The sequence below is a fragment of the Actinomycetota bacterium genome (assembly GCA_009923495.1).
GTDB lineage: Bacteria > Actinomycetota > Actinomycetes > S36-B12 > UBA5976 > UBA5976.
In genome coordinates this window covers 1-56,636 of the sequence record RFTJ01000002.1, presented here as the reverse complement: position 1 = coordinate 56,636, position 56,636 = coordinate 1, and the positions used below count along the sequence as shown (strand labels likewise).

At 49.9% G+C, this 56,636-nt stretch carries 61 protein-coding genes and 1 tRNA gene (1 of these 62 running past the window's edge); 18 read left to right on the top strand and 44 right to left on the bottom strand.

Going from position 1 to position 56,636, the window contains the following annotated elements:
• On the top strand, nucleotides 1–245 hold the final stretch of the coding sequence (locus EBS36_01445) for an SCO1664 family protein (GenBank protein ID NBU31824.1). 496 nt of this gene lie to the left of the window's left edge; the window shows 245 of its 741 coding nt (coding positions 497–741); its start codon lies beyond the left edge, outside the window; its stop codon occupies nucleotides 243–245.
• Here EBS36_01445 and EBS36_01440 read toward each other — a convergent pair whose 3' ends face one another.
• Genes EBS36_01440 through EBS36_01430 form a run of 3 tightly spaced genes read right to left on the bottom strand, consistent with a single transcriptional unit; the run spans nucleotide 246 to nucleotide 2,320 of the window.
• Nucleotides 246–797, bottom strand: a complete 552-nt coding sequence (locus tag EBS36_01440) for a DUF3090 domain-containing protein (protein NBU31823.1) — start codon at nucleotides 795–797, stop codon at nucleotides 246–248.
• Nucleotides 794–1,471, bottom strand: a complete 678-nt coding sequence (locus EBS36_01435; protein NBU31822.1) for an MSMEG_4193 family putative phosphomutase — start codon at nucleotides 1,469–1,471, stop codon at nucleotides 794–796. Before EBS36_01435 ends, EBS36_01440 begins: the two co-directional genes overlap by 4 nt.
• 15 nt (nucleotides 1,472–1,486) lie before the next feature.
• Nucleotides 1,487–2,320, bottom strand: coding sequence for an undecaprenyl-diphosphate phosphatase (locus tag EBS36_01430; protein ID NBU31821.1), 834 nt, complete (start codon nucleotides 2,318–2,320; stop codon nucleotides 1,487–1,489).
• 80 nt (nucleotides 2,321–2,400) lie between these two features.
• On the opposite strand from EBS36_01430, the gene EBS36_01425 reads away from it, so the two are divergent.
• Together EBS36_01425 and EBS36_01420 are read left to right on the top strand one after the other, a co-directional pair.
• Nucleotides 2,401–3,360, top strand: coding sequence for an aldo/keto reductase (locus EBS36_01425; GenBank protein ID NBU31820.1), 960 nt, complete (start codon nucleotides 2,401–2,403; stop codon nucleotides 3,358–3,360).
• On the top strand, nucleotides 3,357–3,545 hold the full coding sequence (locus tag EBS36_01420) for a hypothetical protein (protein ID NBU31819.1): 189 nt from the start codon (nucleotides 3,357–3,359) through the stop codon (nucleotides 3,543–3,545). Before EBS36_01425 ends, EBS36_01420 begins: the two co-directional genes overlap by 4 nt.
• Before the next feature lie 28 nt (nucleotides 3,546–3,573).
• Here the strand turns inward: EBS36_01420 and EBS36_01415 are convergent, their stop codons facing one another.
• Complete coding sequence (locus EBS36_01415) at nucleotides 3,574–4,893, bottom strand: M20/M25/M40 family metallo-hydrolase (GenBank protein ID NBU31818.1); 1,320 nt, start codon at nucleotides 4,891–4,893, stop codon at nucleotides 3,574–3,576.
• Between the two features lie 89 nt (nucleotides 4,894–4,982).
• Between EBS36_01415 and EBS36_01410 the strand changes: the two genes are divergently transcribed.
• Both EBS36_01410 and EBS36_01405 read left to right on the top strand, forming a co-directional pair.
• A tRNA-Leu gene (locus EBS36_01410) sits at nucleotides 4,983–5,066 on the top strand.
• A 50-nt stretch (nucleotides 5,067–5,116) separates the two neighbouring features.
• Nucleotides 5,117–6,031, top strand: coding sequence for a rhodanese-related sulfurtransferase (locus tag EBS36_01405; protein NBU31817.1), 915 nt, complete (start codon nucleotides 5,117–5,119; stop codon nucleotides 6,029–6,031).
• On the opposite strand, the gene EBS36_01400 is transcribed toward EBS36_01405, so the two are convergent.
• The 4 genes from EBS36_01400 to EBS36_01385 are packed head-to-tail and all read right to left on the bottom strand — an operon-like array spanning nucleotide 6,024 to nucleotide 8,836.
• On the bottom strand, nucleotides 6,024–6,860 hold the full coding sequence (locus EBS36_01400; GenBank protein ID NBU31816.1) for a hypothetical protein: 837 nt from the start codon (nucleotides 6,858–6,860) through the stop codon (nucleotides 6,024–6,026). The genes EBS36_01405 and EBS36_01400 overlap by 8 nt on opposite strands.
• Nucleotides 6,857–7,546 carry a hypothetical protein gene (locus EBS36_01395; GenBank protein ID NBU31815.1) on the bottom strand — a complete coding sequence of 230 codons (690 nt, stop codon included), beginning with the start codon at nucleotides 7,544–7,546 and terminating at the stop codon, nucleotides 6,857–6,859. Before EBS36_01395 ends, EBS36_01400 begins: the two co-directional genes overlap by 4 nt.
• A gap of 19 nt (nucleotides 7,547–7,565) precedes the next feature.
• Entirely contained in the window at nucleotides 7,566–8,120 is a 555-nt protein-coding gene (locus EBS36_01390; GenBank protein NBU31814.1) for a LemA family protein, read from the bottom strand.
• Nucleotides 8,121–8,176: 56 nt separating this feature from the next.
• On the bottom strand, nucleotides 8,177–8,836 hold the full coding sequence (locus tag EBS36_01385) for a uracil-DNA glycosylase (protein NBU31813.1): 660 nt from the start codon (nucleotides 8,834–8,836) through the stop codon (nucleotides 8,177–8,179).
• Between the two features lie 106 nt (nucleotides 8,837–8,942).
• Between EBS36_01385 and EBS36_01380 the strand changes: the two genes are divergently transcribed.
• Nucleotides 8,943–9,368 (top strand): DoxX family protein, encoded by a 426-nt coding sequence (locus EBS36_01380; GenBank protein ID NBU31812.1) that lies wholly within the window; start codon nucleotides 8,943–8,945, stop codon nucleotides 9,366–9,368.
• An 80-nt stretch (nucleotides 9,369–9,448) separates the two neighbouring features.
• Nucleotides 9,449–10,054, top strand: coding sequence for a hypothetical protein (locus EBS36_01375; GenBank protein ID NBU31811.1), 606 nt, complete (start codon nucleotides 9,449–9,451; stop codon nucleotides 10,052–10,054).
• Here the strand turns inward: EBS36_01375 and EBS36_01370 are convergent.
• From EBS36_01370 to EBS36_01360, 3 genes are read right to left on the bottom strand one after another with little or no spacing between them, the layout of a single operon-like run.
• A complete protein-coding gene (locus EBS36_01370; protein NBU31810.1) occupies nucleotides 10,051–10,587 on the bottom strand; it encodes a DUF4916 domain-containing protein in 537 nt (178 codons plus the stop codon). The genes EBS36_01375 and EBS36_01370 overlap by 4 nt on opposite strands.
• A gap of 11 nt (nucleotides 10,588–10,598) precedes the next feature.
• A complete protein-coding gene (locus tag EBS36_01365) occupies nucleotides 10,599–10,847 on the bottom strand; it encodes a LapA family protein (GenBank protein ID NBU31809.1) in 249 nt (82 codons plus the stop codon).
• Nucleotides 10,848–10,907: 60 nt separating this feature from the next.
• Nucleotides 10,908–11,723 (bottom strand): ABC transporter ATP-binding protein, encoded by an 816-nt coding sequence (locus EBS36_01360; GenBank protein ID NBU31808.1) that lies wholly within the window; start codon nucleotides 11,721–11,723, stop codon nucleotides 10,908–10,910.
• Between the two features lie 191 nt (nucleotides 11,724–11,914).
• Between EBS36_01360 and serB the strand changes: the two genes are divergently transcribed.
• Nucleotides 11,915–13,138 (top strand): phosphoserine phosphatase SerB, encoded by a 1,224-nt coding sequence (gene serB, locus EBS36_01355; GenBank protein NBU31807.1) that lies wholly within the window; start codon nucleotides 11,915–11,917, stop codon nucleotides 13,136–13,138.
• A 32-nt stretch (nucleotides 13,139–13,170) separates the two neighbouring features.
• Here serB and EBS36_01350 read toward each other — a convergent pair whose 3' ends face one another.
• Nucleotides 13,171–14,538, bottom strand: coding sequence for a sensor histidine kinase (locus tag EBS36_01350; GenBank protein NBU31806.1), 1,368 nt, complete (start codon nucleotides 14,536–14,538; stop codon nucleotides 13,171–13,173).
• Nucleotides 14,535–15,170: a DNA-binding response regulator gene (locus EBS36_01345; protein NBU31805.1), complete on the bottom strand. Its 636-nt coding sequence runs from the start codon at nucleotides 15,168–15,170 to the stop codon at nucleotides 14,535–14,537. Before EBS36_01345 ends, EBS36_01350 begins: the two co-directional genes overlap by 4 nt.
• 184 nt (nucleotides 15,171–15,354) lie before the next feature.
• On the opposite strand from EBS36_01345, the gene EBS36_01340 reads away from it, so the two are divergent.
• Nucleotides 15,355–15,834, top strand: coding sequence for a hypothetical protein (locus tag EBS36_01340; GenBank protein NBU31804.1), 480 nt, complete (start codon nucleotides 15,355–15,357; stop codon nucleotides 15,832–15,834).
• 71 nt (nucleotides 15,835–15,905) lie between these two features.
• Here EBS36_01340 and fabI read toward each other — a convergent pair whose 3' ends face one another.
• The 3 genes from fabI to EBS36_01325 form a co-directional block, all read right to left on the bottom strand.
• Nucleotides 15,906–16,679 carry an enoyl-[acyl-carrier-protein] reductase FabI gene (gene fabI, locus EBS36_01335; protein ID NBU31803.1) on the bottom strand — a complete coding sequence of 258 codons (774 nt, stop codon included), beginning with the start codon at nucleotides 16,677–16,679 and terminating at the stop codon, nucleotides 15,906–15,908.
• 7 nt (nucleotides 16,680–16,686) lie between these two features.
• Complete coding sequence (locus EBS36_01330) at nucleotides 16,687–17,379, bottom strand: SDR family oxidoreductase (protein NBU31802.1); 693 nt, start codon at nucleotides 17,377–17,379, stop codon at nucleotides 16,687–16,689.
• 61 nt (nucleotides 17,380–17,440) lie between these two features.
• Nucleotides 17,441–17,653, bottom strand: coding sequence for a dodecin domain-containing protein (locus EBS36_01325; protein NBU31801.1), 213 nt, complete (start codon nucleotides 17,651–17,653; stop codon nucleotides 17,441–17,443).
• A 72-nt stretch (nucleotides 17,654–17,725) separates the two neighbouring features.
• Here EBS36_01325 and EBS36_01320 point away from each other — a divergent pair, with 72 nt between their 5' ends.
• The 3 genes from EBS36_01320 to EBS36_01310 all read left to right on the top strand — a co-directional run bounded on the left by EBS36_01320 (nucleotide 17,726) and on the right by EBS36_01310 (nucleotide 19,612).
• Complete coding sequence (locus EBS36_01320; GenBank protein ID NBU31800.1) at nucleotides 17,726–18,025, top strand: DUF3099 domain-containing protein; 300 nt, start codon at nucleotides 17,726–17,728, stop codon at nucleotides 18,023–18,025.
• A 9-nt stretch (nucleotides 18,026–18,034) separates the two neighbouring features.
• On the top strand, nucleotides 18,035–18,790 hold the full coding sequence (locus EBS36_01315; GenBank protein NBU31799.1) for an SURF1 family protein: 756 nt from the start codon (nucleotides 18,035–18,037) through the stop codon (nucleotides 18,788–18,790).
• 66 nt (nucleotides 18,791–18,856) lie between these two features.
• Nucleotides 18,857–19,612, top strand: coding sequence for a Bax inhibitor-1/YccA family protein (locus EBS36_01310; GenBank protein NBU31798.1), 756 nt, complete (start codon nucleotides 18,857–18,859; stop codon nucleotides 19,610–19,612).
• Between the two features lie 39 nt (nucleotides 19,613–19,651).
• Here the strand turns inward: EBS36_01310 and EBS36_01305 are convergent, their stop codons facing one another.
• The 9 genes from EBS36_01305 to EBS36_01265 form a co-directional block, all read right to left on the bottom strand.
• Complete coding sequence (locus EBS36_01305) at nucleotides 19,652–21,250, bottom strand: ABC transporter ATP-binding protein (GenBank protein ID NBU31797.1); 1,599 nt, start codon at nucleotides 21,248–21,250, stop codon at nucleotides 19,652–19,654.
• A gap of 80 nt (nucleotides 21,251–21,330) precedes the next feature.
• On the bottom strand, nucleotides 21,331–21,651 hold the full coding sequence (locus EBS36_01300; protein ID NBU31796.1) for a metal-sulfur cluster assembly factor: 321 nt from the start codon (nucleotides 21,649–21,651) through the stop codon (nucleotides 21,331–21,333).
• A complete protein-coding gene (locus EBS36_01295; protein ID NBU31795.1) occupies nucleotides 21,648–22,109 on the bottom strand; it encodes an SUF system NifU family Fe-S cluster assembly protein in 462 nt (153 codons plus the stop codon). Before EBS36_01295 ends, EBS36_01300 begins: the two co-directional genes overlap by 4 nt.
• Nucleotides 22,109–23,395, bottom strand: a complete 1,287-nt coding sequence (sufS, locus tag EBS36_01290; protein ID NBU31794.1) for a SufS family cysteine desulfurase — start codon at nucleotides 23,393–23,395, stop codon at nucleotides 22,109–22,111. Before sufS ends, EBS36_01295 begins: the two co-directional genes overlap by 1 nt.
• A 2-nt stretch (nucleotides 23,396–23,397) precedes the next feature.
• The gene (gene sufC / locus EBS36_01285) at nucleotides 23,398–24,150 is read right to left on the bottom strand and encodes a Fe-S cluster assembly ATPase SufC (GenBank protein NBU31793.1); all 753 of its coding nucleotides are present in this window, start codon (nucleotides 24,148–24,150) and stop codon (nucleotides 23,398–23,400) included.
• A gap of 2 nt (nucleotides 24,151–24,152) precedes the next feature.
• Complete coding sequence (locus EBS36_01280; protein ID NBU31792.1) at nucleotides 24,153–24,485, bottom strand: non-heme iron oxygenase ferredoxin subunit; 333 nt, start codon at nucleotides 24,483–24,485, stop codon at nucleotides 24,153–24,155.
• On the bottom strand, nucleotides 24,485–25,624 hold the full coding sequence (sufD, locus tag EBS36_01275; GenBank protein ID NBU31791.1) for a Fe-S cluster assembly protein SufD: 1,140 nt from the start codon (nucleotides 25,622–25,624) through the stop codon (nucleotides 24,485–24,487). The genes EBS36_01280 and sufD overlap by 1 nt, the downstream gene beginning before the upstream one ends.
• Nucleotides 25,621–27,030 carry a Fe-S cluster assembly protein SufB gene (gene sufB / locus EBS36_01270; protein NBU31790.1) on the bottom strand — a complete coding sequence of 470 codons (1,410 nt, stop codon included), beginning with the start codon at nucleotides 27,028–27,030 and terminating at the stop codon, nucleotides 25,621–25,623. Before sufB ends, sufD begins: the two co-directional genes overlap by 4 nt.
• Entirely contained in the window at nucleotides 27,027–27,695 is a 669-nt protein-coding gene (locus EBS36_01265; GenBank protein NBU31789.1) for a winged helix-turn-helix transcriptional regulator, read from the bottom strand. Before EBS36_01265 ends, sufB begins: the two co-directional genes overlap by 4 nt.
• 88 nt (nucleotides 27,696–27,783) lie before the next feature.
• Here EBS36_01265 and EBS36_01260 point away from each other — a divergent pair, with 88 nt between their 5' ends.
• Nucleotides 27,784–28,716 carry a heme A synthase gene (locus EBS36_01260; protein NBU31788.1) on the top strand — a complete coding sequence of 311 codons (933 nt, stop codon included), beginning with the start codon at nucleotides 27,784–27,786 and terminating at the stop codon, nucleotides 28,714–28,716.
• Here EBS36_01260 and EBS36_01255 read toward each other — a convergent pair.
• Entirely contained in the window at nucleotides 28,697–29,641 is a 945-nt protein-coding gene (locus EBS36_01255; GenBank protein NBU31787.1) for a protoheme IX farnesyltransferase, read from the bottom strand. The genes EBS36_01260 and EBS36_01255 overlap by 20 nt on opposite strands.
• Nucleotides 29,642–29,760: 119 nt before the next feature.
• Here EBS36_01255 and EBS36_01250 point away from each other — a divergent pair, with 119 nt between their 5' ends.
• The 5 genes from EBS36_01250 to pgl are packed head-to-tail and all read left to right on the top strand — an operon-like array spanning nucleotide 29,761 to nucleotide 36,231.
• The gene (locus EBS36_01250) at nucleotides 29,761–31,821 is read left to right on the top strand and encodes a transketolase (protein NBU31786.1); all 2,061 of its coding nucleotides are present in this window, start codon (nucleotides 29,761–29,763) and stop codon (nucleotides 31,819–31,821) included.
• Between the two features lie 3 nt (nucleotides 31,822–31,824).
• Entirely contained in the window at nucleotides 31,825–32,937 is a 1,113-nt protein-coding gene (gene tal, locus EBS36_01245) for a transaldolase (GenBank protein ID NBU31785.1), read from the top strand.
• The gene (locus EBS36_01240; GenBank protein NBU31784.1) at nucleotides 32,934–34,451 is read left to right on the top strand and encodes a glucose-6-phosphate dehydrogenase; all 1,518 of its coding nucleotides are present in this window, start codon (nucleotides 32,934–32,936) and stop codon (nucleotides 34,449–34,451) included. Before tal ends, EBS36_01240 begins: the two co-directional genes overlap by 4 nt.
• Nucleotides 34,448–35,497 carry a hypothetical protein gene (locus EBS36_01235; GenBank protein NBU31783.1) on the top strand — a complete coding sequence of 350 codons (1,050 nt, stop codon included), beginning with the start codon at nucleotides 34,448–34,450 and terminating at the stop codon, nucleotides 35,495–35,497. Before EBS36_01240 ends, EBS36_01235 begins: the two co-directional genes overlap by 4 nt.
• Nucleotides 35,498–35,499: 2 nt before the next feature.
• Complete coding sequence (gene pgl, locus EBS36_01230) at nucleotides 35,500–36,231, top strand: 6-phosphogluconolactonase (protein NBU31782.1); 732 nt, start codon at nucleotides 35,500–35,502, stop codon at nucleotides 36,229–36,231.
• 44 nt (nucleotides 36,232–36,275) lie between these two features.
• Here pgl and EBS36_01225 read toward each other — a convergent pair whose 3' ends face one another.
• The 18 genes from EBS36_01225 to EBS36_01140 all read right to left on the bottom strand — a co-directional run bounded on the left by EBS36_01225 (nucleotide 36,276) and on the right by EBS36_01140 (nucleotide 56,214).
• Nucleotides 36,276–36,641: a toxin-antitoxin system HicB family antitoxin gene (locus tag EBS36_01225; GenBank protein NBU31781.1), complete on the bottom strand. Its 366-nt coding sequence runs from the start codon at nucleotides 36,639–36,641 to the stop codon at nucleotides 36,276–36,278.
• Between the two features lie 199 nt (nucleotides 36,642–36,840).
• Nucleotides 36,841–37,173 (bottom strand): RNA polymerase-binding protein RbpA, encoded by a 333-nt coding sequence (locus EBS36_01220; protein NBU31780.1) that lies wholly within the window; start codon nucleotides 37,171–37,173, stop codon nucleotides 36,841–36,843.
• Between the two features lie 38 nt (nucleotides 37,174–37,211).
• Nucleotides 37,212–37,439 carry a preprotein translocase subunit SecG gene (gene secG / locus EBS36_01215; GenBank protein ID NBU31779.1) on the bottom strand — a complete coding sequence of 76 codons (228 nt, stop codon included), beginning with the start codon at nucleotides 37,437–37,439 and terminating at the stop codon, nucleotides 37,212–37,214.
• Nucleotides 37,440–37,519: 80 nt separating this feature from the next.
• Nucleotides 37,520–38,296 carry a triose-phosphate isomerase gene (locus EBS36_01210; GenBank protein ID NBU31778.1) on the bottom strand — a complete coding sequence of 259 codons (777 nt, stop codon included), beginning with the start codon at nucleotides 38,294–38,296 and terminating at the stop codon, nucleotides 37,520–37,522.
• The gene (locus EBS36_01205; protein ID NBU31777.1) at nucleotides 38,297–39,487 is read right to left on the bottom strand and encodes a phosphoglycerate kinase; all 1,191 of its coding nucleotides are present in this window, start codon (nucleotides 39,485–39,487) and stop codon (nucleotides 38,297–38,299) included.
• Nucleotides 39,488–39,498: 11 nt separating this feature from the next.
• Entirely contained in the window at nucleotides 39,499–40,503 is a 1,005-nt protein-coding gene (gene gap / locus EBS36_01200) for a type I glyceraldehyde-3-phosphate dehydrogenase (GenBank protein NBU31776.1), read from the bottom strand.
• Nucleotides 40,504–40,629: 126 nt separating this feature from the next.
• The gene (whiA, locus tag EBS36_01195; protein ID NBU31775.1) at nucleotides 40,630–41,610 is read right to left on the bottom strand and encodes a DNA-binding protein WhiA; all 981 of its coding nucleotides are present in this window, start codon (nucleotides 41,608–41,610) and stop codon (nucleotides 40,630–40,632) included.
• Nucleotides 41,601–42,566 (bottom strand): uridine diphosphate-N-acetylglucosamine-binding protein YvcK, encoded by a 966-nt coding sequence (gene yvcK / locus EBS36_01190; GenBank protein NBU31774.1) that lies wholly within the window; start codon nucleotides 42,564–42,566, stop codon nucleotides 41,601–41,603. Before yvcK ends, whiA begins: the two co-directional genes overlap by 10 nt.
• On the bottom strand, nucleotides 42,567–43,433 hold the full coding sequence (gene rapZ / locus EBS36_01185; protein ID NBU31773.1) for an RNase adapter RapZ: 867 nt from the start codon (nucleotides 43,431–43,433) through the stop codon (nucleotides 42,567–42,569).
• A complete protein-coding gene (gene uvrC / locus EBS36_01180; GenBank protein NBU31772.1) occupies nucleotides 43,430–45,301 on the bottom strand; it encodes an excinuclease ABC subunit UvrC in 1,872 nt (623 codons plus the stop codon). The genes rapZ and uvrC overlap by 4 nt, the downstream gene beginning before the upstream one ends.
• 2 nt (nucleotides 45,302–45,303) lie before the next feature.
• Nucleotides 45,304–48,279 carry an excinuclease ABC subunit UvrA gene (uvrA, locus tag EBS36_01175; GenBank protein NBU31771.1) on the bottom strand — a complete coding sequence of 992 codons (2,976 nt, stop codon included), beginning with the start codon at nucleotides 48,277–48,279 and terminating at the stop codon, nucleotides 45,304–45,306.
• A gap of 53 nt (nucleotides 48,280–48,332) precedes the next feature.
• The gene (locus tag EBS36_01170) at nucleotides 48,333–49,334 is read right to left on the bottom strand and encodes a TerC/Alx family metal homeostasis membrane protein (protein ID NBU31770.1); all 1,002 of its coding nucleotides are present in this window, start codon (nucleotides 49,332–49,334) and stop codon (nucleotides 48,333–48,335) included.
• Between the two features lie 122 nt (nucleotides 49,335–49,456).
• A complete protein-coding gene (gene uvrB / locus EBS36_01165; protein NBU31769.1) occupies nucleotides 49,457–51,520 on the bottom strand; it encodes an excinuclease ABC subunit UvrB in 2,064 nt (687 codons plus the stop codon).
• 3 nt (nucleotides 51,521–51,523) lie between these two features.
• Nucleotides 51,524–52,108 carry a dephospho-CoA kinase gene (locus EBS36_01160; GenBank protein ID NBU31768.1) on the bottom strand — a complete coding sequence of 195 codons (585 nt, stop codon included), beginning with the start codon at nucleotides 52,106–52,108 and terminating at the stop codon, nucleotides 51,524–51,526.
• A gap of 90 nt (nucleotides 52,109–52,198) precedes the next feature.
• The gene (locus EBS36_01155) at nucleotides 52,199–53,518 is read right to left on the bottom strand and encodes a S1 RNA-binding domain-containing protein (protein ID NBU31767.1); all 1,320 of its coding nucleotides are present in this window, start codon (nucleotides 53,516–53,518) and stop codon (nucleotides 52,199–52,201) included.
• 273 nt (nucleotides 53,519–53,791) lie between these two features.
• On the bottom strand, nucleotides 53,792–54,388 hold the full coding sequence (locus tag EBS36_01150; protein ID NBU31766.1) for a hypothetical protein: 597 nt from the start codon (nucleotides 54,386–54,388) through the stop codon (nucleotides 53,792–53,794).
• A 291-nt stretch (nucleotides 54,389–54,679) separates the two neighbouring features.
• A complete protein-coding gene (locus EBS36_01145) occupies nucleotides 54,680–55,843 on the bottom strand; it encodes an SPFH domain-containing protein (GenBank protein NBU31765.1) in 1,164 nt (387 codons plus the stop codon).
• Between the two features lie 146 nt (nucleotides 55,844–55,989).
• Nucleotides 55,990–56,214, bottom strand: a complete 225-nt coding sequence (locus EBS36_01140) for a hypothetical protein (protein NBU31764.1) — start codon at nucleotides 56,212–56,214, stop codon at nucleotides 55,990–55,992.
• Nucleotides 56,215–56,636: the final 422 nt, after the last annotated feature.

Genomic DNA, 56,636 nt, shown 5'->3' with positions numbered 1-56,636 from the left:
TCACATTTCACCCCGAACCAAAATTGCGTACGGTCCTTTGGGGATGGGCTGGCCAACCTATTCCAGAAGGTTTACTGCAAGATGTGCGTTCATTGCCCGAAGATCTGAGTGAAACTGAGTTGGGTGAGCTGCTAACTGAAGAGGAAATCGACGCGACCCACCAACGTATAGCTGAGCTGGTCAATATCGGGGAATTTCCAACGCCAAGTCAGGCCTGGCCCAGTTTGCCCTGGCCCCTGTTTTAACTAACCGCGCCTTCGATAGCCATTAGCTCTAGGACAGATGTGGCCCCTGGCATCCAGCGGTCCGTCACACAGTGGACACGGGGGTCGGCCGGCGGCCACTACCGCTAGTGCCCGAGTGGAAAATGAGCGTGCCTGCTTTGGTGTTAGCCGCACTCGCATAACATCTGGTCCGAGCTCTCCATCATCTTCCAGTTCAGGCACATCGGCATCATCTTCGGTAAAAGCGTGGGCTTCAATGATTACTTTTAACTCTTGTGGATTCCAGCCAAGCGATAGGGCTCCTACTGTGAACTCTTGCTGTATCGGATTGTCTAGTGGTTCGAGATCTGCTGCTGTTGTTGAACTAGTATCTATTCCTTCGTCTTGAGCAATCTGATCAAGTAAGTCCCCAATGCGATCAGCTAGTACATAAACCTGAGTTTTCTCAAGAGCCACAGTAGTGAGGCGACTTCCTAATCGGGCCTGCAAGAAGAATTCACGCTCTCCCGGCAGGCCAACAGTGCCTGCAACAAAACGTTCCGGCTCATCGAATAGGTAGATAAAGCGCGTCATTCGGTATTCACTTCCCCGCCAATTGTATTTTCAGTCCGCTGCATCTTCGCCAGGGCGGATAGCCATTGCAGCCCAGTGTCGTTGAGTTTGTGGACTCGAGATCCTTCTTTCGAATACTGAACGACCGAGACTGAAATCGGCTCAATCGAAATTCGTTGGAAACTGCGCAAGGGCAGATCGAGAGCATCAGCGCAAATGGCCTTAATTACATCGCCATGACTAATTGCTGCCCAAACTACTTGATCGCCATGCTGTTCGGAAAGCCTCGCATCCCACTCACGGATTCCAGAGACTGCGCGTTGAGCCATATCAATCATTGACTCTCCGTTCGGAAAAAGCATCAAGTCCGGTGTCTTCTGGACCACTTCCCACTGAGCCTCAGTAGTCAATTCACTAAGAAGGCGTCCCTGCCAATCTCCGTAATCACATTCGATTAATCGCTGATCAACTTCAATAGGAGTACTAGTGCCAAAAACTAGTTCAGCTGTTTGTTTCGTGCGCTCTAGGGGACTAACGACAACATGCGCAACTGCGATTTTGGCTAACTGTTCACCTAATAACCGGGCAGTATTCTCCCCCACTTCATCCAGAGGATTCTGTGGATTTCTCCCAGCCAAAATCCCTTGCGCATTTGCGATTGACTGGCCGTGCCGAATTAATAGAACTGTTCCCATAATCCAACTGTACGACTATCCTGCCGGCGCCATGCCAGGCTGATTTCCGAAATAGAGCCAAGCCATAATTGCCAGCCCTAGACCTATTCGATAAATAACAAACGGCATAAATGATCCAGTCACCAAATATTTCATCAAGGTTGCAATAACCCAGTAGCCAACAACAAATGCGACGACAGTGGCAACAAGTGTGACTGGCCACTGCACAGCAGGGTCGGAAATTACGCTTGCCAACTGAAGTGAACCGCTAGCTAAGACAGCAGGTATGGCAAGTAGGAATGAATATCTAGCAGCTACATCACGTTTGAAGCCCATCAGCAAGCCAAACGATATCGTTGCACCCGATCGCGAAACTCCAGGTATGAGTGCCATTGCTTGGCCGATGCCAAAAGAGAGAGCATTCGTCGAATTCAGATCATCCATAGTCTTCGCGTGCTTGGCATATTTGTCGGCAAGACCCAGCACGATGCCCATGACGATAAGTGCTACCGCCACCAACCAAAGGTTTCGTGCCGTAGTTTCAATTTGATTTTTGAAAACCAATCCCAAAACCCCGATTGGCAGTGATCCTAAAATTACATACCAACCAAGCCGTGCTTCTGGAATTTTTCGCGCCTCACGGTCGAAAATGCTCCGAAACCAAGCAGAGATAATGTGCTTAATGTCGTTCCAGAAATAGATGATAACCGCAGTCTCAGTGCCGATTTGAGTGACAGCTGTAAATGCGGCTCCTGGATCCCCCCAGTGCAAGAGTCGAGAAACTATCTCAACGTGCGCATTCGACGAGACCGGCAGAAATTCAGTCAGCCCCTGAACAACGCCAAGGACTATGGCTTGTATCCAATCAATGTGGTTCACTGCAACCTGCTTTTCTGCGACACACGCATGCTCTACCCAACTTTTAGTTACTCCAACGCTAGCGTGAGTTTATGGAAGTTCGGGCACTGGGTAATAGTGGCTTGTTCGTGTCCTATCTCACGTTAGGCACCATGACTTGGGGTCGTGACACAGATGTTTATGAAGCCCGAGACCAGTTCAACATCTTCTACGATGCTGGTGGTCGCTCGATAGATACAGCAGATGTCTATTGCGACGGTGCATCGGAAGAAATTGTTGGTGAATTTCTGCGTGATTTCCCCGATGTAGTTGTGGCGACGAAAGCTGTTGCAGTACCGGATCCTCGGAAGCGCGACGCTAGTCGCCGGCATTTATTAGGCGCTATTGACAACTCGTTGCGTCGATTGCGCCGCAATCATGTTGACATCTGGTATCTGCATGCCTGGGATCCGCTAACTCCAATAGAAGAGACTCTGAATGTTTGTCAGTCAGTGATTGATAGTGGTAAGGCTCGCTACATCGGAATCTCAAACTACACCGGCTGGCAGACTTCCTTGGTTGCTACTTTGGCCAAAAACCAAATTCCGTTAGTAGTTTCCCAAATGGAGTACTCACTTTTGGAGCGCGGGATTGAGCGTGAAGTGATACCGGCTAGTAAACACCACAATCTCGGAATTGCTGCTTGGTCTCCAATCGGTCGAGGGGTACTTACGGGAAAATATCGACACAATACTCCTGCGGATTCTCGGGGCGCTTCTAGTCATTTTGCAAACTTTGTTGCTCCCTATCTAACAGATCGGGCAAAGCGTGTGGTAGAGGCACTAGCGGTTGCAGCTGATGGATTGGGTCGCCCAATGCTCGACACAGCCCTTGCTTGGGTCTTAGCCCAACCACGAATAGCTACTGCGGTAGTTGGTGCTCGTACTGCAGCACAAATGCGTGGCATTGTTGCAGCAGATCTATCGGAGCTACCTGATGGAATTCAATCAGCACTTTCAGATGTTTCAGCGCCGGCAAAGAGTTACCCTGAGTATGGATGGAGTCAATCATGAGCGCAGTATGGGATTACACCGAACTTAACTTCAGTCGCCATGTCAGTCGTGGCGACATCAAGTCGCATCTAACTATGCTTGCTGAGATCGAACGTTGGGAAGTTGACCGGGTTCGCGTGTTTAGTGATGGGCGACGATGGGTGCGGTTACGGCGAAAGATCTATCACCTGCAACGGACTGCTTAATCTTGAACCTTAGAGTTGACTCAATCGGTTAAGCCAACTCGATAAATCTGTCCATCACGCGCATGCCGAATTCCAGTCCAGCTACTGGGACTCGCTCATCAACGCCGTGGAACATGGCTGAGAAATCTAATTCTGGTGGCAACAACAGTGGCAGAAATCCGTAGCAGTCAATCCCTAATGTGCTAAAAGCTTTGGCATCCGTGCCACCGCTAACCGTGTATGGAACAGGCCTACCTAGTGGATCTTCGGCCCGAATTGCTGCGTCCATTGCGTCAACGATTTGCCCATGAAATGGCGCTTCAACAGCAATGTCGTTGATTACGTCCTCACGGTAAACATCCAACGGCAATAGGTCGTCGATTTCCTTAAGTAATTCGGCTTCAAAGCCCGGTAAGAATCTGCCGTCAATCATTGCTGAAGCTTCGCCTGGAATCACGTTGTGTTTGTAGCCGGCATTAAGCATGGTTGGATTTGCTGTGTTTGACAGAGTTGCTCCGACAATCCGGGCGATAGGTCCAAGGTGAGCAAGCAGTGTTTCTGGATCGTCGATTGATAATTCAATCGCTAAAGCATCGGAGACTGCTTTTATGAAATCTCTAACCGTAGGAGTCAATAAAGTCTCAAACTTATGATTTCCTACTGCCGCCACGGCTTCAGCCAACTTGGTTACTGCGTTGTCATCGTTTAAAAACGAGCCATGTCCTGCGGTGCCTTCAGCACGCAGTTTCATCCAACGAATACCCTTTTCCGCAGTCTGAACTAGATAAAGCCGAATGTTCTCATTTAGTGTCAGACTGAATCCGCCCACTTCACCAACGGCTTGCGAGACGTTCTCAAACATCTCTGGATGTTTGTCCACCAGCCAATGAGACCCATGCCTACTTCCAGCCTCTTCATCTGGCATGAACTGAAGGACAATGTCGCGGGGTGGAACGTAGCCACTGCGCGCCCAATGCCTTGAAAGCGCCAGGATCATCCCGACGCCATCCTTCATGTCAACTGCTCCTCTTCCCCAAATGCAACCATCATGAATCTCCGCACCAAATGGGTCGTATGTCCAATCTGTGGCTGCGGCTGGAACAACATCAAGGTGTCCGTGCAATAAAAGCGCAGATCTACTGCTATCTCTACCTGGGATTCGGGCATAAACACCTTGGCGCTTACTGCTTGTCGTTTCGTACCTAAGTGCATCTATCCCCACGGATTTCAGCGAGTGTTCAACATACTCAGCAGCCAGGGCCTCACCAGGACCAGAGTCATCACCGTAGTTAGAAGTATCAATTTTGATTAGATCAGAAACAATCTCAACAATTTCGGAAGTAAGGTCACCGCTCGATTCGTTTGCCATAACCTAAGTTTGGTGCAAGCGTGGTGAAAAATGTGCTTCATTTGAGTCACTTCCCATTTGCAGGTATTCTTGCGAAGTTACACCAACAGGTCCGGGTGGCGGAATCGGTAGACGCGCTAGCTTGAGGTGCTAGTCCTCGCAAGGGGATGGGGGTTCAAGTCCCCCCTCGGACACAGGAAATCAGCGTTTTCAACTCTTACCAGATTGGTAATAAAATCAGGCTATGGTCAGAGATTTACCGAAAATCATTCTCTACTACGGGTTCACACCTTTGGCCGATCCAGACGCCATTCGATTATGGCAAGAAACCTTATGCGATTCACTTGGGCTCAAGGGTCGCATCATTATTTCCCAGCACGGAATTAATGGCACTCTTGGTGGTTCGATGGACGATCTGAAAACGTACATCGCCAAAACGAAGAATTTTGCCCCATTTAAGAAAATTGACTTCAAGTGGTCAGAGGGGCTGGGCGATGACTTTCCTCGGCTAAAGGTCCGCGTCCGAGATGAAGTTGTAACCTTTAATGCTGCCGACGAATTAGAGGTTAATCAACAAGGAATTGTTGGCGGTGGCAAGCACTTAACTCCAGAGCAAGTTCACGAGTTAGTCGCGCAACGGGGCGAAGAAGTCACTTTCTTTGACGGACGAAACGCATTTGAGGCTGAAATAGGTCGTTTCAAGAACGCAGTTGTTCCGGATGTAGAAACCACTCGGGATTTCATTGCCGAACTAGATAGCGGAAAGTACGACCACCTAAAGAGCAAACCTGTCGTTACTTACTGCACCGGTGGCATTCGTTGTGAAGTGCTCTCTTCCTTGATGGTCTCGCGTGGTTTTGAAGAGGTATATCAAATCAAGGGTGGCATTGTTCGTTATGGCGAAACTTTTGGTGATGCTGGCTTTTGGGAAGGCGCGCTATATGTATTCGACAAGCGAATGACCGTTAATTTCAGCCAGGACGCGAAGGTTTTGGGAACTTGTGAGAAATGCCAATCCCCTACGAGTTCATTCTTTAACTGTGCAAACTTGGCATGCCGAAAATTGATCTTGTTGTGCACTGACTGTGGCGCAAAGGTAGCCAACGATCCATGCGATCACACCGAAGCAACAGCGCCATCACCGCAGCTAACTAATTAAGCCACCAATTCAAAATTTGTGGCAAGCGTTCACGCCAAGCCGGCTCACTGTGATTCGTACCCTCAAAAACATGTGCCTGTAGTTCGTGGCCATCTTGCCAGCCTCGCGATCGAAGAAGTTCAGCAGCGCGCTCGTGTAGCCCTTCGTACATGGCATCGAGCTCTAAGTCGCCACGGTCAATCCAAATTCGAGTGCGCGGCTCGGTCGAAATCCGATTTATCACCGCCGGAATAATTTCAGGATCCCAATAAGCCCAGTGAGTTGACAACGACAGAACGGTTCCGTACAAGAGCGGATAAATGCTGGCCGCGTACAGACTTGTAATGCCGCCCATGCTGGAACCTGCTAACGCGGTGCGCTCTGGCGCTAAGTCTATGTTTAGCAAGTGAACCACTTCTGGAATTATTTGGTCAGCAATCATCGCGTGATACTTATCTGCAAAAGCCTCGTGTTGTTCAGTTTTGGCGAACTGCAGGATTTCACCCCAAAGTTTTGGTTGCTCTTCAAGTACTTGTTGAGGTGCAAGCTCAAACATTCGCACTGCCGGGAAGTCCGGATTTACCAGTCCCCAGATGCCAATAACGACCGGCTTGTCGGCCGATGATTCAACAGCCCCAACGACGCCCCAAGAGTTTCCAAATGACGATTGTTCGTCCCAGAACAAGTTTTTACCATCATGCATAACCAGCACTGGTGTGCTAGGACTTAGGTCGGCAGGCACTAAAACATCAACTCGATGGTCCGAAAAGATTTTGCTAAAAACCTGTGACGAACTTGGGATTGCGAGTTCCTGTGCCCCCCAACCATTCTCGATAAGCCGTGAACTCATTTAGCCGGACCTGACCCTTCCATTTGCCGCAATAATGCGATTCGCTCTTCAATAGGTGGATGTGTTGCAAAAAGCTTGCTGGTCGTGCTGCTATCAAGCGGAGATTCAATCCAGATGTGGGCAACCGCGTTTGATCGCTGCTCTACCACTGTGCTGTCTTGCGCCAGGGTTTCTAGGGCACGCCGTAAACCAGTTGGGTTACGGGTGAAGGCAACGGCAGTCGCATCTGCAAGAGATTCACGCTTTCGGGAAATCGCCGAACGAAGTAACAGGGCCGCAATCGGCGCGAGAATAACGGCAACTAAGCCAACGATGGCCCCAATTGCATTACCGCGACCTGTGGCAAACGCATTCGGCGCTGGATCCTCGACAATGGCGACCTTCGGCATTGGAATGCCAGCGGCTATCACGATCTCCTGAACAAGATTGAAAAGTTGCGGTGCCGAGTCGTGATCGATAATTCTGGCCCCGGTCATGGTCATGACCAACTTGTCCGAGTTGTAATAGGAGCCCCAAACCATGACGAGAGCGAAAATTACTGCCATTGGAAAAAGGGCTGTGCCGCTCTGACCCAGCCATAAACCGACAGCGTAAATCAAAACGATCGTGACAATGGCCATCCCAAAGAGTAGACCGTAAGTTTTACGCTGGTTGCTGGCTTGCTGCGCGTGAAAGTCTAAAGACATCTATTTGTTAAGTTCCTAATTAGAACGAAACTTTAGGAACGTCACGCTTTTCTGGACTATCCACTTCGTAGAAGTCTCGCTTTACAACCTTTGCTATCCCACCAAAAAAGTTGGTAGGTAAAGTGACCAGCGCCTGATTCAATTGACGAACCCGGTCGTTGTAATACTGGCGAGCGAAGCCAACCTTATTTTCGGTAGTTGATAGCTCCTCCTGCAGGGCGATGAAGTTTGCTGACGCCTTTAAATCTGGATAGTTCTCAGTAATTGCCAGTAAGCCGCGTAACGCGGAAGTGAGTGAGCCATCAGCAGCAGCCACTTCATTGAATCCGTGCGCTTCAGTTGCCGCAGAACGCGCTTCAACGACTTTTTGCAACACTTCGGACTCGTGAGATGCATACCCTTTTACGGTCTCGACCAAGTTCGGAATTAGGTCGGCTCGACGTTGTAGTTGTACCTCGATTTGGGCAAAGGCCTCGTCAACTTGAACGTTCAAGCGAGTCAGTTTGTTGTATTGAGCAATGAAATAAATAGCTAGCAGTACGACAACAACTAGCGCAATTAGGGTTAAATCCATGCCCCAATTGTACCCAGGGAAAGGCGAAATCTAACCTGCTAATTGGCAGAGTTGCCTCACCAGTTAATCGGCGTACGGCCTTGGCTTAGCAGCAACCGGTTCACCTGGCTAAATGGCCTTGAACCAAAAAACCCGCGGTAGGCACTCAGCGGACTCGGGTGCACTGACTCAATCACCAACCCAGGCTTGAACTCAGCGCGCAGAGTTCGAGCTTGCTGCCCCCAAAGCACTGCTATTACCTCTGGATTAACCCGACTGACAGCTCTAACCAACTCAAGCGTGATTTGCTGCCAGCCAAAAGTTTTATGGGCCAGTGACAAGCCAGACTCGGTAGTCAATATTGAATTCAGCAGTAGGACTCCCTGCTCTTTCCAAGGTTCCAGGTTTCCATCACGAACCTGCGTCTGGCCAATGTCAGACTCCACTTCTCTCAGAATGTTCCTGAGAGTTGGCGGCAGGCTTGCAGATCCCGTTGGAACACTAAATGCCAATCCCGTGGCAAATTCCGGGTTGGAATAGGGATCTTGGCCAAAGATCAGTACAGACACAGAGTTGGGCGACTCAGGCAAGGCGGCAAAAACTTGAGCAAAGGCAGGTACCACATCAACACCAGATTCAATCTGAGTCATTAGCAAGCGATTTAATGTCTTAAGTTGGGGCCTGATTGCGATCATCTGATCTTGCCAGCCTTTAGGCAAAAGTGACCACAACTCCATGCCTAAAGCATATTGGGCTCAACGAGCCGACACGCACGCCTTGCCTGATTCCAAACCAGTTGACTGCTAATTTGGCAGTAACCACCGAGCCTTCTTGGGAGCTTTCATGGAAACTTTATTATTCGTCAGTCGAATCTTCTTCTCACTACTTTTTGTCGTCTCTGCAATCAATCACTTCACAAATATCAAAGGGATGACCGCCTACACGGCCTCTCGCGGAGTGCCTGCAGCAAAGTTAGCGGTTTTGTTGAGTGGAGTAATTTTGGCAGTGGGCTCAATTTTGCTAATCACCGGTTATTGGGCTGACCTCGGTGCTTTACTTCTTTTGGCCTTCTTGATTCCAACGGCCCTTCTGATGCATCCGTTTTGGCGCGAAGAAGATCCAATGTCCAAAATGAATGAACAGATTGCATTTATGAAGGATCTGGCTCTAGCTGGTGGCGCACTGGCAATCTTTTCTTTCTATGCCATTGCTGCCAGCGTCGACACAGTCACCCACGGAGCACTTTATGGCTGGCCGTTATTCCATTAAGAACCGAGCTGTCGGCTAGATAGCCTAAACAGGTGCATACTGAACGATCTATCAAGACTTTTCACGCCCGCCGGGGACGGATGACATCAACTCGGTTACAGCTAATTGGGGACGTTGTACCCAAATTTCTGTTGCCGAGTTCGAAAGAGCAGATAGATCTGCGAACCTACCTAGATTCAGACTCGGTAATTGTTGATTTTGGTTGCGGTATGGGTGATGCCACAATCTCACTGCTTAGGGCAGGCAATGCGGTACTTGCAGTCGATGTTCATACCCCGGGCATTTGCCGAATTGCCCAATGTGCTGAATCCATGGCATCTGCGAAATTGGCTCTAGTCTTCGGCGACGGTATTCCAGCTCTTGCTTCTGGTTTGGCCCGTTCGAGCATCGACACTTTTTTAGTGCTATTTCCAGACCCGTGGCCAAAAGCCAGGCACCACAAGCGACGGCTAGTGCAGTTAGATTTTCTTGACTTGATTGCATCGCTTTTAACAGGAGATGGCCGATTAGTAATAGTTACCGATGACCAAAGCTACGCCGAGCATATTTCGCAAATTACTTCGCAATGTTCAAGCTTGCATTTGACGGCAAATGACGTTGATGTCCCCCACACCCGCTTTAGACAGAGAGCGATAAACCTTGGAAATCAAATTTCCACTTTTACGTTGAAACCTGCTGGCAGTTAAGGTAACCGGCCAGCATGCGCCAAAGCCAACAGGACTAACCGATCCTGCCCACCCGTCATTTCCGCTCGAACCTGATCGGATACTGCTTCGGCGGGTGTTAGCCACACTAAGTCCAAAGCGTCTTGATTCGGTAAACAATCACCGGCAACTGGAACGATAAATACAAGTGAAACAGCATGTTGTCGGGGGTCGTGAAAACCAGTTACTTCTGGGTTTGGGAAATATTCGGCTACCGTAAAGGGGGCTGGCTGCGGTGGTATTTGCGGTAGCGCCATTGGGCCAAGATCTTTCTCAACATTTCGCAAAATCGCGTCGCGTACTCGTTCGCCATACATAACTCGCCCAGAGACAACAGCGCGACTTATTGACCCGTCTGGTCTGCCACGCAGCAAGAGGCCCACGCTGGTAACTTCACCGCGCTCATCAACCCGTACCGGAATGGCCTCAACATAAACGATAGGAAGTCGTGCTCTGGCACTATCTAACTCATCCGAACTGAGCCACGATGGGACGGCCTCGGTAATTTCAGTCATGAGAAATCTGCCTATGCCGTGGGTTTACGAAACTTACTGATTAGCCAGGTCCATACATCCCGACCAAAAAATGCCCCAAGTAAAAAAGTAACAAGTAGTACCAGCCACGTCGGCCAAGTGAATTCAAAGATCAGGAATTGCCAAGTCATTTCCTGCATATTCTTGAGCTGAATGAAGAATATAATCACTAACGCAGTAACCAAAAGTTTGGCAACTAGGCTCCAATTTATCTCGTACTTCTTAGGAGTTTGCTCGCTCATGGATAACCTTTCCTTCGACCTACTACCAGAGTAAAGGTTGCATCAGCGCAACTGCGGTATTTAGTTAGAGCGTGCCCGCCTGCCCTTACTCGGTGTCCGACCACGGGCATACCATCGATCATCCACAAATTCCACGGTCAACGGCGCGCCAAAGGCTCGAGACATCGGACTTGTAGCAATTACCTCTTGTACTGGACCGATGGCTGAAATTTTGCCATTTGCAATTAACAGTGCATCAGTGAAGTTGGGAGGAATTTCTTCAACATGATGGGTGACCAAAATGATCACTGGTGCGGTTGGATCGGCAGCAAGTCGAGATAACCGAGCAATTAGATCCTCACGGCCGGCTACATCTAGGCCGGCCGCAGGCTCGTCAAGCAATAACAGTTCCGGATCAGCCATAAGTGCTCGCGCGATTTGCACCCGCTTACGTTCCCCTTCAGACAATGTTCCGATTAAGCGGCTCGCTAAATTTTCTAGTCCCCAAGCCCGCAACATGGCATGAGCACGAGCTATGTCCAAATCTTCGTATTGTTCGCGCCATCGCCCAACTACCCCATGAGCGGCAGTGAGAACAGTATCTAGAACTGTCTCTTTTGGCGGCATTAGTGCCGAAACCGCAGCGCTGCTAATTCCTATTTGGGTACGAAGTTCTCGCACATCGGTGCTGCCCAATTGTGCATCGAGAATGGTTGCTGATCCGGAAGTTGGGTGCAAGTAACCTGAGCAAACCTGCATCAAAGTTGTTTTTCCTGCCCCATTTGGACCCATAACAACCCAACGCTGACCTTCACTTACCTGCCAACTGAAGTTATTCAAAATGGGGTTATTGCCACGCAGAACTGTCACCTCACTGAGTGAAATAACCTGTGCCACATAGCAAATGTAGCGCCATTAGGTACAGATATGGGACAGCGCACCCAGCGTTTTCGTGCGCTGCTTAGCATGTCGTAGTGCAGTGGCTCAAGTTCTACCCTGCTCTTAGGCACGGTTTATCTCATGTCCAGGTGACGGTTAGTTGACTGTGAATTCTTGTTTGCTGCGTTCGCGGTCTAGGCTTATCACTTATGACAGATGTTCTAATACTCACAGTCAGTGGTAAAGATCAGCCAGGTGTAACCGCTGGTCTCACCACTACATTGTCGGAATTGCCTGTCTACATTCGCCAGTTGGAGCAAATTGTGCTTCAAGGTCATTTGATTCTGGGAGTTTCTCTGATGACTAGAGAGGCGCATAATCAAGCGATTTTCGCCCAGGCCACGACCTTAGCCGAACAATTCGCTCAAACGCGCAACCTAAGCGTAGCTTCTCGAGTCCTTCATAACGACGAACTTTCCAGTTGGCGCGAACATTTAATCGTTACCGTCCTAGGCGCCCCGCTGTTGCCCGCATCCGTTGCTTCGATAACGGCAACGATTGCTCAGGCAGGTGGCAACATTGACCGTATTCGCCAGGTAGCCACTTATCCAGTCACTGCTGTCGAATTTGAAGTCGGTGGCGTTAGTAAAGGCACCCTGCGTGACCAGCTTTCCGCAGTCGCACGTGAGAACAAAATTGACATCGCGGTTCAAGAATCTGGTCTAGATCGGCGTGGAATTCACTTAATTGTGATGGATGTCGATTCAACCTTCATTCAGCACGAAGTTATCGAATTGTTAGCAGCCCGAGCCGGCGTTGAAGCTCAGGTCGCTGACATTACTGCGCGAGCCATGAACGGTGAATTGGATTTTGAGGAATCGCTACGGCTACGAGTAGCAATGCTTAGAGGCTTACCGGAATCTGCACTGACTGAGGTGTTGTCGGAAATCAGTTTCACCCCTGGAGCCAAGACTCTAACTCGCACTCTGAATCGAATTGGCTTTCAGGTTGCATTGGTCAGCGGTGGCTTTATTGAGGTTGTCAAGCCACTTGCTGACGCATTGGGAGTTACAAATGTTCGTGCCAACAAGCTTGAAATTGCAGATGGCGTCTTAACGGGTGAACTTGAGGGACCAATCATTGACCGTCAAGCGAAAGCCGAGGCTTTACGCGAATTTGCGGCACATTATGGCATCCCGATGTCGCGCACAATTGCGATTGGCGATGGCGCTAATGACCTAGACATGCTCAATGAAGCGGCTCTTGGCATAGCTTTCAACGCTAAACCATTTGTTCGCGATGCTGCACACGCTTCTGTTAACACCCCGTATCTAGATACCGTTCTATATGTGCTCGGTATTACTCGTGAACAGATTGAACGCTCGGATGCAGCTGAAGGCATTGAGACACCAGCGCCTGAGGTTCCAATCTAATTTCCCTGGTCAAATTGTGCAGAAAATCCGCACTAGATGTCCTTGGCTATTGGTAATTTTATCAAGGTCTCGTGGCCACCCAATTCACTTCGCTGAAATACTAGCGTTCCTGTGTGGGCATCAACTACCGCCTTTATGATGCTCAATCCCAGCCCTGCACCACCAGAAACTCTGGATCTTGATTCATCGAATCGTTCAAACGGGATCGTTTCCTGTGATGTATAAAATTTCTGTGGAAGACCTGGGCCTGCATCTGCGATTTTGAGCACAGCAAATCCGTCAGACTCTTCTAGCGAGACCTGTACATGGACATCTTCGTTCGTGTGCCTTCTTAAGTTGCTGAACAAATTATTTACGAGAACCCGCAACAATTCATTAGAGCCAAAAACTAGAGTTTTTGGGTGAACACTCGAATGGACAAGCCGGTTTGGTTGAAATGAAACTAAATCGGCTAATTGTTCCGCTAACAGCTCCGACATGTTCACGGCGGTGAACTCAACTCTCGGGAACTCACCAAGCTTTGCTAAAAGCAGTAGATCATCAATGAGTTTGTCCATACGCATGACTTCACTTGCAATGCGAGTAAAGGCCCGTTGTTGCTGGTCGGTTGGCGACTCGACCGAGCCAGCAACTATTTCCGCATATCCCCTAATGGCGGTTAATGGCGTGCGGAGTTCATGTGATGCATCACTAAGAAAATTCTGCATAGCGAGGTGAGACTGCTTTTCGCGATCTATTGCGTTCAGTAGATTGCTAACCATCACTTTCATTGATTTAGTTAACTCGTCAACTTCCGAATTACCGTGGCTGTCTGGCAACTCAGTGTCCGTCTTCCCTGTTGCAATCAATGTTGAATTCGCAGCAAGCAGCTCTATTTGCCGAACGTCTCGTTTAATCAAACGGTTGATTGCAAGAATTCCAACACCTAATGCAATCAAAAGTGCGATGACGAACCACCGAACTTGTGCATTTCGTTGGGCTATAACCTGAGCAGTGCTGGCCGCGAAAATTACATACTCGCCATCGCCGATTTTCACAGATCTAATTCGACCTGGCTCGTTTGCCAAAGTTGCAACTATTTGCTGATTTGAGTTCAGCAATTCTGCTCTGGATGGGGTTTTACTGAGAAGGAATTCGTTCTCTACCAAATTAGTAAGTTCTCCAGACTCGGAAACATAGGAAACGCTTGTTGGGATATCTGATTGATTGCCAAGGAGAAGAGCAGTACTAAGCGCCCGATCAAGAGACTTGCCCAAGATGGTAGCGTTTGCATTCAGCCTTTGATCAATCTTTGCTATCTCATTGAAGTAGCTACTTGAGACTGCCGCTACGCCTACCGAGACGCCCACCACCGTAATGACCAACCCAGCGACTAGAGTGAGTTTGCGTTGCAACTTCACGCAGGTTCTTCTATCGTAAATCCGATGCCGCGAACGGTGCGGATACCTTGGAATCCGTCTCGGTGCAGTTTCTTGCGCAAATATGAGATGTAAGTATCCACCACATTTGTTGAGGTCACAAAATCAATCTCCCAGACCTCTGATAAAAGTTCAGATTTACGCACAACCTTATTTTTGTTTGTAATCAGCAAATCCAAAAGCTTAAATTCCGTTGGCGAAAGATTCATTAGGTCGCCGTTAAAAGTGACGGTAAATGTGTCACGATTAATTTGGATCGGTCCACAGGAAAGAGTCTGGGGTAACAGATCGACTCTGCTAGTCCTGCGCAAAATAGCCTGGATTCGCAACATCAATTCTTCAAGCCCGAATGGTTTTTTCACATAATCGTCGGCCCCTAATTTCAGGCCGTGGGTTACATCATTCCTATCTGTCTGGGCGGTTAGCAGAATCACCGGAACTTGATTCTCTGCCTCTCGCAGTTTTTCAAGTAACTCGAACCCACTTAATCTAGGCATGTTTATATCGGCAACAACTAGATCGAATTGCTGTGTTCGCAATAGTTCAAGTGCGCGCACTCCATCATCGGCAACAGTTGGTGTGTAGTTAGATATTTTTAACGCATCGAAGAGCATGTCTCGCAGTGACTCTTCGTCATCAACAACCAAAATTCGACCCAGCGACACAGCCCTCACCCCTGCTCTAATGGTAACTATTGAATATTCATTCGCAGGAATTCCAAGTCTGCTTCACAGTATTTTCTAAGAAATAGCGTGGAATACTTAAAGCAAGATAACAGCGCGGACTAAGGAGTCCATCATGAAACTCAAAAAACTAGTTCCAGCCCTTGTAGCGGTATTTGCGCTATCACTTTCGAGTGCATCGGGCGCGTTTGCCCAATCCACTAACGCCGTTACAAAATCAGGGCACGGGCATAAGGTTGCTATTACTTCGCAAGAGGCGATTACTGCTTACCAAACTGCCGTACTCACCTTCACGGCAGCAAAAGCGGCTGCAGACGCAGCGCCTACTGACAAGGTGCTGGCGAAGGCTGCTAAGCGTTCCGCAAAAGAGATGAAGAAGTCTTACCGAATCGCGCGAACTGTAATCGCTAAGAATTTTCACAAAGCCGTTCGTGATGCCAAGAAGGCCTACCGAGCAGCCGTAAAGGGCAGGAAGGATCAGGCAGATGTTGTGGCTGCGGCTAAGGCGGCTAAGGAGTTGGCTATCGCGCAAGCGACGACAACCCGAGACAGCGACATGACGCTACTTAAATCACTTCGTCCGACTAAACCATAATTGTGCAAATTGAAAAGTCCCCGGCTTAACGCTGGGGACTTTTTGTTTGACAAGCCTACGGTCGCGGAGGCTTACGGTCCGCCCTGACTGTGCACGCCGCCATCAACATGAATGATTTCTCCAGTGGTCGCTGGGAACCAATCTGAAAACAACGCAACGCAAGCTTTTGCTGTTGGCACTGTATCGCTGGTATCCCAACCCAAAGGTGCTCGCTTTTGCCACAATGCCTCGAAGTCCTCAAAACCAGGGATCCCGTTTGCCGCCGTGGTCTGCAACGGACCTGCTGCAACTAAGTTAACTCTGTGACCTTTGGGGCCAAGCTCTCGAGCTAAGTACCGAGTCGTCGCCTCGAGGGCTGCTTTGGAAACACCCATCCAGTCGTAATACGGCCAAGTTACCGTGGCATCAAAATCTAAACCTAGAATCTGGCCTGCACGACCTTCCATCATTGGCAGGCATGCCACAGCCAATGACTTGAATGAAAAAGCAGATACTTCCAATGCAATCCGAACGTCCTCCCAAGGAGTGTTCAGGAAGTTGCCGCCTAAAGCAGAAGTCGGAGCAAAAGCGATTGAGTGCAGAACGCCGTCAAGGTGTGGCATGTATTCCGCTAATGCGGCAGGCAGGTTGGCCAAGTCGTCGTCGTTCGTTACATCTAGTTCAACTAAGGCCGGCTCGACTGGCAACTTGGCAGCGACACGCTTGGTGATGCTCGCCACTCGACCGTAAGACGAGAGCACAACATTGGCGCCCTCTTCTTGGGCAATCTTTGCCACATTAAAGGCAATTGATGACTCTTTGAGCACGCCTGTTACTAATAAATTTTTTCCGTCAAGAATTCCCATGATTGTCCTAGTGTCCCATACCTAGTCCGCCATCTACGGGAATGACAGCACCCGTAATGTAGCCTGCAGCGTCAGAAGCCAGGAAAGCTACCGCATCTGCCACCTCAGCTGGAGAGGCGTAGCGACCTAGTGGAACATTCGTGAGAATCTCATTCTTACGGTCCTCAGACAAATCAGCGGTCATGTCAGTGTCTACAAACCCCGGTGCAATTACATTGCAGGTGATGCCGCGAGAACCCAACTCGCGCGCTAGCGACCGAGCTGCGCCTACCAGACCTGCTTTCGATGCTGCGTAGTTAACTTGTCCTGCTGATCCCATGAGGCCTACGACGCTGGACATCAGAATAATTCGACCGCTTCGAGCCTTCATCATGGCTCTGGCGGCTCGGCGGGCAACGCGGATCGCGCCAACCAAATTGGTGTTTAATACATCGTTGATATCGTCATCGCTCATTCGCATAATTAGGCCGTCACGAGTGATACCAGCATTGGCTACGGCAACTGCTACTGGACCCCAGGTCTGCTCAATCAGGTCGAAGGCTGCATCAACGCTGGCACTGTCAGCAACATCACACTTGACCACATTAAGTCCAGCGATGGGCTCACCAGTGCGACTAGTTACAACGACTGTGTCACCATTTGCTACGAATTTCTCGGCGATAGATTTGCCGATTCCGCGGTTACCGCCCGTAATAAGCACAATTCGACTCATAGGTACAAGGTTAGTCGCCCTCGCAAGCAAATCCACGATTGGCTAACCTTTAGGCGTCTTCTAGACGAAAACCCACTTTCATGCCGACCTGAAAGTGAGCAATCTCACCATCAGTGATGTTGCCTCGAATTTCAGTGACTTCGAACCAGTCTAAATGTCGCAAAGTTTGTGAAGCTCGATTAATTCCATTGCGGATGGCTTTATCAACGCTTTCGGGCGATGTGCCAACTATCTCAGTGATGCGATATGTGCGATCAGCCATGCTATCTCCCAGATGCTATTTATTACTTATGACCGTAGCCTAGAGGTAGTAAATCTGTTTTGAAGGTGACTTATGGCGACTGAACCGGAAGTGTATGCGATTACTGAGGTGCAGTCTGGCACATCAGAAGAGCAGAAGCGGCGCCAGCGCACTTATCTAGTGGGCATGGGGATGCGCACTCTTTGTTTCGTAGGTGCGATAGTGGCAGATGGAGCCCTGCGCTGGGTTTTGGTGGCGGGCGCAATTTTGCTCCCATATCTGTGCGTGGTCCTTGCCAATGCTGGTCGCGAACGTGGACTTGTTGCAATGCCAACTGCTTTTTCTCGATCGAGCAGTAAGGCAATTACAAGTTCCACGGATGTAGAACAGTAATCTGGCTAGGTGTTTCGGTTTCTGCTCGCGCCCAAGTGGCTGGCAGTCACCCTTGTCGCGTTGCTATTACAGCCCGCTTTTTGGGAACTCTCGCAGTGGCAATGGCGACGCTTGCACCAACGAGAGCAGAGCAATTCCATCATTGTGAAAAATCAGAGACTGGATCCAGTGGCCCTAGAAGATTTGGTAACTGTCTCAAATTCAACTACGACAATTGACGCTAGCTACCAGTGGCGCACAGTAGATGTGGTCGGTACTTGGCTAACAGACAAGCAGGTTTTGGTTCGCAAACAATCTTATGAATCGAATCTGGGATTCTGGGTCCTCACCCCATTTGTAGCCACCAGCGGGGTGCAAGTACTGGTCAACCGCGGCTGGATACCGGCATCAGGTTCCGCTACTGATAGCCCAATAGTGCAACGACCACCTGTTGGATCTTGCGAACTACTAGGGCGAGTTAGATTGACCAAAGATCGTAAATCCGACAAGCCCACGGATTTACCTACTGGCCAGGTGGATGGCATTCAACCCGATGAAGTCTTAGACGGTGCTAATCTTGTGTCCAATGCCTATCTGGAATTAACAGCGAGCACGCCGCAAGCACTTACTCCAGATCTCCAGCCAATCCTTGCCCCAGAAATCTCTGAGGGACCGCACCGCTCTTACGCCTGGCAGTGGATATTCTTCGCCATTATGACTCTAATTGGCTGGGCTATTTTGGTTCGTAAAGAATTACAAGATCGTAACAAAACGGCCCACGACTAGAGGTGTAAAACCTGCATTTCTGGGTAAAGTAAACACAAGTTCTCAACCCTCTTAGGAGTCAATTAGATGGATTCACGTAATCCTGTCTTGAAAAAAATTAAGGCCCCAGTCGTATCCGATGAAGAATTAGCCCGCATTGTAAATGGCGGCCAGTTAGCCGGACAAGCCACACTCGTGGATGTCATCACGAATAGCGCCAAGGTTTTCGGCTTGGTCATCGTAGGCGCAGTTTTCGGCTGGGTGCAGGCGGCGAACAGTCCAATTATCGTCCTAGGGTCCTTCGCCCTCGCCCTCGTCCTTTCGCTGGTAAACACTTTCAAGAAGCAAGTTTCCCCCGCCTTAGTTTTACTCTATGGCGCGGTTGAAGGTGTGGCTCTGGGTGGAATTAGCCGCTGGATGGACACTGCCTACGGGCCAGGAATCGCACAGCAGGCACTCATAGGCACCATGACAGTATTTGCCATCATGTTGGGGCTGTATCAGTCAAAGATCATCAAAGTGAACGGCAAGTTCATGAAGATGTTCAGTATTGCTATGTTCTCCTATTTCGCCATTGCGATCGGATCACTCGTAGCCAGTTTCTTTGGCGTCGGGCAAGGTTGGGGTTTCAATGGAGTTGGTCAGATTGGCCTACTCCTGTGTGTTGCTGGTGTTGGATTAGCGGCCTTTTCCCTCGTGGTCGACTTTGAAGTCATCACTAATGCCCTAGCCCAGGGCGTGGAGCAGCGGGAATCATGGCGCTTGGCCTTCGGACTTACCGTATCTCTGGTATGGCTTTACACCGAACTTCTGCGCTTATTGGCAATTCTCAACCGCGATTAACTACTTTGCCTTGGCCTAGTGAATACGTAGCCATACCTACTAGGCCAAGGCAATCAAGTCTAAATAATCTTCATTCCACAAATCTTCTACGCCATCTGGCAGGAGAAGCACGCGTTCTGGTTTGAGTGCGGTTACCGCTCCCTCATCGTGTGTGACCAAGACAACTGCTCCTTCGAATGTGCCTAGCGCATCCAAAATCTCGGCTCGGCTAGCTGGGTCTAAGTTGTTGGTTGGCTCATCGAGCAATAACACATTAGCTGACCCGACAACTAACATTGCCAAACTCAATCGCGTTTTTTCACCGCCTGAGAGTACGCCAGCTGGCTTACTCACCGCGTCTCCAGAAAAAAGAAAAGAACCAAGCACACTTCGAATTTGTGCATCCGAAAGATTGGCTGCAACTGATGTCATGTTCTCCAGGACTGTGCGATCTTCATCCAGAGTTTCGTGCTCTTGGGCGTAGTAGCCAATCTTCAAACCGTGGCCAGGTTCTAGTTGTCCGGTATCAGGTTGGTCTACCCCTGCCAAAATCCGAAGCAGTGTAGTTTTTCCAGCTCCGTTTAATCCAAGTACCACTACCCGAGATCCGCGGTCTATGGCCAGATCAACATCGGTAAATATTTCGAGTGATCCATATGAGCGACTGAGGCCAGTGGCCATCAGTGGAGTTTTACCGCAAGGAGCTGGCGTTGGAAATCTGAGTTTCGCTACTCGATCTGACGCCCGCTCAGCTTCTAGACCCTCAAGTAATTTATTGGCTCGTTTTTGCATACTTTGGGCGGCTTTAGCCTTGCTGGCTTTCGCTCGCATTTTGTCTGCCTGGAATTGCAGGGCACTAGCAGTTCGTTCTGCATTAGCCCGCTCACGTTTTCGCCGTCGTTCGTCCGATTCTCGAGCTTCCAAATATTTCTTCCAGCCAACGTTGTAGACATCCAGAACCTGACGATTGGCATCCAAGTGAAATACTCTATTTACGGTGGCTTGCAAAAGTTCGACATCGTGACTTATCACAATCAGTCCACCAGAATGATTAGCAAGAAATGAGCGCAACCAGACGATTGAATCGGCATCTAAGTGGTTAGTCGGCTCATCCAGGAGCAAGGTGTCTGCACCACTGAACAAAATTCGAGCCAATTCAATCCGTCGCCGCTGACCGCCCGAAAGGGTGTTCAAAGTCTGCGTCAAAGCCGCAGGTGAAAGACCGAGTGCTCCAGCCAGTGCAGCAGCCTCACTTTCGGCAGCATAACCGCCAGCCGTTTGAAACTGCGCTTCCGCTGTTGTGTACTTGCGCATAGCCTTTTCACGAATGGCCTCGTCATCGCTAGCCATGTCGATCTCAAGTTGACGCATCCTAGAAATAATCTGATCTAATCCACGAGCGCTTAGTATTCGGTCCCGCGCAATAACATCAAGGTCGCCGGTGCGCGGGTCTTGTGGCAAATAGCCCACGGTGCCGCCAGCGACAACCTGCCCAGCTGCCGGTTGACTCTGACCGGCAAGGACTTTAGTCAGGGTTGTTTTGCCTGCGCCGTTGCGGCCAACTAGGCCAACTTTATCGCCGGCATCAATTCGAAAAGTAGCGCCAGCGAGCAAAAGCTCTGCGCCCGCACGCAACTCAATATCAGTGACTTGAATCATAAATACCTCTGAGGATAGAAAATGGAAAACAACTAATGTGATCGCATTAGTTCAGTAGAGGCATAAAGAGGTTCAGCATTTTAGATATTGAACCCTAAGGCACGAAGCATTTCTCGGCCGTCATCTGTTATCTTGTCTGGACCCCAAGGAGGCATCCAAACCCAGTTCAATTTGAAATCGGAAAGATGACCATCGAGTGCTGCGCGAGTTTGATCCTCGATAACATCGGTTAATGGACAGGCTGCTGAGGTGAGCGTCATGTTGATAGTCGCAACATTTGCAGAGTCAACCTCGACGTCATAAACCAATCCAAGGTCAACAACATTGATGCCCAACTCAGGATCGACTACATCACGCATCAACTCCAGTACATCCTCGGAGTTCATTGGTTCCATCGTCATTTTTCCCCCACTGTTGCCTGGTTTTGACCTAAAGCTTGAATGGCGGCGTCTTTCCATGCCATCCACGCAAGTAGCGCACATTTAACCCTAGCGGGATATTGGGCAACTCCCACCAAGGCAATCCCGTCGCCCAAAATCTCTTCATTTGGCTCCTCCATCCGCTGCAACATAGCCACCAGATGTCCGACAGCGAGTTCACCAGTTGGCAGAGTTTGACCATTGAGCTGATCAAACAAAATCGAGGCAGAGGCCTGACTGATTGAACACCCTTGATTTTGATAACTGACTAGGAGTTTTTGCCCATCCGCGGGATCTCGGGTTATTTGGAGCGTAATCTCATCCCCACAGGTTGGATTCACATGGTGGACTTGGGCGGTGAAATTATCGGCTAGCCCCTTGCCATGGGGATGTTTGTAATGATCCAGAATAATTTCCTGATACATCTGTTCTAACTGCATCAATTACTCCCGAAAAATTCCTGAGCTTGCCTAATTCCGTCTGCAAGTGCATGGATGTCTGCTAAATCGTTGTAAACATAAAAAGTTGCTCGCGTGGTTGCCGGGACCTCGTAACGGCGACACACTGGCCAAGCACAGTGATGGCCAACTCTTACTGCGATTCCAAGGCTGTCTAGCACTTGGCCTACATCATGCGGATGGATTCCTTCGACAACAAATGAAACCGCTGACCCTCGATCAGTGAAATCAGTAGGTCCGAGAATCCGCACCCCGTCGATGTCGCCTAAAGTAGCGAGTGCAACCTTTGTTAATTCGTGCTCGTGGGAAGCAACTTTATCCATCCCGATAGCTTGCAGATAATCGACCGCTGCCGAGAGTGCTACAGCTTGGGCAGCCATTGGAACGCCAGCCTCAAAGCGCTGTGGAGGTGGCGCAAATGTAGAGGCCTCCATTGTTACTGTCTCGATCATTGACCCACCAGAAATAAAAGGTGGAAGGCTAGCTAACAACTCAGATCGTCCCCACAAACAGCCAATACCCATGGGCCCGAGCATCTTGTGTCCACTCCATGTAATGAAATCAACATCGAGTTCGGAAACTGCAACTGGCATATGCGGAATGCTTTGGCAGGCGTCCAATACGACTATGGCATCGACTGCCCGGGCAGCGGCAGTTATTTTGGCAACGTCGTTGATTGACCCCAACAAATTAGATTGATGAGTAAAACTGACAACTTTGGTGCGGGGCGTGATAACCGTAGTTAAGTCAGAGTAGTTCAACCGACCATCATCTGTTAGACCAATCCATTTCAGTACTGCACCAGTTTTTGCACATAACTCTTGCCATGGCACCAGGTTGGAGTGATGTTCCATTTCAGTGACAACAACTTCGTCGCCTTCGACTAAAACGAACCGCTCAGCACCTGCCGGAAGCGTCTCTCCCCTGAGTTGCTTCAAAGTTGCATTCACAAAACTGTAGGCGATTAGGTTGATTGCCTCAGTAGCGTTCTTAGTGAAGATTAGATCGTTTGCTTGTGCGCCGATAAATGCGGCAATGTTCTGCCTAGCTTTTTCAAAGGCTATAGTTGCTTCCTCTGCTAGCTGATGAGCTCCTCGGTGAACTGCAGCATTGTGTGTTTCATAGAAATTGCGCTCGGCATCTAGTACTGAAGTAGGTTTCTGGGAAGTTGCTCCACTGTCTAGATAAATAAGTTTTTTGCCATCACGAACTGTCCGCGCCAAGATTGGAAAATCTTTGCGGATAGCTGCGACATCAAGCACCGACATATTTAAGCAGTGACGTACTGCGCGTAACCGTTCTCTTCGATCTCGGCAGCCAACTCTGGTCCACCTTCACGAACGATTCGACCATCGTAGAACACATGAACGAAATCAGGCTTAACATAACTAAGAATCCGAGTGAAGTGGGTGATCAGCAACACGCCTGTGTCGCCGGATTCGATAACTCGATTTATGCCGGTAGACACCACTCGAAGGGCGTCGACATCTAGACCCGAATCCGTTTCATCCAAAATTGCGATTTTCGGTTGCAGAAGCTCAAGCTGCAAAATCTCGGCTCGCTTACGCTCACCACCTGAGAATCCCTCGTTAACGCTTCGTTCTGCAAATACTTCATCGATTTGCAGATCGGCCATTGCCCCTTTTACTTCCTTAATCCAGTTGCGCAGATTAGGAGCTTCGCCGCGAATTGCGGTTGCAGCCGTGCGCAAGAAGTTAGACATAGATACGCCTGGAACTTCAACTGGATACTGCATCGCTAGGAACATGCCGGCGCGCGCCCGTTCGTCCACGCTCATCTCCAAGACATCTTCGCCGTCTAGAGTTACGGTGCCGCCAACGATGTCATACTTTGGATGTCCAGCTATGGCATAAGCAAGTGTGGACTTGCCAGAACCATTAGGGCCCATCAGCGCATGAGTTTCACCAGCTCGCACTGTTAGATCTACGCCGCGCAGGATGTCCTTAGGTCCATCATCAGTGCTGACTTGCACCTGAAGATTTTTGATTTCTAGTACGGACATGGCTATCTCCTAGTTTCGTTGAGGGTAATTTGAACTTCTGGGTCATCACCTTCGGCAAGTGTGACAGTGTGCACCTGCACTGGGGTTGTTGCAGGCGGGCCTAGTGGCGCGCCGGTCTTTAGATCGAAAATTGCTCCGTGCATCCAGCACTCAATGGTGCAATTAATGACATCGCCTTCACTAAGTGAAACTTCAGCGTGCGTGCAGATGTCGTCAATGGCATGAAGTTCCCCATCAACCTGCACAACACAAACATCTAGATCATCCACGGTTACTCTGTGTGGCTTTCCATCAGCAAAGTCGGATAGCCTACCTACAATTGAACTGTGTGACATTAGGCACCACCTGCCAACTTGGTTTCCAAACGTTCACGCACAGTGTCATTGATTTCCGGAACTGCAATCTGATTCAACAGGTCTTCAAAGAACCCGCGCAGTACTAAGCGACGAGCTTCGTCGGCAGGAATACCGCGAGATTCTAGATAGAACAATTGCTCGTCATCAAAGCGACCAGTAGTGCTTGCATGCCCTGCGCCAGCAATCTCACCAGTTTCAATTTCCAGATTTGGTACTGAGTCTGCCCGGCCGCCATCGCTTAGTACCAAATTGCGATTGATTTCATAGGTGTCAGTTCCAATTGCATTCGAGCGAATTAAAACATCGCCCACCCAAACAGTGTGGGCATCTTTGCCGTTCAGCGCACCTTTGTACATCACATTGCTTCGACAATTTTCCACACTGTGATCAACGAAAAGCCGTTGTTCAGCATGTTGTCCTGGTCCGGCAAAATACAGGCCAATCAGGTCCACAGAACCACCGGGCGCTGTGTAATGAACACTCGGCAGAATTCGAACAAGATCACCGCCGAGCGTCACCACCACATGTTTGACTGAACTGTCTCGACCTACTGAGATGCGATGCTGACCAGCATGTACCGCATCGTCAGCCCAGTCCTGCAGTGATACAACGGTTAAGTTTGCTCCGTCAGCCACGTTGATATCTAAGTTGATTACATTTGTGCCAGAACCAACATGATTGATGATTACTACCGCTTTTGAGAATGCGGCAGCGTTGATGTCGAGCTGCCCGTATTGATAACTACCATTGCCAGTAATGGTGATTATCTGAGCATCTACTTCGACATTTTTTGCGATGTCGAGGCGGGCAACACTAGCAACTTTGTTCCAGGCGGCCGCCGAAACACGATCAGTAAACCCTCGGCGTTCATCCGATTTAACTGCAGTCGGCGAGAAGGTAACCCCATCAGACACATCAGCTACAACACAAATAGTTGTGCCTTCTGGCGTGACTAACTCGTGCAGACCAGCCAAGCGTTTAAGTGGAGTGAAGCGCCACTCTTCTTCCCGTCCTGTTGGAACCGGAAAATCAGTGACCTCTAGCGAAACAATGGCTGGTGAATGGTCCGTAGCGGGGACCAGCGAAACTTCGTGTTCAGTTACAGCAGTCACGATTATCCGACCGCGCCTTCCATTTGAAGCTCGATCAACCGGTTTAGTTCGAGGGCATATTCCATTGGAAGTTCGCGTGCAATCGGCTCAACGAAGCCTCGAACAATCATGGCCATTGCTTCGTCCTCATTCATGCCGCGTGACATCAAATAGAACAATTGGTCTTCGGAAACTTTGGATACAGAAGCTTCGTGACCTAGCGATACATCATCTTCACGAACATCTACGTATGGGTAGGTGTCTGAACGTGAGATGTCGTCAACGAGTAGCGCGTCACACTTAACCGTGCTCTTTGAACCATGGCAACCTTCAAGAACCTGAATCAAGCCACGGTATGAAGTGCGACCACCGCCACGAGCAACAGACTTACTGATAATTGACGAAGAGGTAAACGGTGCTGCGTGCACCATCTTGGCCCCCGCATCTTGATGCTGACCTTCACCAGCAAAAGCGATAGAGAGCGTCTCACCTTTTGCATGCGGGCCTTGTAACCAAATGGCTGGGTACTTCATGGTGACCTTTGAACCAATGTTGCCGTCAACCCATTCCATGGTTGCACCTTCGTGAGCTACTGCCCGCTTGGTTACCAAGTTGTAAACATTGTTAGACCAGTTTTGAATTGTGGTGTAACGACAACGCGCACCCTTTTTCACGATAATCTCAACAACTGCGGAATGTAATGAATCACTGCTGTAAATCGGTGCGGTGCAGCCTTCTACGTAGTGCACATACGCGTCTTCATCAACAATGATCAGCGTGCGCTCAAACTGTCCCATGTTTTCGGTGTTGATTCGGAAATAGGCCTGAAGTGGAATCTCGACATGAACACCCTTCGGCACATAAATAAATGAGCCGCCTGACCACACGGCGGTATTCAATGCAGCAAACTTATTGTCACCAACCGGAATTACCGTGCCAAAATACTCGCGGAACAATTCCTCGTGCTCACGCAAGCCGGTATCAGTGTCGACGAAGATGACTCCTTGTTCTTCTAAGTCTTCGCGGATCTTGTGATAAACAACTTCACTTTCATACTGAGCTGCAACACCTGCAACCAGACGCTGCTTCTCGGCTTCTGGGATGCCCAAACGGTCATAAGTGTTTTTGATATCGTCTGGTAAATCTTCCCAACTTGAAGCCTGCTTCTCTGTAGAGCGCACAAAATATTTAATATTGTCGAAATCAATACCAGTTAGGTCACTTCCCCAGTTTGGCATTGGCTTTTTGCCAAAGAGGTTAAGACCGCGAAGGCGTAAATCTAGCATCCAATCTGGCTCGCTTTTGAGACCTGAGATGTTTCGAACGACTTCCTCGTTGATGCCACGCTTTGCATTGGAACCAGCGACATCGGCATCGTGCCAGCCGAACTCATAATTGCCTAGCGCATCTAATTGTTCTTGTTGGGTCGTCATGCGGTTTCCCTTCGGGTATTTGGCACCATGGTGGTACAAATCGGATTTCCTTTTGCAATCGTGGCAAGTCTGGTCACATGTACACCGAGTAACTCGGAGAACATGGCCCGCTCGGCCTCGCAAATCTGTGGGTACTGTTCGGCTACATCACCTATTGGGCAGTTGTGCTGGCAAATTTGTGCCGCATTCCCAGCGCCCTTAGTGATGTCGGAGGCGTAGCCATCTGAGTTCAACGCTTCAACCAAGGCGTGCACCCGATCGGTCATCGAATTTTGTGCAGTTATTTCTGGATGATTTGCTGCAAATGTGGCAGCTAGCTGCTCGGCGAATTCGATTACTGCTGCTTCGCCGCCTTTTTGTTCTAAGAATTTCACGGCTGCAAGTGCGATACTCTCCTCGCGCTTACCAAAAGTAGCTCGACCTTTTGCAGTTAGCGAAAATACTCGAGCCGGACGACCGCGACCGCGACTTGAATTCAATGCGCCTGGCCCGTACGGAGCTCGCTCGCTGAATTCAACTAGACCCTGCTCGGTCAAGGTATCCAGATGCTTCCGGATTGCTGCACTTGTCAGGTTCAATAATTCAGCCAAAGCAACCGGAGTCATAGCTCCGTGTTGCAGGAGCGCCTGGGCTACATTGCCGGCACCTGAATTAGTTATTTTCACAACTCCATTGTTGCGTATTTCCCGAATTACCGCCAATTAAGGGCATTAGCCTGATTTGACCGAGCAAGTTAGTCAGTAGGCTTGCTCTGTGCCTCTTGTTTTAACCGCCTGGCAGCGTGGAATTTTGCGTGCCAATTTGATTGCCCAGACTGCAATTGTGGTTACCGGGGCGCTTGTCCGGGTGACCTCCTCGGGGCTTGGCTGCCCAACCTGGCCCGAATGTGTCCCAGGTTCGATTACCCCTACGAGCGCGCAAACCGAGTCTTGGCACAAGTACGTTGAGTTTGGCAATCGATTACTAACTGGCGTGCTGATGCTGATCGCACTGGCGGCGCTTGTCACGGTTTTACTTATCAATCGTCAGCGCAGGGCAGGTGGGTTACCGACCCGACCTTATTTAACCAAATTAGCCTTCGGGGTGGTTGCTGGGATTTTGTTCCAAGCCGTACTTGGTGGCATCACAGTTCTAACTGGTTTGCACCCGTTGACTGTTGCTGCTCACTTTTTGGTCTCGACTGGCCTGATCTGCGTTTCCTACTTCCTCCTACTTCGAGCCAGTGAAGCAAATGAAGCAGTAAGTAATGCAACCGCCAAGCCCGTTAAGTATTTGATCCAAGCAATCACTGCGCTAGTACTTGTGATCATTGTCCTGGGCACATTAGTCACCGGCACTGGGCCGCACGCTGGCGATAATGCAGATGTTCCGCGCTTAGGCCTTGACCCAGTTACCGTCTCTCATGTTCATGCAACTGCTGTGCAGCTCTTCTTTGGGCTTCTGATTGGTTTAATTGTGGCGGTACTGGCTAACAACTCGAATCGGATTTTCTTGAGGCGCTCACTGATTTTGCTAGCTGTTGGTTTAGCTCAGGGCGCTATTGGTTACATCCAATACTTCACCGGCTTACCTTGGGTGCTAGTGGCATTGCATGTCTTGGGCGCTTGCGTATTATGGCTTAGCACTTTGCACCTGTTAGCTCTAACAGTTTCGCCAAAGTTACCAGCTAAGGCAGAAGTTGCTTGATAAATGGATCTAATCCGATCATCAAGAACAACAGCGAGAGATATGTTATGGACCAGTGAAATAGTCGCATTGGTTTAAGGTCAGCTACACCATTTTTGACTCTTGTGCGAAGCGCATATCCCTCGGCCAAAAAGAAGCCACCCAATGTCATTGCTACCAGGTCATAAACGATTGACATGTCGGCGGCCAAGTTTAGAGTCCAAGAAACAGCAACCATCACCCAGGAGTAAGCGATGATCTGGTTTGCAACTTTTTCATCGCTGGCAACCACTGGCAGCATCGGAATATCTGCTCGCGCGTAGTCTTCGCGATAGCGCAGTGATAGCGGCCAATAGTGTGGCGGAGTCCAAAAGAAAATGATGAGAAAAAGAACCAAGGGCACTACGGTCAATTTGTTCTGAACAGCTGCCCAACCGATTAGCACCGGCATACAACCTGCTGCCCCACCCCACACGATGTTTTGTGCAGTCCGGCGCTTCAGCACCATCGTGTAGCCAACAACATAAAAGGTAATCGCCCCTAAGCCGAGCCAAGCTGATAAAGAATTAACTTTAAGCCAAAGTACCCCAAAGGAGGCAATAGACAGCAGTGCACCAAACGTCAAAATCTTGGCTCCTGAAATCTCGCCCGTAGCCGATGGACGATTCTCGGTGCGATGCATAAGCGCATCTATGTCCCGATCCCAATAACAGTTGAGTACATTCGAGCCGGCAGCAGCTAAAGCACCACCGAATACTGTCCAGCAGACAAGTGCCAGAGGCGGAAAGCCGTCGGCGGCAAGAAACATCGTGGGAATAGTTGTTACTAAAAGCAGTTCAATGATTCGGGGTTTCGTAAGTGCAACATAGGCACCAATTCGGCCTAGCCGACTAGATTTTGCCGATGCGCGAACTTCGGAAGAACTGTTTGTGGAAGCCGCTGACACTCCTTCAGTCTACCTTCGCTCTGAGTGGCAGTCCCCTTTACCTTCACCGCTGACCAAGACCGGCAAACTTTGGCAATGTCACCGTAATTCTGCGCGACCTATTGACTACGCTAAAGGGTGTGACCGAATTCTCGTGGCAACCAATTGATGACCAAGCGGTAGTTACCGCCCGATGTCTGGCAATGGACAGTGTGCAAAAGGTTGGCAACGGCCACCCAGGCACGGCCATGAGCTTAGCCCCAGTTGCCTACCTGCTCTTTCAAAAGTTTCTCCGCCACGATCCAACTGATCCACACTGGCTTGGCCGTGATCGATTCGTGCTCTCAAATGGCCACAGCAGTCTGACGCTTTACATTCAGCTTTTCCTTTCTGGGTATGGACTTGACTTGGATGATCTGAAGTCATTTCGTACCTGGAATAGCCAAACTCCCGGTCATCCGGAATTTGGACACACTGCAGGAGTTGAACTAACAACTGGTCCGCTTGGCACTGGCTTAGCCAGCGCCGTTGGGATGGCCATGGAAGCCCGATACCTACGCGGCCTGCTTGATGATTCGGCACCGACTGGAACCAGCATCTTTGATCATCGCATTTGGGTAATTGCAGGTGATGGTTGTTTGCAAGAAGGTATTACCTCTGAGGCTTCTTCACTTGCTGGCCATCAAGAACTTGGCAATCTAGTAGTGATTTACGATGACAATCACATTTCAATCGAAGGTGACACGGCGGTGTCATTTAGCGAGGATGTGTTAGCGCGCTACACCGCTTACGGCTGGAATGTGGACCATGTAGACATGGCAAGCGATGGCAGCGTAGACATTAAAAGCCTCGATGCAGCCTTAACCCGAGCAACAGCAGTAACTGACCGTCCGACCATTGTTCGAGTGCGAAACATAATTGGTTGGCCAGCTCCCAATTTGCAGAACACTGGAAAAGTACATGGCTCAGCGTTGGGTGAGGCTGAAGTTGCCGCAACTAAGTCACTGCTTGGTGTAGATCCAGCAGAAAGTTTTGTGGTACCGGCCGAAGTTCTAGCGCACACTCGAAGCGTTGCAGACCGCGGTCAGGTATTGCGCCTTGCTTGGGAAGAACGATTTGTGCACTGGCAAGCGGATAACCCAGATAAAGCTGCTTTACTTGAACGCCTTAAAGCACGAATCTTGCCTGCCAACTGGCACGAAGATTTGCCTAAGTTCGCTTCTGGTACCGAGATTGCTACTCGTAAGGCTTCTAGCGAGGTCATTCAGGCTATAGCTGCTGCCCTTCCAGAATTCTGGGGTGGCTCCGCCGATTTGGGCGAGAGCAATCTAACAGTTATCGAGGGTGGAAAGTCTTTCTTGCCCGCATCTAGCGATATGCCTGATGCCAGCACGCATGGGCGAATTCTGCATTTTGGTATTCGCGAATTTGCAATGGGTGCAATCTTGAACGGAATTGCCACTAGTGGGCTAACTCGCCCATTTGGTGGGACATTCTTGGTCTTTAGCGACTTCATGCGTGGCGCTGTCCGCCTAGCCGCCTTGATGGATTTGCCCGTGACTTATGTGTGGACTCACGACTCAATTGGCGTCGGTGAAGATGGTCCAACCCATCAGCCGATTGAACACCTTTGGGCACTTCGCGCGATTCCAAACCTTGCGGTTATTCGCCCAGCTGATGCCAACGAAACGACAAGCGTTTGGCAGGCGGTAATCGAGAACAACAAGCCGGCCGCCTTAGCGCTTTCGCGTCAGAACCTGCCGGTTTTAGAAAGCGCGCACACAACAAATGTCGAACTAGTTAAGCGTGGAGCCTACATAATCGTTGATGGCTCGTCTGCACCACAGGTTGTGTTAATTGCAACGGGTTCCGAAGTTAGCATCGCAATTGCAGCACGCGAACTGCTTGAAGCCGATGGCATTAGTACACGTGTTGTGTCAGCACCATGTTTGGAGTGGTTTGACGAACAGAGCGCTGAATATCGCGAATCTGTTTTGCCAAGTTATGTCTCGGCACGAGTGGCTATCGAAGCCGGTATCGCACAGGGCTGGTGGAAATATGTTGGCCATAGTGGCGAGGTAATCAGTATTGAACATTTTGGCGCCTCCGCTTCGGCAGGCAAGCTTTACAGTGAATTTGGACTAACCGCTGAAGCAATCGTTGCAACGGCAACCGCACTAGTAACTAATGAATCGAAGTAAGAAATGCAAAATGAACGACTGGCCGCGCTGTATGAAGCGGGAGTATCTATTTGGATTGATGATCTAGATCGCCACCGGATTGAGTCTGGCAACCTGCAACAACTAATCGATACAAAGAGTGTTGTCGGCGTTACAACCAACCCGAGCATATTTGAAAAGGCCATGACTTCTGGTTTGGCCGAATATCAGCCACAACTGGCAGAACTTGCAATCTCCGGGGCATCAGCCGAGGAAGCAGTACGAGCCTTGACAGTGCATGATGTGAGCGCAGCCTGCGATATCTTTCTACCGGTCTGGGAAAAGTCTGGCCATGTTGACGGTCGTGTTTCTCTTGAAGTTGATCCGAGATTGGCTAATGACACCGCTGGCACCATTGCGCAAGCACAAGAACTCTGGCTGGCAGTAAACAGACCAAATCTCATGATCAAGATTCCCGCAACCAGAGCAGGTTTGCCAGCAATCACAGAGACTCTAGCTGCGGGAATCAGCGTTAATGTAACTCTGATCTTCTCCCAAGCTCGTTACCTCCAAGTGCTAGATGCTTGGCTAGCTGGCCTAGAGAAAGCCGAAGCTAATCGCCACGACCTTAGCTTGATCGAATCTGTTGCTTCATTTTTTGTTAGTCGAGTAGATACTCTTGTCGACAAAGAACTTGATGCACTTGGTACACCCCAGGCTGCAGCTGTCCGCGGAAAAGCAGCGATTGCTAACGCCCACCTGGCTTGGCAGGCATTCCTAGAGGTAACCGCTGGGCAACGCTGGAAGGATTTACAAAGTAAAGGTGCCCACGTGCAGCGACCACTCTGGGCCTCAACCGGCGTAAAAGACCCAACTTACGAAGACACTCGTTATGTTGTTGAACTTGTTGCATCTAACACCGTGAACACCATGCCCGAAGCCACATTGAATGCCGTGGCAGATCATGGCGTTGTGCGTGGTGACACTGTAACCGGCACAAGCGCTACTGCTCGTCAAGTTTGGGCTGATTTAGCTGAACTTGGAGTCTCAGCCGACGCAGTATTCACAGAACTTGAAACTGACGGAGTAAGTAAGTTCATTGCTGCTTGGGAGCAGCTACTTGCAAGTATCGAAACTGCGCTGCAGGGTGCCAAGTGAACAACCCATTACGTGATGTAAACGACCGAAGGCTCCCCCGAGTTGCTGGCCCTTGTTCGCTAATCATTTTCGGTGTTACTGGCGACCTTGCTCGTAAAAAAGTGATGCCTGCAATCTACGATCTTGCAAATCGTGGGCTGCTGCCACCAGGGTTTGCCCTGGTGGGTTTTGCCAGACGCGATTGGGAAACCCAGGACTTCGCGCAAATCGTGCATGACTCAGTTCGTGATCATGCCCGCACTGAGTTTCGTGAGGAGGTTTGGCAGCAACTGGCATCAGGCATTCGTTTTGTTGCTGGGGATCTTCACAGTGATGAATCATTCGACGAGTTACGCAGAGTTGTTGACGAATTAGACGCCACTCGTGGCACCCAAGGTAATCATGCTTTCTATCTTTCGATTCCGCCGGGTCTTTTTCCAGATGTGATTAATCAACTTCGCCGCTCAGGACTGGCAAATGCAGCCAAAGATGCCTGGCGGCGAGTTGTGATTGAGAAACCGTTTGGTCACGACACTCAGAGTGCTCGCGAACTAAATAAAGTTGTTGGCACAGTTTTCGACAGTGGCTCGGTCTTCCGCATTGACCACTACCTTGGCAAAGAAACTGTGCAGAATATGTTGGCGATTCGCTTTGCCAATGCCATGTACGAACCTATTTGGAATTCAAACTATGTAGACCACGTGCAGATCACAATGGCCGAAGACATTGGCATCGGTGGTCGAGCTGGCTACTACGATGGGATTGGCGCAGCTCGTGACGTAATCCAAAATCATTTACTTCAACTTCTAGCGCTTACTGCGATGGAAGAACCGAATTCTTTCCTCGCCGATTCGGTACGAATCGAGAAGGAAAAAGTGCTCAGCGCTCTGGTGCTCCCTCGTGACATCGAAAAACATAGTGCGCGCGGGCAGTACGCTGCCGGCTGGCAAGGTGGAGTTGAAGTTAAAGGCTACCTTGAAGAAGATGGCATTGACCCCAACTCGATCACTGAAACTTATGCTGCAATTCGCGTAGATATCGATAACCGTCGCTGGGCTGGCGTCCCGTTCTACTTGCGTGCTGGCAAGCGATTGGGCCGGCGTGTGACTGAAGTAGCAGTAACTTTCAAACGTGCTCCGCATTTGCCGTTTAGCTCAACTGCAACACAGGAACTTAGTAACAATGTGATTGTGTTCCGGATTCAGCCAGATGAGGGCATGACAGTGCGATTCGGATCTAAAGTTCCGGGTACCGCCCTTGAAGTTCGTGACGTCAACATGGATTTTGCCTACGGCGACACGTTCACCGAGGCAAGCCCAGAGGCGTACGAGCGTTTGATTCTGGATGTACTTTTAGGTGACCCACCGCTGTTCCCGCGTCATTCAGAAGTTGAGCTTCAATGGAAAATTCTTGATCCAATTTTGGAACGCTGGGCAAAGCGTGGCCAACCCGAGCAGTATCACAGCGGTGGTTGGGGCCCACAAAGCGCTTACGAAATGATGGCCCGCGATGGTCGGATGTGGCGCCGACCATGATCAATTTAGAGAACACTCAAGCAAATGCTGTTGCGGCGGCTATCAACGAAGAGCGACGCCGTATGGGTAGCCCTACAGTTGGTATGGTTCTCACACTGCTGATACTGACTGACGAAATGCACCAAGCCGAAGCTCTGTCAGCGGCAAGTATCGCAGCGCGTGAGCATCCGATGCGTGTGATTGCTTTGATTGAACGCCCTGGTCGAGACACGGCTCATCTTGATGCCCAGATTCAAGTTGGTGGCGATGAAGGTCCTGGCGAACTTATAGCCTGCCGCCTACATGGAGAGCTTGCTAAACATGCAGGGTCAGTGGCTATTCCGCTATTGCTTCCTGACACACCTGTTGTTGCCTGGTGGCCGGGTGAAGCACCAGATAACCCATCATCCGATCCCATTGGCATGCACGCTCAGCGCCGCATTACCGACACCAACAACACAGCGAGCTACATTCAAGAGCTTGGCATTCGGTTATCCAACTACAAACCAGGTGACACCGACATTGCCTGGACCCGCACAACCCCTTGGCGATCAATGCTGGCCGCTGCGTTAGATCAGCCTGTTGGTCGCGTTCAAGAAGTGGTTGTGCATTCCGAAGCACGGTTAGCGAGTTCCTTGTTACTTGCCGGTTGGTTACGCAAGCGCCTGCATGTGCCGACAAAAATTGTGCACGACAAAGGGCCGGGTATTACAAAAGTTGTTCTAAAAACCACACAGGGCGAGGTTTCACTGTCTCGTCCCGATGGTCGCGTGGCTCAACTCTCTATTCCTAACGCGCCGGAGTCACCTGTTGCACTGCCTCGACGCAACATGGCCGAACTTTTGGCTGAGGAACTTCGCCGACTAGATCCTGACGAGATTTACTTGCAGGCCTTGCGTGGTGTTGATGCTGTGTTGCATCCAACGCCAAAGAGTGAAGCGAAGAAAGCAAAAGCACCAATCAAATCGAAGACGAGTGCTAAGTCTGCTAGCAGTAAGACAAAGACCGATTCGGCTAAAGCTAAACCTGCTACATCATCAGCAAAACCGAAGAAGAAATCAAAGTAGTCATGGGCGACATCCAAGTCACTTCCCTGCCAACGCCTGACGAAGTTGTCGATGCAGTTGTTGCTGACCTGGTTGAATTGATCTCCGCGAAGTCGACAGCGGGCGCGGATGTGCACATCGCACTCACCGGTGGCACAGTTGGCGTGGCTATCAACGCCGCCTTACTATCAAACCCAGTAGTTCAAAAAACTCGCACACTTCACCTTTGGTTCAGCGACGAGCGCTATGTTCCGCGCGGGCACGAAGATCGTAACGATTTGAATTTGGAGCCACTGCTTGAAAGTTTCCTGGGCAAAGTTCATCATGTTGCTGGTCCGGAAACCAGTGAAAATGTTCAGGCTTCAGCAGCGGCTTACGCGCAGGAACTTCATCTTGCTACCACCACGCGATTTTGTGCCGACAATACGTTGATGGATGTCTCAATCATCGGACTTGGTCCAGATGGACATGTCGCCTCAATTTTCCCGCATTCAGATACGCTGTATTCAACGGAAGCAGTTGTCGGAGTTACAGATAGTCCTAAACCACCGCCAGTTCGAGTGTCTTGGACTTACCCAACTATCAATGCATCACGCCAAGTTTGGATTGTGGCCTGTGGCGAAGCTAAGTCCCAGGCCGTTGCCAACATTCTGGTCGATGAACCGATTACGGAGCAGATGATTGCTCAAACTCCAGCTTGTGGTGTGCATGGCAAATTTGAAACTCGCCTCATAACTGACTTCGCCGCTAATTAATCAACTTCGGTCGTTCGAGAATAATTGGCAGGACCCAATTCGCCTTACCCTGCGGTTGCTTGTCCAAGTTGTTTGACGATGTATGTGTTGATGGATTCCTGACGCTCTGCGGCGTCAAAGGCAACCTTTTTGTGCAGATCTGGACCGAGTCGCAAATTGAATTTGCCTGAGAATGTTCGTTCATCCCATGGCTTGGGTATCTCCTCACCTCCAGAAATCAGGTCTCGCAATACTTCTTCCACTACCGAGGTGAGGCCATTGAGCGCAGATTCCCGTGAATCAGAACACCAGGACAAAGATGGGAATTCAATGACTGTTGCAATGTATTCACTGTCTTGAGCCGACCAAGAGATTCGATATGTGTAATGATCTGCCTGAACTGCTACGGCTTGTTTTTTCTTAGTCGCTATTTGTCTGATCCAATCTTATGAATTAAAGGCATTTCAGAGTAGTACTGCTTATAGAACCATATGAAAGTCACTCATCCACAGGCTTTGGAGTTGCCTACTGGGAGTTCACCCTGTCGGTTGGATGTAATCCGTCTGGCAAATCCCCCACCGCAAACAAAAAAGTGGCCCCAAGTTTCCCCAGAGCCACTTCAAAAGTTTGTTAGTTGCCGCGCAAGCGAGCCATTGCCTCTACTAGAACTTCAAGGCCGTCTTCTTCATTACGACGCTCTTCAACATAGGCCAAGTGAGTTTTGTAAGGCTCGGTCTTGATTTCCTGCGGTGGGTTTTCACGATCTAGGCCAGCTGGTAGACCACACTTTGGGCAGTCCCATTCGATTGGGAATTCTGCATCGTGAGCGAAACTTGGCGAAGTCTCGTGACCTTGGGCGCAGAAGTAGGAAATCAGAATCCGAGGAGCGGCATCACCACGCTCAGCTTCACCCATAGGTCCAGCGCCTACTCGACTTCCACGAATTGCACTACCACTTGGCATAAGGCACTATCCCTTTCGAATTAAAAGTTAATCAAGAATTACTTGAGCAAAAGACCAAGAGTTACGATAGCCGCCACCCAAATGACAGCAAGTGCAATCGTGATGCGGTCCAGATTTCGCTCGGCAACCGATGAGCCACCAAGAGAACTGCTTACGCCGCCGCCGAAAAGATCGGATAAACCGCCACCTTTACCTTTGTGCAAAAGAATTAGCACAATCAGTAAAAAGCTGGTGATGGCCAAAACAACCTGTAATGCCGCGATCATTCGTATCTCCTGAACTGCCCAGTTTCGGGCAACTTCTTCATTTTACCCGACTTTATGACAAAGTCGGGCCAACTCTCGGACTATCCGTGCAATCGGTAGCGACAAACAGCCACAAACTCATCAGGATCAAGGGATGCGCCGCCGACAAGACCACCATCAACATCTGGCTGAGCCATGATTGAGGCCACATTGTCCGACTTCATTGAACCGCCGTACAGCACACGAACTGCATCAGCAGTTGTCTGATCGTAAAGCTCGGCAACGCGGGCACGGATAGCACTACACACTTCTTGAGCATCTTCAGGAGTTGCAACCTCGCCCGTGCCAATCGCCCAGACGGGTTCGTAGGCAATAACCAAACCTGCTACCTGCTCGCTTGTTAAACCAGCGAGTGCGCCATCAACCTGAGCCAATGTGTACGAAACCTGATCGCCAGCCTTGCGGATGTCTAGACCTTCGCCAACACAAACAATCGGGGTCACTTCGTTACGAAGTGCCGCAACTGTTTTTGCGTTTACGATTTCATCTGATTCACCGTGGTACTGGCGACGCTCCGAGTGCCCAACAATTACGAATGAACAGCCAAGCTTTGCCAACATCACACCACTGATCTCGCCTGTGTACGCACCCTTGTCATGCTGTGACAAATCCTGAGCGCCGTACTTGATTGAATACTTGTCGGCGTCAATCAAGGTCTGCACGGATCGCAGATCAGTGAACGGGGCACATACAGCTACATCAAGGTTTGCGTAGTCTTCGTCATTAAGCATGTATGCAAGTTTTTGCACAAGTGCAATGGCTTCTAGATGATTAACATTCATCTTCCAGTTGCCGGCCATCAATGGCGTGCGTGACATTTAGTTCTCCTCTAGTACAGCGATACCCGGCAGGTTCTTACCTTCTAGGAATTCCAAGCTTGCGCCACCGCCAGTTGAAATGTGACTGAATCCAGCTTCGTCAATACCAAGTAAGCGCACAGCAGCAGCACTATCGCCGCCGCCGACAACTGTCATGCCATCAACTTTGGTGATTGCCTCTGCGATTGCGCGAGTACCAGCAGCGAATGCTGGCATTTCGAATACGCCAAGTGGACCATTCCAAACAACGGTTTTTGCTTCAGCAAGTTTGCTAGCAAAAAGTTCGCGGGTAGCCGGACCGATGTCCAGGCCTTCCCACTCATCTGGGATGGAGTCAGAAGCAACAATCTGGGTGTTGGCATCAGGTGCGAAATCGTCAGCGATAACGAAATCAACAGGCAGAACGAGTTCAACACCAGTTGCTGCAGCCGTCTGGATTAAACCTTTAACCGTTTCAACCTGATCAACTTCAAGAAGCGATTTACCGACTGAGTAGCCCTGAGCCACCAAGAATGTGTAGGCCATACCGCCACCAACAATTAGACGATCGACAGACTTCAACAGGTTCTTGATAACGCCAAGTTTGTCGCTAACCTTTGAGCCGCCCAGCACAACTGCATATGGACGCTCTGGATCAGTGAGAACCTTGGTGAATACCTTTGTCTCAGCCTCAACCAAGTAACCAGCAGCATGTGGTAATGCGCGCGCAAGATCGGTAACCGATGCCTGTTCGCGGTGCACAACACCAAAACCGTCGCTGACGTAAAGGTCGCCAAGCTGTGCCCATTCAGCAGCTAGGGCAGCACGCTCTTCGGCAACTTTGCTGGTTTCGCGTGCATCAAAACGCACATTCTCCAGCATTGCTACCTGACCAAAGTCAATACCGGCAACAGTTGCAGCAGCTTCTGGGCCACTGGTAACAGGCGAAAGTGCCACAGGTGCGCCCAGCAACTCCCCTAGACGGGTTGCTGCTGGGGCAAGTGAATACTTCGCATCTGGTTCACCCTTTGGTCGGCCAAGGTGAGCTAGAACCACAACCTTGGCACCCTTATCCAGGAGCGCTTTGATTGTTGGAATACTCGCCCTGATACGACCATCGTCGGTGATTATGCTGCCATCAAGTGGCACGTTTAGGTCACTACGGACTAAAACGGTCTTGCCAGCAACGTCTAATTCATCGATTCCGCGGATTGCCATAGTGATTACAGCGAAGCAGCGATGTAGTTGGTTAGGTCAACGAGACGGTTTGAGTAACCCCATTCGTTGTCGTACCAGCCAACAACCTTGATGGTGTTACCCAACACGTTGGTTAGCGATGCATCGAAAATACAAGATGAGGGATCGGTCACGATGTCTGAAGACACAATCGGATCTTCGGTGTATGACAAGTAGCCTTTCAATGGACCTTCAGCTGCAGCCTTAACTACAGCGTTAACTTCTTCCTTGGTTACTGAGCGACCAAGAACTGCGGTTAGGTCAGTTGCTGAACCTGTTGGGACTGGAACGCGCATCGCGTAACCATCAAGCTTGCCCTTCAACTCTGGCATTACTAGGCCGATAGCCTTCGCTGCGCCAGTTGTGGTTGGAATCATGTTGGTCGCTGCCGCGCGAGCACGACGGAGATCCTTGTGCGGGAAGTCAAGGATGACCTGGTCGTTGGTGTAAGCGTGGATGGTTGTCATAAGACCGTGATCGATACCGAATGCATCATGGATTGCCTTGGCCATTGGTGCAAGGCAGTTTGTGGTGCAAGATGCATTTGAAATCACGTGATGGTTTGCTGGGTCGTACTTGTCCTGGTTAACACCCATAACGATGGTTACATCTTCGTTGCTAGCTGGAGCTGAGATGATGACCTTCTTAGCGCCACCGGTGATGTGCGCTGCCGCCTTTGTGGCGTCGGTGAAGTGACCGGTTGACTCAATGACTATGTCAACGCCAAGCTTGCCCCAAGGCAAAGCGGCTGGATCGCGCTCGGAAAGGGCTGCGATTGACTTGCCGCCAACGATTAGCGCATCGTCGGTGAACGATACATCTGCTGGATAACGGCCAAGAATTGAGTCGTACTTCAGAAGGTGAGCCAGAGTGGCATTGTCAGTTAGGTCATTGATACCTACAACTTCAATGTCGGCACCTGAGGCTTGGATTGCCCGGAAAAAGTTACGGCCAATTCGACCAAAACCATTGATACCTACACGCACGGTCATGCGATTCTCCTACGAAAATAAGTCTGCTGATACAGATTTTCTGATTTCGCGGAGCCTTTGCACCGCGAGCCCGAGTCGACGACTTGGGCGCTGCGCCGGTGCAGCATTACCTAATCCTAGTAGATATTAGGCATCAAGCATGTCAGGGGTCAGACCCGCCTCGGTATTGGGAATACCCAATTCTGTGGCTCGTTTGTCTGCCATTGCCAACAAACGGCGAATCCGGCCAGCAATCGCGTCCTTGGTCATCGGTGGGTTGGCTAGTGCGCCTAATTCCTCAAGGCTGGCCTGCTGGTGGGTAACGCGTAAATTGCCGGCTTCAAGCAGGTGTTGAGGGATTTCCTCGCCCAAAATCTCAATGGCCCGTTGGGCTCTGGCGCCGGCTGCAACGGCAGCCCGGGCCGACCTGCGCAAGTTGGCATCATCAAAGTTTGCCAAGCGATTGGCCGTTGCCCGCACCTCTCTGCGAATTCGGCGTTCTTCCCAGTCCAAAACCGACTGATGCGCACCTAAGCGCGTCAGCAAAGCGCTGATGGCATCACCATCGCGAATAACTACTCGATCTACCCCACGCACCTCGCGCGCCTTGGCAGCTATCTGCAACCTACGGGCACTACCAACTAGAGCAAGTGCAGCCTCTGGGCCTGGGCAGGAAATTTCAAGTGAAGAGGATCGACCGGGCTCAGTTAGTGAGCCATGAGCCAAGAATGCGCCACGCCAAGCGGCTTCAGCGTCACATAAAGGTCCATTAACAACAGCATTGGGTAGACCTCGAATAAGTCGTCCAGCCCCATCAACCAGACCAACCTGCTTGGCTAAGTTCGCTGCTTCCTCTGAAACCGCCACAACATGCCGACTACCCTTGCGTAACCCAGAGCCTTCAACGCGATTGATGTGTGACTTATGCCCATAGATTTCTTCTAAATCTTTAGCCAAGCGTCGGGCTGCCTGCAGGGTATCTAGCTCGAATTCAATTCGGATTTGGCCGTCCTCGGAAAGAATCCGACCGCAGAACCGGGCAATAGCTGAAACTTCGGCTTTTCGACAACAGATCTTTTTTACGGGCAGGCGACCAAGTTCGTCTTTAACTGCATCCGTCATTGCCATGAGCCAATTTTGCCATGTTTTAGGGCCGAACGGAACAAACTAGCCAATTTTTTTCCGTCGTGACGATCAAACGGAGGTTCATCATTGGCCACTTCGCCAAATAGCACCTCTGCGCCAATCACCGCAGCTGCCTCGGTCAGGATGTGCTTATTGGGGGCCTGCTGGGCATCAGCAAGGACCAAATCAACTCTGAATTCAGGTTGAGCCGTTGCTAGGTCGCGCAAATAGTGAGCCGCTTGATAGTCATGGGTTTCACCAACTTGTGGTTGCAAATTCAGCACCAGAATCCGCTTAGCCCGAGTAGCATGCAAAGCATCACGCATCTGAGGCAAGTAAAAGTGTGGCAGCACACTAGTGAACCATGAGCCTGGCCCCAGTACGACAACGTCGGCTTGGATAACGGCATCTATCGCCTGCTGACAGGCACTGGGCGCTTCGGGGATGAGGCGAATCGACTCGATGTCATCGGTAACTACGGCTACCTTTGATTGTCCTTGAACCTGGCGAGTAGCACCTTGAGCGTTAACGACCGTTGCCACAATGTCCAACGGTTCAGTGCTTAGTGGCAGTACCCGACCTTGCGCGTCCAATAACTTGGCTACCCAATCAAGTCCAGCAACTACGTCACCTGTCTCTTGCCAGAGCGCCGCTATTAATAGGTTGCCTAAGGCATGTCCATCAAGATCGCCATTGCTTTGGAAACGATGTTGCAACACACGAGCCCAGGTTGAACCCCAGGTATCGTCGCCACACAGTGCGGCTAATGCCATACGCAGATCACCTGGCGGAACAACATCAAATTGTTTACGCAATCTTCCGCTGCTGCCACCATCATCACTAACGCCAACAACCGCTGTCAGATGAGGTGTTACTTGGCGCAGTGCACTGAGCGAAGCTGCTAAGCCATGTCCACCGCCTAGTGCAACTACATCAGGTGGTCGAATTGGCGAATTCATTTACTCGCGTCCCAAATCGCGATGAACTACTCGAGTTTCGATGTTGCTCTCGACTAAGCGCTTAACTAGTTCTTCGGCTATTGCCACACTGCGATGCTTACCACCGGTGCAACCAATTGCTATAGTGACAAAACGCTTACCCTCTCGTAGGTAGCCTTCGCGCACCAACTCGATTAGGCCAAGATAGTTGTTCAAAAACTTCTCAGTTTCTGGCTGGCCCATCACATAATCACTCACAGCGACATCCAGACCGCTCTGCTCTCTGAGTGACTCTTCCCAGAATGGATTTGGCAGGAACCGCATATCCGCTACTAGGTCGGCATCCACTGGTATTCCGTATTTGAAGCCAAAACTAAGAACCGATATTCGAAGGGCAAGTGAAGATTCGTCGCCGAATGCATTTTCAATGGCTCGCCGTAATTCATGCACATTCAGGTTGCTGGTGTCGATGATCAGATCAGCTTGGCCGCGCAGGGGTGCGAGTAGTTCGCGCTGAGCAGACACCGCATCCAAAAGGTTCTGTTCGCGTTGCATTGGGTGTGGGCGTCGCGAAGACTCGTATCGACGAACCACAATCTCGTCACTTGCCTTCAGGAACAAAATTCGCAGAGTAACGCCACTATCGGCCAACTCAGCTAGGGCTGCATTTAGTTCGTCCAATTGACGGGCACTTCGCACATCAACCGAAATCGCAATCTTTGAAACTTGGTCGAGCTCAGCGATTGCTTGGCTTACCTGCACAAGCAGCGGCGCTGGAATGTTGTCCACGGTGTACCAACCGAGATCTTGCAAAGCTTTAGTAGCGGTAGAGCGGCCGGCGCCAGACATGCCAGTTACCAGCAGTACTTCGAGTTCGCTACTTGTCATAAATCAATTATCTCGCCTGTTGTGGTGTTGACCATCATCTCATGGCCAGTATTGGCAAGTTGCTCCACGATGTGCTGTGCCAATGCGGGGTTGATTCCGGCAACAGCACATAATTGCTCTGCAGAAGCCAACTTAATTTGCTTAACTGAGCCAAATTTTTTCAGCAGCGCTTTCTTTCTCACTGGGCCCAAGCCCGCAATGTCATCTAGCACACTGTCGGTCATAGCTTTTGACCGCTTTTCTCGGTGGAAGTTGATGGCAAAACGGTGCGCTTCATCCCGTAAGCGCTGCATCATAAAAAGTCCTTCACTAGTTCGTGGCAGGACTACAGGATATTTGGCCCCTGGCAACCAAATTTCTTCCATCCGTTTAGCCAAGCCAATCACTGGCAGGTCGGTAACGCCGATTTCAGCTAACGCCCGAGCCGCGGCGTTGACCTGCGGCTGTCCCCCGTCAATCACCAGTAACGATGACTTGTAGCGACGAACGGGAACTTCCTCGCCGATAGTTTTGCCAAACCTGCGGGTAACTACCTGGTGAATGGAGGCAGTGTCGTCACGCGGATTATCAATAATGAAATGTCGATACTCTTTTTTATTCGGTAAGCCATCTTCAAACACCACAAGTGAAGCAACTACTTGTGAGCCCGCAATGTGTGAAACATCGATACATTCGATTCGAAGTAATGCATCTGGCAAGTCCAGAGCCTGTTGGATTTCAGATAGTGCCTGTGAACGAGCAACCAAATCTGTTGATCGCTTACTCTTATGTGAAACCAATGCTTGTCGAGCGTTTTCATACACCGTTTCCAAAAGTGTCTTCTTGTCACCGCGCTCTGGCACTCGAATTCGCACTCTTGCTTCACGAGCGGCGCTTAAAACTGCCTCAACGCTGGCCACTTCATCAGGTTCAAAATTGACCATGACTTCAGATGGTATGTCACCAGGAGGCAAATCTTCGTAGATGTGCATCAAGGCATCCACAACTAAAGAGCTCGGTGATGATTCAACGGGATTTTCCATTATGAATCCAAACTGACCAACTATGCGACCTGCGCGGACTCTGAATATCTGCACTGCGGATTGCAATTCATCATTTGCTACAGCAACCAAATCAGCATTTGTCTCAACGGCGAATACCACCGCACTCTTTTGAATCACTGCCTCGAGTGCCGCCAAATCGTCGCGCAGTACTGAAGCGCGTTCGTAGTCTTGAATGTCAGATGCTTGTTTCATTCGTTCGGCTAGCTCGCGCATAATCTTCTTGGTATCGCCGGCCATGAAGTCGGTTAATTGTCGGACGATTTGACGATGGTCATCCGCAGAAATTCGCCCAACGCATGGTGCACTGCAGCGATTTATGTCGGCTAACAAACATGGCCGACCTGCTGACTTTGCATTCTTGAATACACCAGCGGTGCAGCTACGCATTGGAAACACGCGCAGCAGATGATCTAGCGAATTCTGGATAGACCAAGTTTTAACGAATGGGCCAAAATACTTTATCCCTTTGCGGCGCACTCCTCGATAAACAAAAACCCGAGGAAACTCATCTTTAACGGAGACGGCCAAGTACGGATAAGACTTATCGTCTCTAAACCGGACATTGAAGATAGGATCAAATTCTTTAATCCACTCGTATTCAAGTTGCAGTGCCTCGACTTCATTGCGCACGATCACCCAGTCCAGGCTTTGTGCGGTTGAGACCATCGCCTTGGTCCTCGGTTGTAGCCCGGTGCCAAAGTAACTTGAGATACGGTTCTTTAAGTTTTTTGCCTTACCAACATAAATAACTTTGCCAGTGGCATCCCGCCACCGATAGACACCAGGTGAAATTGGGATGTCGTTGGGCTTGTCGGCTGATTTCATGTTTAAGCCTTCGTGGACTTAACCGACTTCGGTTTGTTAGCCACTTTCTTCACGGGCTGGGTCACTGACGACTTGCTGACTGGCGTAGCGCCAGAGCTTTTTGCGGCACCAGAAGCTTTAGCCGTTGACTTTGTTTTTGCGCCGGCCAGTAAGGGCTGCAGGAATCTGCCAGTGTGACTTACCTTTGTGGCAGCTACTTGTTCTGGTGTGCCCTCTGCAATTACTCGGCCTCCACCAGAGCCACCCTCAGGACCCATGTCGATAATCCAATCCGCGGTCTTGATTACATCCAAGTTATGTTCGATGACTAACACTGAATTGCCTTTATCTACTAACGAATGCAGAACTGCCAATAGTTTGCGCACATCCTCAAAATGCAATCCAGTAGTCGGCTCATCTAGCACATAGACCGTGCGACCAGTTGATCGTTTCTGCAGTTCGCTCGCGAGTTTCACGCGCTGAGCCTCACCGCCAGAGAGAGTTGTAGCGGGCTGACCAAGGCGAACATATCCCAGGCCAACATCAACTAGCGTCTGCAAGTGCCGCGCAATCGGTGGGATTGCGGCAAAGAATTCCAAACCTTCTTCGATTGGCATGTTCAGCACGTCACTTATGGTCTTACCTTTGTAATGCACTTCAAGAGTTTCACGGTTGTAACGAGCACCGTGACACACTTCGCATGGCACATAAACATCAGGCAAGAAGTTCATTTCAATCTTCAGCGTGCCATCGCCCGAACAAGATTCGCAGCGGCCGCCTTTCACATTGAACGAGAATCGTCCTTGCTGATAGCCACGCATTTTGGCTTCCGGAGTTTCGGCAAACAGTTTGCGCACATGGTCAAAAACTCCAGTGTAGGTAGCTGGATTTGACCGCGGCGTGCGACCTATTGGACTTTGGTCAACGTGAACCACTTTGTCTAGGTGTTCAATGCCATCTACTCGAGTGTGTCGTCCGGGTACCGTACGCGAACGATTTAAATCTCGAGCCAGCACGTTGTACAAAATGTCGTTAATCAATGTGGACTTGCCGGAACCAGAAACTCCCGTGACCGCGACAAAACAACCTAGTGGCAAAGATACTGTGACATTATCTAGATTGTGCTCTCGTGCACCCTTAATAGTTAACTGGCGCTTGCCATCAGGTTTACGGCGGCTACTTGGTACTTCAATCGATCGCTTACCTGAAAGGTATTGCCCGGTAATTGAATCTTCGCTGGCCATCAGTTCGCTTACCGAGCCACTAACTACAACTTGACCACCGTGTTCACCGGCACCCGGCCCAATGTCAACAACCCAGTCGGCCATCGCGATGGTATCTTCATCATGCTCGACCACAATTAGGGTGTTACCCAGATTGCGCAGGCGAACCAGAGTTTCAATCAAGCGGTGATTGTCGCGCTGATGCAAACCGATACTTGGTTCGTCCAACACATACAGCACACCAACGAGTCCTGAGCCAATCTGCGTGGCTAGGCGGATACGCTGCGCTTCGCCACCGGCTAGCGAGCCTGCTGGTCGTTCTAATGAAAGATAGGACAAGCCGACATCAACCAGGAAAGCTAGGCGTTCATTTACTTCTTTGAGTACGCGATCGGCAATTGCCCGCTGACGGTCACTAAGTTTTAGTTCCTTGAGAAATTGTGCGCATTCGCCAATTGGCAATTGTGCTATCTCGGCGATGTTTTTGCCGCTTAGCGTTACCGCCAGAGAAAGTGGTTTCAAGCGCCTGCCATCACATTCAGGACACGGCACCTCGCGCATAAATCCTTCAAACTTCTCGCGACTGGCATCGCTCTCAGTCTCTTGATATTTGCGACTGACGTAATCAACCACACCTTCAAACCCGGTTGAATAGTTTCGGGCGCGTCCGTAACGATTGCGATAACGAACATGCACTTCATGATCGTGGCCGTGCAGCAGCGCGTCTTTGGCGCGCTTTGGCAGTTTGTTCCATGGCACATCTAATGAGAAATCAATCTCATTAGCCAGAGCTTTTATCAAACGCAGAAAATAGTCCATGATGTGACCACTGGACCATGGGGCAATAGCGCCTTCGTTAATGGTCAGACTCGGGTCTGGGATTACTAGCTCTTCGTCAACTTCAAGCTGGGTGCCTAGTCCAGTACATTCCGGACACGCACCAAAGGGTGAATTGAATGAAAACGAACGAGGCTCAAGTTCTTCAAACTGATTCCCGTCATACAAACACACCAAATGTTCGCTGAACATGCGTTCGCGCTGCGGATCATCTTCGGGCAAATCAACAAAGTCGAGTGTGACTAGTCCCGAGGAAAGGCGCAGTGCGGTCTCAATGCTGTCAGTTAGTCTGCGGGCGGCATCAGGCTTGACGGCCAATCGATCAACTACAACTTCAATTGTGTGCTTTTCTTGTTTCTTTAACTTTGGCGCTTCTTCGAGGTTGTAGACCACGCCATCTATGCGGGCGCGCGAGAATCCTTGGCTTTGCAAATTACGAAAAAGTTCGGCGTACTCCCCTTTGCGCTCGCGAATAATTGGCGCGAGCACCTGAAACCGCGAACCTTCGTCAATTTCCAAAACGCGGTCCACAATTTGCTGCGGTGACTGTCTAGCAATTGGTCTACCGCAGTCGGGGCAGTGTGGATCGCCAGCGCGAGCAAACAGCAAGCGCAGGTAGTCGTAGACCTCGGTGATTGTACCCACGGTTGAGCGTGGATTTCGATTGGTTGACTTCTGGTCAATGGAAACTGCCGGCGATAACCCCTCAATGAAATCGACATCAGGTTTATCCATTTGGCCAAGGAATTGCCGAGCATACGCAGACAGTGACTCAACATAGCGACGCTGCCCTTCGGCAAAGATGGTGTCGAATGCTAGCGAAGATTTACCAGAGCCAGAGAGTCCAGTGAAAACGATGATGGCATCGCGCGGCAGGTCAACATTGATGTTCTTCAGATTATGTTCACGAGCACCGCGAACAATCAGCCGATCCCTCACTTGTTATCAACGCCTCATCAATGCGATCTAGCTACTCAGCGGAAAGTCGAGTTTTAGCTGTTTTGGTCTGTGTCCTGAACACTATCGTCGTCGGAAAGTTCTTCCAGCGCCACTCCAGCATCGGCCTCAATAATGGCCTGAGTCGCCCGCTCGGCAGTAATCGCAAGTGGATCGCGCTTTTCCCGATAGAGGCTTAGACCAACGGTGGCTAGGAAAATAGTCACAATCGCTGCTAGAGAGGCCTCGCTGGTAATTTGTGGCACATTTAAGTGTGTAGTGGCATGAACCGCCTCCAAAATCAGTTTTACGCCAATCAGGGCAAGGATGATTGCTAACCCATGGGTTAAGTAGCGAACCTTACCCAGTAAGCCATCCAAGATGAAGAACAATTGGCGTAAACCAAAAAGGGCGAAAACGTTAACCGCTACTACTAAGTAGTATTCGCGCGTAAGTCCCAGAACGGCCGGAATCGAATCGATTGCGAAAATCAAGTCAGTTGTTCCAATGGCGAGAATTACCAACAACATCGGAGTGATCACTCGGCGCCCGTCGAGTTTTGTCAACCATTTGTGGCCGTCGTAATGACGCGTTGTCCGAAAATGACGCTCAACCCAGCGAATGAACGCATTGCCATCTGGATCGGGTTCCTCATCTGATGAGCGCCAAACATGCCAGCCCAGATACAGCAGAAATACGCCAAACAGGTAAAACGACGATTCAAACTGCTGAATCGCCTTGACGCCAACCAAAATTAGTATCGCCCTTAATCCAATGGCAATGAGAATGCCGATTGAGAGAACACGATGTTTCAGTTCAGCGGGGACAGCGAACGACGACAAAATTACGGCAAAGACGAATAGGTTGTCGACCGACAGGCTGTATTCAGTTAGCCAACCGGCAAAAAACTGCTGACCATAAGTGTGGCCAAAATGCCACCAGATGTAAGAACCAAAACCAACAGCTGCATACACATAAAAAATCACCCACGAAATTGCTTCTTTAAAAGTGAAGGCATGGGCTCGTCGTTCGATGATAATGAATTCGAGAACAAACATTGATATGAATGTGGCAAGTGACACTGTCCATAAAGTTGAGGAGACGGTCACATGTCTAGCGTACCTGTCGCACTGACAGTCCGCCCGAGATTAGCAGGGTATTGGATAACTCTGCCTGTGGATTATGAGTGACCAGCCTCAGTCATGTTGCGCAGTTCTTTTTTGAGGTCGGAAACCTCATCGCGCAGGCGAGCTGCTAACTCAAATTGCAATTCGGCCGCCGCATTGTGCATTTGCTCAGTCAGTTGGGAAATTAAGTCTGCCAAATCCCGAGCCGGCAGTGATTGGTACTGGGTCGCTACTGCCTTTGCCTGGTTCATACTGGCAAGGAATACCTCGGTGTCGTCATCCTCTCGAGCAATCAAATCAGTGATGTCGGCAATCTTTTTGCGAAGTGGCTGTGGGTCAATTCCCCGTTCACTGTTGTAGGCAATTTGCTTCTCGCGGCGACGATTGGTTTCATCAATAGCCACGCGCATTGAGTCGGTAATTTTGTCGGCATACATGTGCACCTGACCAGAGACATTTCGAGCTGCCCGGCCTATAGTCTGAATCAGGCTGCGCTCACTACGCAGGAATCCTTCTTTGTCAGCATCCAAAATTGCAACTAGTGAAACCTCGGGTAAGTCTAAACCTTCGCGTAACAAGTTAATGCCGACGAGTACGTCGTATTCGCCAAGGCGCAATTCACGGAGCAGTTCAACTCGACGCAAGGTATCAACTTCACTATGCAGATACCGCACCCGAATCCCCTGCTCAAGGAAATAGTCGGTCAAATCTTCGGACATCTTCTTGGTGAGCGTGGTTACAAGCACACGTTCATCCTTGGCCGCCCGAATCTTGATCTCATGCATCAGATCATCTATTTGACCTTTAGTTGGCTTAACTACAATTTCCGGATCAACCAACCCTGTTGGTCGGATCACCTGCTCTACAACATCACCAGAGACCTTAGCGAGTTCATAAGGGCCAGGAGTTGCAGACAGATAAACCGTTTGGCCAATTCGCTCGTTAAATTCATCGAATGTCAGTGGCCGGTTATCCATTGCACTTGGCAGCCGAAAGCCATGCTCCACCAAAGTGCGCTTGCGCGATGCATCGCCCGAATACATCGCTCCAACCTGCGGGACGGTTACGTGACTCTCGTCAATTACTAACAGGAAGTCTTCAGGGAAATAATCCAGCAAACAATTGGGTGCCGATCCCTGTTCTCGCCCGTCAATATGTCGTGAATAGTTCTCAATGCCCGAGCAGAATCCAAGGTTCTGCATCATTTCGATGTCATATTGAGTGCGCATTTGAATCCGCTGTGCCTCCAGCAGTTTGCCCTGACTGTTGAATTCTTGGAGTCGAACTCGAAGTTCATCCTCAATGCTACGAATTGCCTGAGCCATGCGCTCTGGGCCTGCTGTGTAATGTGTGGCCGGAAATACATGCAGCTCTTGGTCGTCGGTCAAAATTTCGCCAGTGACTGGGTGCAGTGACATCAGCCGCTCAATCTCGTCCCCAAACATCTCGACTCGCACTGGATGTTCTTCATACACCGGGAAAATCTCCACGGTGTCACCCCGTACCCGAAAAGTACCGCGAGTAAAGGCGATGTCGTTGCGACTGTACTGAATGTTTACGAGTTTGCGGAGCAAGGTATCGCGATCTACAGATTCGCCGACGCGCAACCTAATCATCTGATCGACATACTCCTGTGGTGTGCCTAACCCATAGATGCAGGAAACGCTGGCCACCACCACCACATCGCGGCGTGTTAACAAACTATTAGTAGCGCTGTGACGCAGGCGCTCAACCTCTTCGTTGATGGACGAATCTTTTTCGATGAAGGTATCGCTTTGTGGAATGTAAGCCTCGGGCTGGTAATAGTCGTAATAGGAAACAAAATACTCAACCGCATTATTTGGAAGCAATTCCCGGAACTCGTTGGCCAGCTGAGCCGCCAAAGTCTTGTTTGGGGCAAGCACCAGCGTTGGGCGCTGTAGGCGCTCTATCAACCAGGCGGTTGTCGCACTTTTACCTGTGCCAGTCGCACCCAGTAGCACCACATCTTTTTCGCCTGCAAGGATTCGTCGTTCAATCTCGGCTATTGCTGTTGGCTGATCCCCGGCGGGCACAAACTCGCTGATGACCTCGAACGGCGCAACAGTGCGCTGTAAGTCAGTTACTGGCCGGGTCATGTCTTAAGCGTACGCGCTGAGACTGTCCCACACATCCGCTACTTGTCGCTCGAGTCCGGCAATATCCCCGGAGTTATCTAAAAGGAAGTCTGCCTGCGCGTTCCGCTGCTCATCTGTAGCCTGCGCAGCAATTCGCGCCTCAATATCTGCAGAATTCATGCCCCTGGCTAACAATCGGTCTTTTCGAATTTGCAAATCGCAAGTAACCACGACTACGGCATCAAAACTTTCCTTCAAGCCAAGTTCGGTCAATAGTGGAATAGCGTAGATCAGAATTTGCTCGCCGTTTAATTGTGTATGAATCGCCTGCAGCCGGCGTGCAACATCGGGATGAATCATGGCTTCAAGGTCACGCAGTGCTTGCTCGTCATTAAACACGATGTTGGCAAGGGCTTGTCGATCAACTTCCCCATCGACAATAACTTCTGCACCAAATCGCTGCGCAACTTCAGGGATTAGTGGACTACCTGGCAGTAATGCCTGCCGAGCTAGATCGTCAGCATCAACCACGAAAGCGCCGAGAGACGCAAACAACTGAGCAACAGTGGTTTTGCCGGCTCCGATGCCGCCAGTGAGCGCAACGATCATGTTCTGAGCCTAATGCTCATCAAGCCACCCAACATAAAAGCGGGGCCACCACAACAAAGGCAGTGACCCCGCTCATAGGCCTAACTAAATTTATGCTTCGTCAGCAGACAGCTGATCCTTGAGAGCCTGCAAAGTTTCGTCGGCAGCCAGTCCGGTTTCGACTGGTGTGTCCGAGCTAAATGAAGTTGGGTTTTCAGCCTGAGCAGCTGCATCAGCTTCGGCATCGGCCTTCTTGGTTTCGGAAACCGCAGCCTTGTGAGCTTCCCACTTAGCGTGAGCTTCAGCGTACTGACGCTCCCATTCAGCCTTCTGCTCTTCATGACCCGGCAACCATTCGTTGGTTTCTGGATCGAAGCCTTCTGGGTAGATGTAGTTACCGTTTTCGTCATAGATACTCATGCCGTAAAGCGATGCATCGAATGAGTCGACTGCTTCGGTATCAACATCGTCATTTGCCTGACGGATTGATAGTACGCGGATGAAGGCACCGAATGGAACCAGCTTGGTAACTTCACCTGGCACAACCTGACCCAACTGGTGGGTACGAGCAAAGTGCTGCCATGGATCTTCCTGAGTTGACTTAAGCGATAGCGATACGCGCTCGCGCTCGAAATCAACTTCGAGAACCTCAACAGTTACTTCTTGGCCAACTTCAACAACCTTGGCTGGGTGATCGACGTGCTCCCATGAAAGTTCGGAAACGTGGACTAGGCCGTCTACGCCACCAAGATCAACAAAGGCACCGAAGTTAACGATGCTCGAGACAACACCCTTGCGGATCTGACCCTTTTCAAGTTGATTAAGGAAGCCGTGACGAACTTCGCTCTGCGATGCTTCAAGGAATGCGCGACGAGACAACACAACATTGTTGCGGTTCTTGTCGAGTTCGATGATTTTGGCTTCAATCTGCTTGCCAAGGTATGGACCTAGGTCGCGAACGCGACGCATTTCAACGAGCGACGCTGGCAAGAAGCCGCGCAGACCGATGTCCATGATTAGGCCGCCCTTGACGACCTCAATGACGGTGCCGAGCACAACGCCATCTTCTTCCTTGACCTTTTCGATGTCGCCCCAAGCGCGTTCGTACTGCGCACGCTTCTTGGAAAGAATAAGGCGTCCTTCTTTATCTTCTTTCTGAAGGACTAAAGCTTCAACGCGATCGCCAACCTTTACGATTTGGTTTGGATCGATATCGTGCTTAATCGATAGTTCGCGTGATGGAATGATGCCTTCGGTCTTGTAACCGATATCTAGTAGGACTTCATCACGATCTACTTTTACGATGATGCCTTCAACGATGTCGCCATCATTGAAAGGCTTGATTGTTGATTCGATTGCAGCCATGAAATCTTCGGCTGATGCGAAATCATTTACAGTGATTGAGTTTGGCTTGTCAGAAATGACAGTCATTAATTAATTGCCTCGAGACGGATACTTGTAGTGCGGATGTTGGGTTTCTTGAATCCGCGACATTGGGACGCGCATCCACCTGAGATCCTCTGTCTGAAAACAGGCAAAACTCAACCTTCTAAGGATAGAGAGGGTGCAGGAGTTGGTCAATATTGGGTGGTTTGCCCAAGACTCATTGCCAAAATTCACGGTTAAATTGCAAAGCTTGTAGCGATAAACCAGCTAAAACCGAGGATCTACTCTCTTGCTTGGTTACTAATACTGAGTGTGGCGTTAATTATTTTTCTCAATAATGACTGCGTTGCCGTTTGCAGTCACACCGAATACATAAGGTAAATATGTAGTGCCACCTTGAGCGTTTGCAGTCTCCGGTTCAAGATTTAAGTAATCAAAATCGACGCCAATCACTGCATTGCACCCGAGCGCATACGCAGCTTCCTTTAACTCCGTTAGGGCATTTCGGCGGATTACCGAGAGTGACTCCATCAGGGTAGCACCGACATTCGTTCCTTTAGAAAACCATCCAACGGTGCCACGGTCAACCTGCACCACATCGTCGCCGGATATGTAGCCAGAGTAGCGAGTAATTGTGTAGCCATCAAAGCTGTAACCTGAAGTAATCAAAATTCCTGCTAGTGCCTGCTGCTTTTCTTTTGCAGCGGCTTCATCCTTTGCTTGCTGAGCGGACAATCTGTTCATTTCCGCTTCGTATTGAGCATTGAAGTCAGCTACAACACTTTCAACGGATTCGTCGGGTACTACGAGTCCACCAAAAGCACCTTGCGTGTAATTGTGGTTAGAACTAGCTAGCCACCGTTCAAATAAGGAACCATCAATTCCATACTGTCTAGCAATATCCCTTGCTTTCATTTCATTACCTTTCTCTTAGAAGTACCGTCGTGCGATTTGGTTAGTCGGATCAATATCAAGAATCAGACTTGCATAACGATGCCTGTTTACTGGATCTTTCTCACACATGTCTAAAAGTCTCTGTACGTCGGCATTGAGTTCAATGTTTGTTTCGATTGGAGGTAAATCGCTGGATTCGGGGACAAATTTAGATCTACAGTAATTGCACACAAGAAAGCCTTCAATTTCTGTCAGCTCGTTACTTCCGCACCGTGCGCAATCAATTGATTTCAATTCAATTCCCTAAAATCACTATGCCAGACCGAGTGCTTTTGCTTTCGCGGCATCGTAGTCTTCCTGTGTAATTAGTCCGGATTCAAGAGCCCGCTTTAGTTTTTCTAAATTCGCGACCAAATCCTGTTCGTTTTGATTTGGCGTAGTTGTCGTTGGTGTTCCAGTCTGCATCAATGCGCCAACTCCGATGGAGCCAGCGGCAAGGCCAATGCCCAGAATTCCGTCGCTGCCCCCCTGCTGTCCTGCTGATTGGATTCCCTCAGCGACAGAGGCCTGCAGATTCGCACTGCCCCTCGATCCTGATAGTGCATCCGCACGCTGGACCGTCTTGAGCAATTCCTTGGTATCACTATCGTATTCAATGCCAACGATTGTTACTTTTGAGATCTCAAGTCCTCGAGTACTTCTCCATGCGTAGGCATCTTCAACCGCCTGCGAAAGTGATTTGGCAAAGCCAATAGAGTCCTGCTGGATCTTTGTGATTCGATTTTCGCGACCGCTGTCGTTTGAATACAGACTAAAAGCGGCGGACAAAGAGCCGACAACCTCAGCGAACAATTGATTTGCTGGAGCGTTCGAAATGTCCGTAAAGTCGAAAACGTCCTGAGCTTGGAGATAGTTCGCAGGAACAAACTGCTTAACGAAAGTAACTGGGTCAACAATTGTCATGCTGTAGGTTCCGTGAGTTAACGCGCCAACTTGAGCATTGAAATATGCGTCATCCCAGTAAATCTCAGATTGTGTGCCGAACTTATTATTTGGCAATTCCTTTAGCGAAACAAAGATCGCCAACTGCTGAGAACCTGGTCGGCCACCAAATTTGAACCTTTCCCAAGACTGCTTTATCAAAGATGAACTGGCGGAATTACCAGCGAAAATTGACTGGGAATTAATGTCTTCAGTGTTCCAGGTGTAGCCTCCCGGCTCAGTCGTTACCGCGGTGAGCTCGCCTTCCTGAAATAACAAGAGGCCATACCCTTCAGGGACAACGATTTGTGACCCATTAGTGATAACGGCCTGAGATGCTTGGGTATTTGACCCTCTACCTGAGTTAGTCCCGCTGCGAACTGCCGGGAACAATGCAGCAGTGGAAGAAATGCCTTGCGGAACCGTCAAAAAATCTTTCCACTGGTCTGAGAGGGTCCCACCTATGGAGCTAACTGTTGATTTGATAAGTCCCATTAAGATTCCTTCTCTGATGAACAGAAATTATTGCTGTTAAGTATTATTCATTAGCAGGCAGACATTTTGCCGATTTCGTTAAAATTCCTCTACCACTTTTGGGTCAAACTCTTTCATAGTCTTACCGAAAGGCCGGCTAGAGCCTGCTACCCGAAGAGAGTAGCTCCTACAATTGCACCGAAGAGCAGACCGACTAAGGTTCCTACAATTGAAACAGTAACGGCAACTCCGGCCCTCTGTTCACCCTTTGATTTGGCAACAAAAGCTAAAACAATGCCGATGCCGCCGAAAAGAATGGGAACAAGAAAAACCGCAACGATACCCAGAACAATTGCCACAGTTGACAAAGTATTACCTGACGCAACTGGCATCTGCCTAGAGGCAGTAATTACGCTTGCTCCGCAATTCGAGCAAGATAGTCCCTGCTGAATGGTAGAACCGCAGTTTTTGCAAATCATTTTTCCTCCGAAATTTTCACTTATCCTGCTAAGTGAGTTGAGCACTGTAATCGGCTATATGCCGCTACCTGCATAAATTTACTCTGGGGGACTCGGGATGTCTAGGATTTCGGCTCAGAATCTTTTAAGACAACGAACCTTGATTACCTGGCATTGATCTAGATATGAAGCAAGAAAATTGGCTCTAAAGCTAGTTTGCGATTAACAACGGCTCTCCCAAGGGGTTGAAGTATCTTATTCTGATAAAGGATCCAAAATCAATGGCCAGCGTCGGACCAACTCCTGCCCACTCCAACTGAGACATCCAATGGCACGGCCAAATCCGCGGCTCCTTG

Excerpts from the sequence above, each read along its gene's own strand:
- uvrC (NBU31772.1), bottom strand. The coding sequence starts at position 45,301 with ATGAAATCAGCCGACAAGCCCAACGACATCCCAATTTCACCTGGTGTC.
- EBS36_01375 (NBU31811.1), top strand. The coding sequence starts at position 9,449 with ATGACATCAACTCGGTTACAGCTAATTGGGGACGTTGTACCCAAATTT.
- tal (NBU31785.1), top strand. The coding sequence starts at position 31,825 with ATGCAAAATGAACGACTGGCCGCGCTGTATGAAGCGGGAGTATCTATT.
- secG (NBU31779.1), bottom strand. The coding sequence starts at position 37,439 with ATGATCGCGGCATTACAGGTTGTTTTGGCCATCACCAGCTTTTTACTG.
- EBS36_01210 (NBU31778.1), bottom strand. The coding sequence starts at position 38,296 with ATGTCACGCACGCCATTGATGGCCGGCAACTGGAAGATGAATGTTAAT.
- EBS36_01385 (NBU31813.1), bottom strand. The coding sequence starts at position 8,836 with ATGGAGTTGTGGTCACTTTTGCCTAAAGGCTGGCAAGATCAGATGATC.
- rapZ (NBU31773.1), bottom strand. The coding sequence starts at position 43,433 with ATGACAAGTAGCGAACTCGAAGTACTGCTGGTAACTGGCATGTCTGGC.
- EBS36_01295 (NBU31795.1), bottom strand. The coding sequence starts at position 22,109 with ATGCAGTTAGAACAGATGTATCAGGAAATTATTCTGGATCATTACAAA.
- EBS36_01380 (NBU31812.1), top strand. The coding sequence starts at position 8,943 with ATGGAAACTTTATTATTCGTCAGTCGAATCTTCTTCTCACTACTTTTT.
- EBS36_01435 (NBU31822.1), bottom strand. The coding sequence starts at position 1,471 with ATGGGAACAGTTCTATTAATTCGGCACGGCCAGTCAATCGCAAATGCG.
- EBS36_01415 (NBU31818.1), bottom strand. The coding sequence starts at position 4,893 with ATGGCAAACGAATCGAGCGGTGACCTTACTTCCGAAATTGTTGAGATT.
- EBS36_01305 (NBU31797.1), bottom strand. The coding sequence starts at position 21,250 with ATGATTCAAGTCACTGATATTGAGTTGCGTGCGGGCGCAGAGCTTTTG.
- EBS36_01325 (NBU31801.1), bottom strand. The coding sequence starts at position 17,653 with ATGGCTGATCGCACATATCGCATCACTGAGATAGTTGGCACATCGCCC.
- EBS36_01310 (NBU31798.1), top strand. The coding sequence starts at position 18,857 with ATGGATTCACGTAATCCTGTCTTGAAAAAAATTAAGGCCCCAGTCGTA.
- serB (NBU31807.1), top strand. The coding sequence starts at position 11,915 with ATGACAGATGTTCTAATACTCACAGTCAGTGGTAAAGATCAGCCAGGT.
- EBS36_01400 (NBU31816.1), bottom strand. The coding sequence starts at position 6,860 with ATGAGTTCACGGCTTATCGAGAATGGTTGGGGGGCACAGGAACTCGCA.
- EBS36_01140 (NBU31764.1), bottom strand. The coding sequence starts at position 56,214 with ATGCCAGTTGCGTCAGGTAATACTTTGTCAACTGTGGCAATTGTTCTG.
- EBS36_01280 (NBU31792.1), bottom strand. The coding sequence starts at position 24,485 with ATGTCACACAGTTCAATTGTAGGTAGGCTATCCGACTTTGCTGATGGA.
- EBS36_01220 (NBU31780.1), bottom strand. The coding sequence starts at position 37,173 with ATGCCAAGTGGTAGTGCAATTCGTGGAAGTCGAGTAGGCGCTGGACCT.
- EBS36_01155 (NBU31767.1), bottom strand. The coding sequence starts at position 53,518 with ATGACTGTCATTTCTGACAAGCCAAACTCAATCACTGTAAATGATTTC.
- uvrB (NBU31769.1), bottom strand. The coding sequence starts at position 51,520 with ATGACCCGGCCAGTAACTGACTTACAGCGCACTGTTGCGCCGTTCGAG.
- EBS36_01395 (NBU31815.1), bottom strand. The coding sequence starts at position 7,546 with ATGTCTTTAGACTTTCACGCGCAGCAAGCCAGCAACCAGCGTAAAACT.
- EBS36_01405 (NBU31817.1), top strand. The coding sequence starts at position 5,117 with ATGGTCAGAGATTTACCGAAAATCATTCTCTACTACGGGTTCACACCT.
- sufB (NBU31790.1), bottom strand. The coding sequence starts at position 27,030 with ATGACGACCCAACAAGAACAATTAGATGCGCTAGGCAATTATGAGTTC.
- EBS36_01160 (NBU31768.1), bottom strand. The coding sequence starts at position 52,108 with ATGATCGTTGCGCTCACTGGCGGCATCGGAGCCGGCAAAACCACTGTT.
- yvcK (NBU31774.1), bottom strand. The coding sequence starts at position 42,566 with ATGAATTCGCCAATTCGACCACCTGATGTAGTTGCACTAGGCGGTGGA.
- EBS36_01150 (NBU31766.1), bottom strand. The coding sequence starts at position 54,388 with ATGAAAGCAAGGGATATTGCTAGACAGTATGGAATTGATGGTTCCTTA.
- pgl (NBU31782.1), top strand. The coding sequence starts at position 35,500 with ATGGGCGACATCCAAGTCACTTCCCTGCCAACGCCTGACGAAGTTGTC.
- EBS36_01235 (NBU31783.1), top strand. The coding sequence starts at position 34,448 with ATGATCAATTTAGAGAACACTCAAGCAAATGCTGTTGCGGCGGCTATC.
- sufS (NBU31794.1), bottom strand. The coding sequence starts at position 23,395 with ATGTCGGTGCTTGATGTCGCAGCTATCCGCAAAGATTTTCCAATCTTG.
- EBS36_01420 (NBU31819.1), top strand. The coding sequence starts at position 3,357 with ATGAGCGCAGTATGGGATTACACCGAACTTAACTTCAGTCGCCATGTC.
- gap (NBU31776.1), bottom strand. The coding sequence starts at position 40,503 with ATGACCGTGCGTGTAGGTATCAATGGTTTTGGTCGAATTGGCCGTAAC.
- EBS36_01345 (NBU31805.1), bottom strand. The coding sequence starts at position 15,170 with ATGCTCTTCGATGCGTTAAAAATATCTAACTACACACCAACTGTTGCC.
- whiA (NBU31775.1), bottom strand. The coding sequence starts at position 41,610 with ATGGCAATGACGGATGCAGTTAAAGACGAACTTGGTCGCCTGCCCGTA.
- EBS36_01340 (NBU31804.1), top strand. The coding sequence starts at position 15,355 with ATGAAACTCAAAAAACTAGTTCCAGCCCTTGTAGCGGTATTTGCGCTA.
- EBS36_01170 (NBU31770.1), bottom strand. The coding sequence starts at position 49,334 with ATGTTTGTTCTCGAATTCATTATCATCGAACGACGAGCCCATGCCTTC.
- EBS36_01425 (NBU31820.1), top strand. The coding sequence starts at position 2,401 with ATGGAAGTTCGGGCACTGGGTAATAGTGGCTTGTTCGTGTCCTATCTC.
- sufC (NBU31793.1), bottom strand. The coding sequence starts at position 24,150 with ATGTCCGTACTAGAAATCAAAAATCTTCAGGTGCAAGTCAGCACTGAT.
- fabI (NBU31803.1), bottom strand. The coding sequence starts at position 16,679 with ATGGGAATTCTTGACGGAAAAAATTTATTAGTAACAGGCGTGCTCAAA.
- EBS36_01440 (NBU31823.1), bottom strand. The coding sequence starts at position 797 with ATGACGCGCTTTATCTACCTATTCGATGAGCCGGAACGTTTTGTTGCA.
- EBS36_01370 (NBU31810.1), bottom strand. The coding sequence starts at position 10,587 with ATGACTGAAATTACCGAGGCCGTCCCATCGTGGCTCAGTTCGGATGAG.
- EBS36_01300 (NBU31796.1), bottom strand. The coding sequence starts at position 21,651 with ATGACGATGGAACCAATGAACTCCGAGGATGTACTGGAGTTGATGCGT.
- EBS36_01390 (NBU31814.1), bottom strand. The coding sequence starts at position 8,120 with ATGGATTTAACCCTAATTGCGCTAGTTGTTGTCGTACTGCTAGCTATT.
- EBS36_01365 (NBU31809.1), bottom strand. The coding sequence starts at position 10,847 with ATGAGCGAGCAAACTCCTAAGAAGTACGAGATAAATTGGAGCCTAGTT.
- EBS36_01145 (NBU31765.1), bottom strand. The coding sequence starts at position 55,843 with ATGGGACTTATCAAATCAACAGTTAGCTCCATAGGTGGGACCCTCTCA.
- EBS36_01320 (NBU31800.1), top strand. The coding sequence starts at position 17,726 with ATGGCGACTGAACCGGAAGTGTATGCGATTACTGAGGTGCAGTCTGGC.